This window comes from Spirillospora sp. NPDC052269 (assembly GCF_040679435.1).
In the GTDB taxonomy this organism is placed as follows: Bacteria; Actinomycetota; Actinomycetes; order Streptosporangiales; family Streptosporangiaceae; genus Spirillospora.
On record NZ_JBFAUU010000021.1, the window covers coordinates 1 to 57,671 of the forward strand.

At 72.9% G+C, this 57,671-nt stretch carries 12 protein-coding genes and 1 pseudogene (1 of these 13 running past the window's edge); 3 read left to right on the top strand and 10 right to left on the bottom strand.

Annotated elements, in window-relative coordinates:
• Window positions 1-198, top strand: a pseudogene (locus AB0L06_RS35680) (3-deoxy-7-phosphoheptulonate synthase); the annotation flags it as partial.
• A gap of 71 nt (window positions 199-269) precedes the next feature.
• On the opposite strand, the gene AB0L06_RS35685 reads toward AB0L06_RS35680, so the two are convergent.
• The 4 genes from AB0L06_RS35685 to AB0L06_RS35700 form a co-directional block, all read right to left on the bottom strand.
• A complete protein-coding gene (locus tag AB0L06_RS35685; protein WP_500235597.1) occupies window positions 270-1,370 on the bottom strand; it encodes an alpha-hydroxy acid oxidase in 1,101 nt (366 codons plus the stop codon).
• The gene (gene hppD, locus AB0L06_RS35690) at window positions 1,357-2,460 is read right to left on the bottom strand and encodes a 4-hydroxyphenylpyruvate dioxygenase (protein WP_500235598.1); all 1,104 of its coding nucleotides are present in this window, start codon (window positions 2,458-2,460) and stop codon (window positions 1,357-1,359) included. The genes AB0L06_RS35685 and hppD overlap by 14 nt, the downstream gene beginning before the upstream one ends.
• A gap of 221 nt (window positions 2,461-2,681) precedes the next feature.
• Window positions 2,682-4,175, bottom strand: coding sequence for a tryptophan 7-halogenase (locus tag AB0L06_RS35695; RefSeq protein ID WP_500235599.1), 1,494 nt, complete (start codon window positions 4,173-4,175; stop codon window positions 2,682-2,684).
• Between the two features lie 309 nt (window positions 4,176-4,484).
• Entirely contained in the window at window positions 4,485-7,328 is a 2,844-nt protein-coding gene (locus tag AB0L06_RS35700) for an AAA family ATPase (RefSeq protein WP_500235600.1), read from the bottom strand.
• A gap of 604 nt (window positions 7,329-7,932) precedes the next feature.
• Between AB0L06_RS35700 and AB0L06_RS35705 the strand changes: the two genes are divergently transcribed.
• Both AB0L06_RS35705 and AB0L06_RS35710 read left to right on the top strand, forming a co-directional pair.
• Entirely contained in the window at window positions 7,933-10,839 is a 2,907-nt protein-coding gene (locus AB0L06_RS35705) for a helix-turn-helix transcriptional regulator (protein ID WP_500235716.1), read from the top strand.
• Between the two features lie 146 nt (window positions 10,840-10,985).
• Window positions 10,986-12,410: a cation:proton antiporter gene (locus AB0L06_RS35710; protein WP_500235601.1), complete on the top strand. Its 1,425-nt coding sequence runs from the start codon at window positions 10,986-10,988 to the stop codon at window positions 12,408-12,410.
• Between the two features lie 78 nt (window positions 12,411-12,488).
• Here AB0L06_RS35710 and AB0L06_RS35715 read toward each other — a convergent pair whose 3' ends face one another.
• The 6 genes from AB0L06_RS35715 to AB0L06_RS35740 form a co-directional block, all read right to left on the bottom strand.
• The gene (locus tag AB0L06_RS35715) at window positions 12,489-13,460 is read right to left on the bottom strand and encodes a ParB/RepB/Spo0J family partition protein (RefSeq protein WP_500235602.1); all 972 of its coding nucleotides are present in this window, start codon (window positions 13,458-13,460) and stop codon (window positions 12,489-12,491) included.
• Between the two features lie 459 nt (window positions 13,461-13,919).
• Window positions 13,920-14,141 carry an MbtH family protein gene (locus tag AB0L06_RS35720; protein WP_500235603.1) on the bottom strand — a complete coding sequence of 74 codons (222 nt, stop codon included), beginning with the start codon at window positions 14,139-14,141 and terminating at the stop codon, window positions 13,920-13,922.
• Window positions 14,142-14,203: 62 nt separating this feature from the next.
• Entirely contained in the window at window positions 14,204-27,841 is a 13,638-nt protein-coding gene (locus AB0L06_RS35725; RefSeq protein WP_500235604.1) for a non-ribosomal peptide synthetase, read from the bottom strand.
• Complete coding sequence (locus AB0L06_RS35730) at window positions 27,838-38,823, bottom strand: non-ribosomal peptide synthetase (protein ID WP_500235605.1); 10,986 nt, start codon at window positions 38,821-38,823, stop codon at window positions 27,838-27,840. The genes AB0L06_RS35725 and AB0L06_RS35730 overlap by 4 nt, the downstream gene beginning before the upstream one ends.
• Window positions 38,814-55,919, bottom strand: coding sequence for a non-ribosomal peptide synthase/polyketide synthase (locus AB0L06_RS35735; protein ID WP_500235606.1), 17,106 nt, complete (start codon window positions 55,917-55,919; stop codon window positions 38,814-38,816). The genes AB0L06_RS35730 and AB0L06_RS35735 overlap by 10 nt, the downstream gene beginning before the upstream one ends.
• A 5-nt stretch (window positions 55,920-55,924) precedes the next feature.
• A protein-coding gene (locus AB0L06_RS35740; RefSeq protein ID WP_500235607.1) for a non-ribosomal peptide synthetase crosses the window boundary here: on the bottom strand, window positions 55,925-57,671 show its 3' portion. It continues 15,365 nt past the right edge of the window; 1,747 of the gene's 17,112 nt are visible here — the last part of the coding sequence; its start codon lies off the right edge, out of view — the gene reads right to left on this strand; the stop codon is at window positions 55,925-55,927.

Genomic DNA, 57,671 nt, shown 5'->3' on the forward strand with positions numbered 1-57,671 from the left:
CCCCTCACCCGCGCCGCCATCGCCATCGGCGCCGACGGCGTCATCATCGACGTCCACCCCCACCCGGAGACCGCCCTCTGCGACGGCCCGCAGGCGTTGACCGAGGCCGACCTCCACGAGCTCGCGAGCATCACCGCGGTGATGGCCCCGCTCGTCGGCCGGGCGCTCACCCGCCCCGCACGGGCCATCGCCGTGTGACCTGTCGAACGCACGGAAACGCGTCCCGGGCCTGCGGTGGCCCGGGACGCGTCTTGCGTGCCCGCGTGGTGTCAGGCGGTACCCATGAGGACGGTCGCCAGGTCGTGCGCCTGCTCGACCGTGGCGCAGCCCGCCAGTCCCAGCGCGTCCCGGAACTCCTCGGCCAGGGTGTCGAGCACTCCGTGGACGCCGTCCTCCCCGTCGACGGCCAGCCCCCAGAGCACCGGGCGTCCGACCAGGGCGCCGGACGCGCCGAGGGCCAGCGCCTTCAGAAGATCAGGGCCGGTGCGCACGCCGCCGTCCAGCAGGACCTCGCAGTGCCCTTCGACGGCCGCCGCGACCTGGGGAAGGACCATCGCCCCCGGGGCCGCGCCGTCGAGCTGGCGTCCGCCGTGGTTGGAGACGATGACCGCGTCCGCGCCGAGGTCGGCCGCACGCCGCGCGTCCCGGGGGTCCAGGACCCCCTTGAGCACGACCGGCAGGGCGGTGGCGGCGCGCAGCGTCTCCAGGGTGCGCCAGGTCAGGGCCGCCGAGAACGTCCCGGCGGTGTGCGCGGCGACCGCCGACGTGCCCGGCGCGGGACGGTGCGCCGCCGAACCCGTGTCCAGTTCCAGGTGCGCCGCCCGCACGTGGTCGGGAAGCGCGAACCCGTTGCGGACGTCCCTGGCGCGGCGGCCCATCCACGGGACGTCGGCGGTGAGGACCACGGCACGGCAGCCCGCGTCCTCGGCGCGTCTCACCAGGTCCAGCGTCCTGCGTTCGTCGTTCAGCCAGTAGAGCTGGAACCAGACCTCGCCGCCGACCGCGGTGACCTCCTCCACCGGCACGCTGCTGAGGGTGCCGAGGGTGAACGGGACACCGGCGGTCTTGGCGGCGCGGGCCGTCGCCAGTTCGCCGTCCGGGTGGAAGAGCCGGTGGTAGGCCACCGGCGCGACCGCCAGCGGGATTCGGGCGGGCCTCCCGAGGAGCGTGGTCCCGGTCGCGCACCGCGACACGTCCCGCATCACCCTCGGCTGGAGGAACACCCTGTCCAGGAACTCCCGGTTGGCCCGCAGCGCGAGTTCCCGGCCGCTGCCGCCCGCGGCGAAGTCCCACACGTCGCGGGGCAGGACGCGGGCGGCGGCGTGCTCCAGCTCGGCCACCGGGTCCGGCGGCCGGTCAGCCGGCTCCACCCCGGCCCGTCCTGTCGCTCTCGAGGGCCTCGTACAGCGCCTTGATGTTCGCGGCGCGGAAGGTCCTTGTGCCCTGCCGTTCGATGATCTCGTAGAAGATGGTGCGGCGGGGGTGCGCGGACACGGTGAAGATCTGGAACAGCTGCCCGTCGTGGTCCTCGTCCGCGAGCAGGTTCGCGGCGCGGAGGTCGGCCGGCGTGTGGCGCCTGGGCGTGACCCGCTCGCCCAGCCTGTCGTAGTAGGCGTCCGGGGTGCTGAGGAAGGTGACGCCGCGGCTCTCCAGAGCGTGGACCGCCCTCACCGAGTCGTCGGTGGCGAAGGCGAGGTGCTGGACGCCGGGCCCCTGGTGTCCCTTGAGGAAGTCGTCGATCTGGCCGGGCTGGGCCCCGTACTCCGGTTCCAGCAGGGTCAGCGTGACGCTGCCGGACAGGCTCTGCGAGACCTTGGAGTTCATCGCCTGGGTCCCCACGGCGATCTTCTCCTCGAAGATGAAGTCGAACCCGAGGGTCCTGCGGTAGTACTCGACCGTCGGGTCCAGCTGGCCGTTCTCCACGCAGACGGCGATGTGGTCGATCTTCTGGAGGCCCACGCCCGCGGCGGGCCGCCGGGCCGGTTCGAGGACGGGGACGAAGCCGGCGGGCAGCCCGGTCCCGGTCGCGGCCGCCCGGTCCACCAGCGTGTGCGCGACGTCGCCGAAACCTCCGATCGTCGCGGTCGCGGTGGGGGCGCCGCCGCCCACGTGACGGGCCGGTTCGCGGACCGCGGCGGCGCCGGCGGAGACCGCCGACCGGTAGACGCCCGCGACGTCGGCGGTGCACAGCGCGATGTCGGCGACGCCGTCACCGTGGGCCGCCACGTAGGCGGCGGCGGGGTGGCGGTCGGAGGTGGCCATGGTCAGCACCAGGCTGATGCCGCCCTGCCGCAGCGCCAGGCTGCGGTGCTCGGTGGACCCGCCGGTCCCGACCACGGTGAAGCCGTAGCCGTCGACCCACGAGAACGCTGCCGCGTCCAGGTCCTCGACGTACATCTCGACGTAGTCGAGCTGCACGTCGGCGGCGGGATGTGCGGTGGTTTCTGCCTTCTCAGTCATGACACCGATCCGGTTGTCGGAAGGGACGGTCGGAAGGAGCGAGTCCCGGCGCCTCCTGCCGCGTCCGGAGGACCGGTGCGGGGCGGGAGCGGGCGGGAGCAAGCGGGAGCGGGGCATGGCGCGGGGGCATGGCGGGGCCTGGCGGGGGGCTGGCGGGGGCTGGCGGGGGGCTGGCGGGGGGCTGGAGCGAAGGGTGGCGGGCAGCGGTCTCGGAGGCGGGCTCAGACCTCGGACGGGGGACGCCAGTACAGGCCGTCCGCGGAGGCGACCAGGCCGCCGGGGAGCATGGGCGCCTCCTGCTCGGCGTCCTCGCCGAGCAGGGCGCGCGTCTGCTCCTGGGCGCCCTGCGCCATGGCCTGGCGGACGACCGAGGACTTGAACAGCGGGACCATGCTCTTCTCGCCGCCCTCGACGAGATCGTCCACCGCGTCGGCGAACTCCGACGAACGCGACCTGAAGCGCTGGGCGGCCGACTCGGCGCCGTTGAGGTCGAACTCCGTCGCGGACAACCCTCCGACGAGTTCGACGAAGGACTCCAGTTCGGTGTGGGTGTTCTTGGTGACCTTCTTCGCCGACCAGAAGTACGACGACTCGTCCACGTGCATGTCATAGAACGACATCAGGAATTCGTAGAAGACGCTGTACTCGCGGCGGTAGCGGGTCTCGAACTCGGTGAAGGCGGCCTTCTCGTCCACCAGTCCTTCCAGGACGCTGTTGATGGAGCGGGCGGCGAGCAGGGCGCTGTAGGTCGAGAGGTGGACCCCGGACGAGAAGACCGGGTCCACGAAACACGCGGTGTCGCCCACGAGCACCATTCCCGGCTTCCAGAAAACGGTGTTGTGGTACGAGTAGTCCTTGCGCACCCGCAGCTGTCCGTACTGCCCTTCGGTGACGCGGGTGGCGTCGGCGAGCATGTCCCGGACCAGGTCGCACTCCTCGATCAGGGAGTCCAGTGCCTTCTCCCGGTCGCCCTGGATGCGGGAGGCGTCCTCGCGGCGCACGACGGCGCCGACGCTGGTGAGGGTGTCGCTCAGCGGGATGTACCAGAACCAGCCGCTCTTGAACGCCGCCGACAGGATGTTGCCCGAGTTGGGCGCGGGCAGGCGCTTGCCGTTCTCGAAGTAGCCGAACAGCGCGAGGCTGCGGAAGAACTCCGAGTACTCGCGCGTGCCGCCGACGCGCTTGTAGAGGTGACCGGTGTTGCCGGAGGCGTCCACCACCCAGGTCGCCGAGACCTCGCGGCGCTCGCCCTCGGGGTCGGTGTAGCGGACGCCGCGGATGCGGTCGTCCTCCTCGAGCACATCGTTGACCGTGCACCGCTCCCGGACCTCGACCCCCTTCTCCCTGGCGTTGTCGAGCAGGATCTTGTCGAACTTCGACCGCTCCACCTGGTAGGCGAAGGACGTGGCGCTCGCGGTCTTCTGCGAGACCGAGAACGCGAACGTCCACGGCTCGGGGTTGGCGCCCCAGCGCAGGGTGCCGCCCTGCTTGTGGGTGAAGCCCGCCTCGGCGAGCCGTTCGGTCACCCCGAGGAGGCGGCAGACGCCGTGCACGGTGGAGGGCAGCAGGGATTCGCCGATCTGGTAGCGCGGGAACGCCTCCTTCTCCAGGAGGAGGACGCTGTGCCCCCGCATCGCCACCAGGGTCGCCAGGGTCGATCCTCCCGGCCCGCCCCCAACGACGACGACGTCGAACTCCTCGCGATTTCCTGCCATTCTGGTCACCCTCCCGTTGGGGTCGAAATGCCGCTGAGCGGCACACCATGGCAGGATCATGCGCCCACCGGACGGGCGTCCAACAGAGAGCCGTTCGACCGCACATAGCCGATCGTTTTACGACGACTTCAGAACCGGGTCCAAATGTTCATTTCCAACACTTGGACAAGGCTTCCACATGAGAAAGTGGGCCGATCTCGAACACGCACGCCCGTGTCGGGACACGCGTGTTCGGCACGTGGGTGTTCGGCATGTGCGGCCGAGGACCGGCGGGCCGGGGGCCGGGAACCGGCGGGCGAACCCGGAAGGTCACGCCGGGCATTCCTCGCCCGGCATGGTCAGCCTCAGCGGCAGGTCCGTCCTGCGGGTGATGCTGAGTTTCCGGTAGACGCGGGTGAGGTGCTGTTCCACCGTGCTCATGGTGACGTGCAGCACGCGGGCGATCTGTCGGTTGGTATAGCCGTTGGCGGCGTACTCGGCGACCCGCCGCTCGGCGTCGCTCAGCTCGGCGAGCAGGTCGTGGGACGGCGCCCCGCCGGGCACCGGGGCGAGCACGCCGTCGCCCTGCGTCCGGCGGACGCCGCCGGCGCCGCACTCGGCGAACAGCAGCTCTGCCCGCCGCCGCAGCGCCCTGGCGGTCCCGGCGCGTCCGGTGGCGAGGTAGGCGTCGCTCAGCGCGGCGAGCGCACCGGCCCGCTCCAGCCGGTCGCCGCCCTGCTCCAGCAGGCGGATCGCCTCGGTCAGCGGGCCCGGCCGTTCCTCCACCGCGAGCGACAGGGCGAGCACGCGGAGCGTGATGCCGCGCGTCCGCGCGCCGCCGTGCGCCAGGCGGGCGAGCTGCTGCTCGGCGGCGTCGCGGGCGGCCCCCGGCTCGCCGAGGAGCAGGTGAGCCTCCGCGGAGTCGGTCCGCCACGGCACGATGCTCGGCAGGTCCATGCCCCAGTGCGTCATCAGCTCGCCGCACGCCCGGAACTCCGCCAGCGCGGCCCGGGGGCTGCCCACGGCGAGGTGGTACCGCCCCCGGGCCCGCAGGTACGGCAGCACCGCCGGGGTGTCCCACATGGCCGGCGGCACCGGCAGGTTCAGCACCCGCTGCGCCTCGTCCTGGACGCCCAGTCCGGTGAGCGCGCCGAGCAGGGTGGCGAGCGGGAACCCGACCGCCACTCCCCAGGCCACGAGCGGGAGGAGGTCGAGGGCCTCGGAGGCCCGCCGCTCGGCCTCCACCAGCTCACCGCGGCGCAGGTGGATCTCCGCGCGCAGGGACGCCACCAGCGCGGCGGCGACGGGCGAGCGGATCAGGGCGGTCTTGTCGCCGGCGTCGCACCACCACTCGACGACCCCGGGCTCGTCCACGTGCAGGAGCGCCTCGAGGACCGCGAAGGACGCCAGGGGCATCGGCGCCGAGCCCGGATCCTGGAGGACGGTGCCCGCCTCGGCGAGCATCCGGTCGCGGCGGCGCGGCTCCAGCCGGCCGTCGGGCACGCCGCCGGTGAGCAGGCGGCGCACGACTGTGACGGCCGCCTGGGACCCGTTCCCGTCCGACGGCCCCTCCTGGGCACCGGACGGGAACGGGTCCCGTCCCACCAGGCCGGGGTAGGCGTCGGGCAGCCACCAGTACCGGCCGATGTCCGGGCCTTCACCCCCGGACGCCTCGGCCGGTACCCGGGCGTCGGCGGGGAACGGCTCGGCGACCAGGTTCAGCGCCTCCTCGGAACGCCCGAGCCAGAACAGCAGGCCGACGACGAAGGCCGTGCGCTCCTGATCGGGCACCGCGTGGAAGTGCAGGGACCGGATGAGCTCTGGCAGGTGCCGTGCCGCGACGGCCGGGTCCATCCGGCACTCCGCGCGTGCCAGAGCGAACCGGACGGCGTGCCGGGCCCCGTCGCCGGCCTCCCGCAGCGCCAGCCGAAGCTGGTCGACCGCCCTGGTGAAATGGCCCTGGGACAGGTTGTGGTCCGCCCCGTCGCACAGGGCCTGGACGCCCCACGGGCCGTCCACCCGATCGGCCGCCACCAGCCGGTCCGCCACGACCGGCGCCGGAGCGCCCCGGCTGTAGAGCACGTCCGCCGCCCGGTGCAGCAGTTCGCTCCGCTCACCCGCGGCCAGGCTTCGCAGCACGGCGGTGTCGACGGCCTCGTGGCAGAGTCCGGACGCGCCGAGCAGGCCGATCGAGGCGAGCCTCTCCCGGTGCTCCCCGGTGGACTCGGCGTCGAGCCGCAGAAGCTCTCCGGCCAAGGCGAGGGGCGACAGTGTCGCCGGCCGGACGTCGTCGGCGCCGGGGACGTCGCCGGACCGGTCCCCCAGGGCCGCGAGGCCGACGGCGAACCGGCCGAGGTCGTACTGCTGGAGGCAGTACAGCACGGCCTGCCGGAAGGCGCCGCCGAACACCGGGGACTCGGAGTCGTCGGCCGCCACGGGCTGGTCTTCCACCAGCGCGCTCACCAGGAGGGGGTTTCCGCCGGTCGCCTGATACGCCTCCGCTCCGACCCGGCGCGCCGCGTTCTGCCCGACCCGGCCCGCGAGGACGGTCTCCACGCCCTGCCGGGACAGCGGGTTGAGACGCAGGCGGCGCGCTCCCGGAAGGCGCAGCAGGTCGGCGCGGATCGAGGAGGCGTCGCGGCCGGTGCGGGGGCAGCCGGTGGCCACCAGCAGCACGCGGACGGACCGGACCCGGCGGGCCAGGTACATCAGCAACTGCCGGGACAGCTCGTCGACGTGCTGGACGTCGTCGAGGCCGATCACGACCGGGGCTCTTTCCGCGAGCCCCAGCAGGACGTCGCTCAGCCCGCCGAGGACGAGCGGCGGCAGCGACACGGGCTCCTCCAACGGTGAGCCCGAGCCGTGCGCCATGGCGGTGAGCGCGCCGTCGCGCAACAGCCTGCCCGCGCGGGCCCTCTCGTCCGCCGACAGGGCCCGCTCCTCGAAGAGCTGGCCGGCCGAGCCGAGCGGCATGTTACGTTCCAAGGCCGATGCGGAGGCGCCGACGAACACCGCGCCCGAGGCGGCGGCGCGCTCGGCGAAGGCGTGCAGCAACGCGGTCTTGCCGGCGCCGGGCGGCCCCTCGATCAGCACGACCGATCCGCTTCCCCGCCGGCCGGCGTCGAGCATGTCCTCCAGCGCGCGAAGTTCCCTCGAACGTTCGACCATCCCCATGCGCGGTTCCGCTCCCTGTGCCGTCACCCCAGCCCGGCGGCCCCCTCCGCCATGGGCTCACGGCCACAGACCGGGCTCCGCACGCCCTCCGTGCCACGACTCTCGCACCCGGAACCGGACAGAGCAATCAACACTGAGTCAGAACGCCGATCCTTGTGGTAACGCGACAAAACATGACCTGCGTCTTCGCCGTCCGGTCTCGGCACCTGGCCGCATCCAGCCACAACGGGCGGCGGGTGGAGCACCTCCACTCCCTTCGGCCGGCCTCCGGAAACGACGGGAAAGGCGGCCGACTTCTGCCGGGAAGCGTTCACCGAACCCGCTATCGGGGCCTCCGCCGGTACCGCCCTCCCAGCTGTGACGGCCCCGTTTAACTGAATCTAACGACCCCCGTGTTCTACTCACCACGTCGGCCAGGAGGCCCGCGTCCCCGGAGAAGGCAGAGGTCACAAGCATGCCGGAGGCACCCGCCGCGATCCGTGCCCCGCGACCGCAGGGCCGGTCGGCCGAGGCGGGGAGGCCGACTCCGGCGAGGGCCCGGGCACCTCGGACTCCTTGGCCGCCCAAGGAAATTCCGGGCGTCCGGAGGCGTGCGTGCATGACCATGGTCGAGCGAGAGTCCGAACTGGCGGCACTATGGCACGACCTCGAAAAGGCCCTTGACGGACAGGGTCGGGTCGTTATCATCGACGGCCCCGCGGCGACGGGAAAGACGACTCTTCTCCGCGCATTCGCCGAACGTGCGGCCGCTTCCGGCGCGCGTGTTCTGGAAGCCGCGGGGACATCGGCGGAACAAGGCGTCGCGCTCGGGGTCCTCCGGCGACTCGTCCGCGGGATCGACGCTCCGGCCGACATGTCCCCGGAGGCGCTGTGGCTTCTGGAGGACGGCCTGCTCGGCCCCCTCCTCGCCTCCGGCGGCCTGGGTGAGGAAGGCGAGGCCGGCCCGCCGGACGCCTCCGGCGGGGCAGCGCCGTTCGGCACCACCATGGCGCGCGAACTGGCCGCCGTTCTCCTCCGCCACGCCGAGACACGGCCCCTGGTGCTCCTGGTGGACGACGCCCACATCGTCGACGACGTCTCGCTGCGCTGGCTGGTCCATCTGGCCCACCGGCTGCGGGCCGCGCGGATCACCCTCGTCCTCGCCGGGATCCCGGCGGCGGCCCCCTGCCCTCCGCACCTCCGGGAGCTGCTCGGTCGCCCGTACTGCCGACGTCTCCGCCTCGCCCCGCTGTCGCGGACCGGTCAGGAACGGCTGCTCGCCCAGCGGGTCGACGCGGAGACGGCCGTCCGGCTGGCCGTCCACTGCGACGAGCTCACCGGCGGCAACCCGCTGCTGGTCGAGGCGCTGCTGAAGGACAGCGACGACACGCTGCGCGGCGGCGGAGAGCTGACGGCGGACACGGCGTTCGCCCAGGCGGTCGTGCACCTTCTGCGGCGCGCGGGCTCCGCGGCGTCCAGGGTCGCGGAGGTCATGGCCGTGCTCTCCGGACCCGGGACCCCCGCGTTCGGAACTCACGCACTCGCGGCCAAGGTCCTGGAGTGGGACCCGGCGAGACTCGACGAACCCGCCGAACGCCTGCGCGGGGCGGGGCTGCTCACCGGGGAGGGATTCCGGGGTCCGGCGATCCCCGCGCTCGTCCTCGAATCGATGCCGACGGAGGATCTGGCCGAGCTGCACCGGCGCGCCGCCCTGCTGCTGTACGCGGAGGGCGCGCCCGCGCAGGTGGTGGCCCGGCACCTGGTCACGGCCAACAAGGCGACGCGACCGTGGTCCGGGGAGGTGCTGCTGACGGCCGCCGAGCAGGCCATGGCCACGGGCGACTCCCGGTTCGCCGTCGCCTGCCTCCGGCTGGCCCGCCGGGGCGACGTCCATCCGCGCGAGCGGGTCCGGGTCGCCGAGATGCTCGCCGCGATCGAGTGGCGCACCGACCCCGCCGTCGCGGCGCGCCTGCTCCCCGAACTCGACACCGCCTTCGGGGCCGGGCTGCTCACCGAGCGCGGCGCTCTCTCACTGTCTCGCTACCTGGCCTGGACGGGCCGGACGGGCGCCGCGGCGGACATGGTCGCCCGGACCCGCCCGGCCGGTCTGATCCCCGGTAGGCAGGTCCGCGGACGGCTCGTCCGGGAGGCGGCGGCGACGCGGCTGCTGTTGACGACCGTGTTCCCGGACGTCGCGGGCCGGCCGCCGGGAGGTCCCGTGGAAGGCCGCGCCGAGGGACGGTCCGGCGGGCTCCCGCCGGACCCTGACCTCGAGATCGCGGGTTCGGCCGCGAGCGGACAGCTGCGCGCGGCGGCGGCCCTGGCCACGGCGCTCTCGGCCGGCGCCCACGACGTCCCCGGCCTCGACCCCGTCACCGTCGCGCAGGAAGTGCTGGCCGGGGCGCGGCCGCCCACGTGGTCGTTCGAACACGTCGTCGCGGCCCTGGCCACACTCGTGTACGCCGAGCGTCCGGTCCTCGCCGCCGACTGGTGCGACACCCTGCTCGAGCAGGAGGCCGGGAGGTGCGCCGCCGCGGAGCGCGCGGCGCTCGAGGTGGTCCGCGCCGTGGCCGCGATGCGCACGGGCGACCTCACGACGGCCGACCGCCGCGCCCGGGCGGCGCTGGCGTGGACGTCCCCCGCCGGGTGGGGCGTGACCATCGGCCTGCCGATCTCGGTCACCGTGCTGGCCACCACGGCGGCGGGCCGGCTGGAGGAGGCGGCGACCCACCTGGGCATCGCGGTCCCCGCGGCGATGTTCGAGACTCTGGCCGGGCTGCACTACCTGCACGCGCGCGGACGCCACCACCTCGCGGCCGGCCGTCCGGAGGCGGCCCTCGCCGACTTCCTGGCCTGCGGCGATCGCATGACGCGCTGGGGCTGCGACGTACCCGGACTCGTCCCGTGGCGGGTCGAGGCCGCCTGGTCCCTGCTGACGCTCGGCAACCGGGACGGAGCCGCCGCCCTGGTGCGGCGGCAGCTCGCGCGGATCGGTCCCGGCCCGTCCCGGACCCGGGGCGCCTGCCTGCGGATCCTGGCGTCCGGTGCGGGCGCGGCCCACCGGCCCGCCCTGCTGACCGAGGCCGTCCGGGTGCTGGAACAGGGGGACGACCAATGCGAGCTGGCACTGGCGCTGGGTGAACTCGGTCAGGCCCGGGAGGCCACCGGCCGGCACCGGGAGGCGCGCGCCACCAGGGACGTCGCCCGGCGGCTCGGCAGGCAGAGCGGGCTCACGTCGACGCCGGCCGCGCCGGACAGGACGCACGGCGGACCGGACCGGGAGCCGGGCGACACCTGGACGAGCCGGCCCGGCTCCGGCGGCGCCGGTGAGGGGCCGTCGCTGACCGAGGCCGAGCGGAAGGTCGCCGAGCTCGCCGCCGAGGGCGGGACCAACCGCCGGATCGCCGAGACCCTCGGCGTCACGGTGAGCACGGTCGAGCAGCATCTGACGCGGGTGTACCGCAAGCTCGGCGTCGCCCGCCGGTCCGAATTGGGGAGTCGGCTGCGGCCCGCCTCACCCGACGACCGCTGACGTCCAACCGCCGGACGGAGCCGAGATTGGACGATTTCCCGCCGGCGGAGCGATTCGTATAGTTGGCCGAGCGGATCGCGGAATTCGCGATCCCTCACTCTCCCCGCACGTCGCCGTGGGCTTTTTCACGCTCTGCCGGAGGGCCGATGCTGCTTGCCGCCGATTTCGCCGCAGGTCCCGTGCCACCGATTCCGTCCCCTCAGCTTCTCGTCTTCCTCGTCCAGATCGGAGCGTTGCTTCTGGCGGCCTTTCTGCTCGGCCGCCTGGGCATGCGTTTCGGAATGCCCGCCATTGTGGGTGAGTTGTGCGCGGGAGTGCTGCTCGGCCCTTCGGTGCTGGAGCGGATCGCGCCCGGGCTGAGCGGATGGCTGCTGCCGCGCGATCCGGCGCGGTTCCACATTCTCGACGCGACCGCCCAGCTCGGTGTGCTGCTCCTGGTCGCGCTCACCGGCATGCACATGGACCTGTCGCTGATGCGCAGGCGCGGCACGACCGCGCTGCGGATCAGCGTGGGCGGCCTGCTGATCCCGCTGGCACTCGGTGTCGGCGTCGGCTTCCTGCTGCCCGGCTCGCTGGTCCCCGGCACGGCCGAGCGCCCGACCTTCGCCCTGTTCCTCGGGATCGCGATGGCGGTCAGCGCGATCCCCGTCATCGCCAAGACCCTGATGGACCTGCGGCTCGTCCACCGCAACATCGGGCAGCTCACGCTGAGCGCGGTGATGGTGGACGACATCGTCGGCTGGCTGCTGCTGTCGGTGGTCTCGGCGATGGCCACCACCGGGATCCGCGCCTCCCACCTCACGGTGTCGCTGCTGTGGCCGCTGGTCGTGGTCGTCGCGGCCGTCGCCCTGCGGAGGCCCGTCGCCTGGACGCTGCGCGCGGCCGGACGGGCCGAGGGTCCCGGCACGACGGTCACCGTGGTGGTGCTGCTGGTGCTCGCGGCGTCGGCCGCCACCCAGGCCATGAAGCTGGAGGCGGTGTTCGGAGCGTTCGTGGCGGGGCTGGTCATCACCGGGACCGGCGCGCTGGACCGGGACCGGATCCGGCCGTTGCAGACGATCGTGATGGCCGTCCTCGCGCCGCTGTTCTTCGCCACCGCGGGGCTGCGCATGGACCTCGGCGCGCTGACCCGGCCGACCGTCCTGCTGACCGGCCTCGGCGTGCTCGCCATCGCGGTGGTCGGCAAGTTCGCCGGCGCCTACCTGGGCGCCCGGCTCAGCGGGCTGGACCACTGGGAGGGCCTCGCCCTCGGGGCGGGCATGAACGCGCGCGGCGTCATCGAGGTCATCATCGCGATGGTGGGTCTCCGTCTCGGCGTGCTGAGCCCGGAGATGTACACCATCGTCATCCTCGTGGCGATCGTGACCTCGCTGATGGCCCCGCCCGTCCTGCGCGTGACGATGGCGCGGGTCGAGCACACCGCCGAGGAGCGGCTGCGCGCCCGGGAGCTCGGGGACACGAGCGGCATACCCGACGGCATCACGGCCGACGGAGTGAAGGCCAACGGCGTCACGGCTGGGGACATCCCGTCCGAGGACGTGAGCGCCGGCCGGTCTCCCGTCGTGGACTGACGTCGGCGCCCGCTGGGGCCCCGACGCCATGTGCCCGCCCGGTGAGAATCCGGGCGGGCACATGGCGTTGGGGCCGGGTCAGCTGATCTCCGCCATCTGGGTCTCCACCCGGACGGCCAGTTCGGACCACTTGTCCGAACACGCGCGGGCGAGCTCGGCGACGATCGGCCCGCAGTGGGGCGGCACGCCGTTGACGATCCGGTTCCACTGCTCTGGACGCAGCATGTGCAGGCCGAGCAGCCGCAGCAGGTCCCGGCCGGCCTCGCTGAACCGCAGCGCCGGATCCGACCTGAGCCGGTCGACGATCATGAGCGGGTCCGGCGCGGCGGGTCGCTCGATGGGCACCGGCCGCGCCGGGACGTCGTTCTGGCGCGTCCCGGACCCGCCGCTCCGGCGTGGCGCGGGCACCGGATCCTCGCCGCGGGCCAGCCGGTTCCGGACGTCCCGGACGGTCTCGGGCGAGATCCCCGCCAACCGGGCGACCTGCCGGAGCGACAGCGCGGGGTTCTCGGTGATGAGCTCCCCGGCCCGCCGCCGCCCGGCGGCGCTGCTGATCGGCCGTACCCGGCCGTCCTGGCCGACCCGGACGTCCTCGGACCCGCTCACTCCCGTGATCCGGCGGCGCAGCTCGGCGAGGGTGGCGGGCGCGAGCCCGGTCACCGACGCGATCATGCGGTCCGACCAGTGCGGGTGCGTGCCGATGATCCGGGCGGCGGCCCGCTTGCGGTCGGCCAGGCTGAGCGGCAGTCCGTGCGCGATGTTCGCCTTGACCGCCACCACGAAGGCGTCGGCCTCGTCGCCCTCGAAGTAGCGGACCTCGATGGAGTCCTCGCCGCGCAGCCGCGCGGCCTTGAGCCGGTGCAGTCCGTCGATGACGCGCATGGTCGCGCGGTGCACGATGATCGGCGGCAGTCCCGCACCCGCCGCGGCGAGCGTCTCGACGTGCTCCTCGTTCTCCCCCGCGTCACGGGGCGAGTCCGCGGCGAGCAGGGCGCTCACCGGAACCCGGATCACCTGGTCCGCGATCCGTCCCTGTCCAAGGTCTGGCATCAAGTCCACTCCTCATGTTCCCGAGCCACTCCGAGCCCCGGCGACCAGGGCCGCGACCGGTCGTGGTCCCGGCCCGCCGCCGGCCGGAGAGGAGGCCGTGTGGGCCCCTCCCCCCGTCCGCCGAACACCCGCGCGCCCCGGTCCGCGGATTCGCCGCGCCCCTCACCGGCCGCCCACCGGGAGAAACGCAACAATTGCGTTCGACTTAAATTTGACGCTAACAGCACCCCTATTCGACCTACACCCCTACGTTTCCCCTAACCCATCCCCTAGGGGCGCCATGGAAAGGAGCAAGGGCGCTGACCTGGGAATATGAGAATTCATTTAATAAACTTTCCGGTCACCGGCGGGAGATCGCGACACCCCGAGGCGAACGCGCACACCACCCCACCCCTGAACGCGCGAAGGCCGCGACGCATTAGCGTCGCGGCCTTCGCGCGTCAGGGTCGCGCGGTGTCGTCAGGTCGTTTCGTACTGACGCATCTCCTCGACCAGGCTGAGGGGTCGCATGTCGGTCCAGTTCTCCTCGATGAAGTCAAGGCACTCCTGCCGGCCGGCCTCGCCGTGGACGATCCTCCACCCTTCCGGGACGTCGGCGAACACCGGCCACAGCGAGTACTGGCCCTCGTCATTGACGAGCGCGTAGTACCGGCCGTCCTCGTTCTCGAACGGATTGGTCATGGCGATTCCTTCCTGCCGGTTTTGCGCATTGCGATGAGCGTACGAAAACGTTGGGCAAGGCGCTATGCGTCCAACTTTCCGGGAGCCTCGCCGAGGGCGAGTCCGGAGGCCAGCAGCCGCCCGATCTCCGCGAGGGGGCCGGGGGCGGTCAGCTTCTCGTGGCTCGCCTCGATGAGGTGGCTCTCGATCTCGCCCTCCACATAGGGCCGCCACGCGTCCGGGGCGGACGCGGCGGGCCGGCCGGCGGGCCGGTCGAGGGCGGCGACGAACAACGTCAGGTCACCGCGGAACACCCCGGGGACGAAGCCCATGGTGAGGTTCTCGTTGTTGAGCGCGACGCGCCGGATCGCCTCCACGGCCCCTTCGTCGAGCTCGGTGCGCCCTTCCTGCCCGCCCGCGAAGGCCAGCACCGAGTCGATCAGTTTGTCGATCATCCGTGCCCGCGCCTCAGGCGGCAGCCGGTCTGCGCGTACCCGCTTGCCGCCCTTCGCCGCATCCCTGGTGGCGGCCTCCTCAGACGGTTCCTCGGACGGATAGGCGTCAAGGATCGCCAGCAGCGAGACCTCTTCGCCCGACTCCTGGAGCCGGGTGGCGACGGCCTGGGCGAGGAGCCCGCCGAACGACCAGCCGAGCAGGCGGTACGGCCCCTGGCGTTGCACGGTGCGGATGCGGTCGACGTAGTAGGCCGCCATCTCCTCGATCGAGTCGGGCAGCGGCGCCTCGCCATCCAGCCCGCGCGCCTGCACCGCGTACAGCGGGACGTCGTCCGGCAGGACGGCGGCCAACCCCGCGTACCGCCAGCCGAGGCCGGAGGCCGGATGGAAGCAGAACAACGGCGGCGCGTCTCCCCCGGCCCGCAGCGGGAACAGCACGTCCAGATCGCCGCCGCCACTGCCCTGGCCTCCGAGTCCTGCGGCGAGTCCCTCCGGTGTGGGCGTCGCGAACAGCGAACGGACGGTGACCGACGGGTCGAGTTCGGCCCGGACGCGGGCGACCAGCCGCATACCGAGCAACGAGTTGCCGCCGAGGTCGAAGAAGCCGTCGTCGGCTCCGACGCTCTCGACGCCCAGCACCTCGGCGAACAGTCCGCAGAGGATCTCCTCCTCGCGGGTCGCCGGAGGACGTCCCCCTGCTTGGAGGTCACGGCCGGGAGCGGGCAGCGCGGCACGATCCAGTTTGCCGTTCACGGTGACCGGCAGTTCCTCGAGCACGACCACCGCCGAGGGGACCATGTAATCGGGCAGGCTTCCGGCCGCATGCCTCTTCAGTTCATCGGCGTCCGGTTCCGAGTCGGTCTCCGCGGGAGTGATGTAGGCGACGAGCCGGACGTCCCCGGGGCGGTCCTCGCGAGCGAGTACGGCGGCCCGGCCGACCTGGTCGTGCTGGGCGAGCACCGCCTCCACCTCGCCGGGCTCCACCCGGAACCCGCGGATCTTCACCTGGTGGTCCACACGCCCGGCGAACAACAGACGCCCCCGGGCGTCCCACCGACCAAGGTCCCCAGTTCGATACATCCGCTCGCCCGCTCCCCCGAACGGACAGGCCACAAACCGCGCCGCCGACAGATCCGGCCGCCCAAGATAACCGCGCCCCAAAGCCGCACCCGCGATGTACAACTCACCCACCACACCGGGCGGAACAGGACACAGGTAAGCGTCCAACACATACACCCGGGTATTCCAGATCGGCCGCCCGATCGGTGTGACCGTTGTATCGTCATCGACCCAGTGGGCGGTGGAGAACACCGCGATCTCCGTCAGCCCGTAGAGGTTGGAGATCCTCGTGCTGGGGAACCGCCTGCGGATCGTCGCGAGGGTCGCCGGGGTGAGCGCCTCCCCGGCCAGCATCGCCGTGCCGGGACCGGTCACGTCGCCGAGCCCGCCGCTCTCCATCATGGCCAGGAACGCCGAAGGCGTCGTGTTGACCAGGCTCACCCGCTCGTCCGCGGCCATACCGCGCGCCTCGGTGGCAAGGGCCAGTACGCCGTTGGAGACCTCCACGCACCCACCCGCGGCCAAGGTGGTGAACAGGTCGAACACCGACAGATCGAAGCCGAGCGACGCCACGGCCAGAACATGCCGCAGACGCTCCACCCCGAACTCCGCCACCGACCACAACACCAGCGGCACCACATTCGAGTGCGCCAGCACCGCGCCCTTCGGCACACCGGTCGACCCCGAAGTGAAGAGCACATACGCGGGATGCCGCGATCGCAGCGGAGCGATCCGGTCGGCGTCGACCGGCGCCCGTTCGGGCCCCTCCTCCAGTGCGGCCATGGTGGCCGGATCATCCAGCACCAGCCGTTCGACCGTCACACCGTCCGGCAGCGCCGCCAGCGACGACGCCGTCCCCACCACCACGACCGGGGCCGCCGCCGCCAGCGTCCCCGCGATCCGCTCGACCGGATGATCGGCATTGATCGGCAGATAAGCCGCCCCCGCCTTGAGCACCCCCAGAACAGCGGCGACCATCGCCGCCGACCGAGGCACCATCAACGCGACCACACGCTCCGGACCCGCACCCAACGCGATCAGACGATGAGCGATCCGATTCGCCCGCCGATCCAACTCGGCATAGGACCACCGAACGTCCCCGGCGAGCACCGCAGGCTCATCCGGCGTCCGCGCCACCTGCCGTTCCACCAACTCCACCAGGGTGGAGTCCGGGACCTCGCGGACGGTGTCGTTCCACTCCCGCAGGACGAGCGCGCGCTCGCCCTCGGTCAGGATCTCCAACTGCCCGGCCCGGAGCCCGGGATCGGCGGCGACCTGCCGGAGGATGTCGCCGAACCGCTCGGCGATCGCCTCCACCGTGGCCTCGTCGAAGAGGTCGGCCGCGTACTCCACCGCGCCCTCGATGCCGCTCGCCCCGCCGTCCGCACCGGTCTTCCGGCGCTCGGCCATGACGAACATCAGGTCGAACTTCACTCCGACCGAGTCGCCCGGGCCCACTGGCCGCGTCTGCAGTCCGGCGAAGTCCCGCTCCGCACGCGGCGTGTTCTGGAAGGAGAGCATGACCTGGAACAGCGGGTGCTGCGCCAGCGACCGCGCAGGGGAGAGATCCTCCACCAGCCGTTCGAACGGCAGGTCCTGGTGGGCGAAGGCGCCCAGGTCGGCCTCCCGGACCCGGCCGACCAGCTCCGCGAAGGTGGGGTTCCCACCGACGTCGGTCCGCAGCACCAGCGTGTTGACGAAGAAGCCGACGAGCCGGTCGAGCGCCTCCTCACCCCGGCCGGCCACGGCGGACCCGATCGGAATATCGGTCCCCGCGCCCAGGCGGGACAGCACCAGCGCCAGCCCCGCCTGCACGACCATGTACAGGGTCGCGCCACTCTGCCGGGCGATCTCCACCAGCCCGGCGTGGGTCTCGGCGTCGATTCGGAAGGCGACGCGGCCGCCCTTCCGGCTGGCTACGACGGGACGCGGACGGTCGGTGGGCAGTACCAACTCGGCGGGGAGTCCGGCCAGCGCCTCGCGCCAGTAGGCGAGCTGAGCGCTGATCACGCTGTCCGTGTCGTCCTCGTCCCCCAGGACCTCCTGCTGCCACAGCGCGTAGTCGGCGTACTGCACCGGCAACGGCTCCCACCCCGGAGCCTCCCCCTGGCAACGTGCGGCATAGGCGGTCGACAGGTCCCGTGCCAGGACTCCCATCGACCAACCGTCCGCCGCGATGTGATGCACGACGACGGCCAGCACGTGGTCATCCGGACCGAGCTCCAGCAGTGCGGCCCGCCACGGCGCCTCCGTTCCGACGTCGAAGCCCGCGCCGACGATCGCCGTCAGGTTCGCGCGCAGGTCGTCTTCGTCGATCCGGCGGACTCGCAACCGGGGACGGCCCTCCTCACCGGTGCGGACCCGCTGGTAGGGAACCCCGCCCTCGTCAGGGAAGACGGTGCGCAGGCTCTCATGCCGCTCGGCGACGTCGCCGAGCGCCGCCTCCAGGGCCGCGACGTCCAGTGCTCCTGCCAGCCGGACCACGAACGGGATGTTGTACAGCGCCGCCGCTTCCTCGAACCGGTTGAGGAACCACATGCGGCGCTGCGCGAAGGACAACGGCATCCTGTCCGGACGCTCACCCACCCGCAGCGGAAGCCGGGCCGCGCCTCCCGCTGCCACCAGGGTCACCACCCCGGCGGGAGTCGGCGTGTCGAACAGGGCACGGACCGAGATCTCGGCGTCCAGGACGGCGCGGATCCGCGCGACCAGGCGCATCGCGAGCAGGGAGTCGCCGCCCAGGTCGAAGAAGCCGTCATCGGCCCCGACCCGCTCCACCCCCAGGATCTCGCCGAACAGTCCGCACATGATCTCCTCGGCCGCCGTCCGCGGAGCGCGCCCGACCGCCAGATCCGAATAGTCGGGGACGGGTAGTGCTGCGCGGTCCAGCTTTCCGTTGGCGTTCAAGGGCAGCTCGGGCAGCGAGACGACCGTCGCCGGGACCATGTGCTCAGGCAGGTGTTCGCGAACGAACCGCCGCAACCCGGCCGGGTCGACCGCGCCTGCCGGTTCGGTCGACTCGGTCGGGACGACGTAGGCGACCAGCCGCCGGTCACCCGGACGGTCCTCACGCGGCACCACGACGACGCGAGCAACGGAAGGATGACGCTCCAGGACCGAGGCGATCTCACCCGGCTCCACACGGAAACCACGAATCTTCACCTGATCGTCCGCACGACCCGCGAACTCCAGAACCCCGCCCTCGCTCCAACGCGCCAGGTCCCCGGTCCGGTACATCCGCTCACCGGGTGCGCCGAAGGGGCACGCCACGAAACGCTCACCCGTCAAAGCCGGACGATGCAGGTAGCCGCGCGCCAGCCCGGCCCCGGCCGCGTACAGCTCCCCCACGACGCCCGGTGGGACCGGCTCCAGGTACTCGTCCAGAACGTAGATCCGCGTGTTCCAGACCGGGCGACCGATCGGCGCCGTGGCAGGCCAGTCGGCGGCGTTTTCGGAAAGCGTGGTCGCGGTCACGACGTGGGTCTCGGTCGGGCCGTAGTGATTGTGGAGCCGCGTCCCCGGACGGTCGGCGAAGAACGCCCGCACCGCGTCGCCCAACCGCAGCGCCTCACCGGCCTGGGCGACGTGCGTGAGTCCTGGCAGCGGCAGCTGATGCTCACGGGCCGCCTCCGCGACGGCCTCCAGGATCAGATTGGGGGCGTACAGCTCCGTCACGCCTTCGCGTTCCGCCCAGCGCGCCAGCTCCGCCCCACCCATCCGGTCCTCATCACCGGGGACGACCAGGGCCTTACCGGCCAGCAGCGCCGACAGGATCTCCTGCACCGACACATCGAAACCGAGATTGGTGAACTGCGCCGTCCGCGCACCCGCCTCCGCCGTCAGCACCGACTCATGCCACGCCAACAGATTCACCATCGACCCACCAGGCATCACCACCCCCTTGGGCACACCCGTCGAACCCGACGTGTACAGCACATACAAAGGGTGATCAGGCCGCAGAGGGACACCTCGGTCGACATCGAGGGGCGGCAACGCCGACCGTGCCGCGATGACGGCCGTGGTCGCGGGGTCGTCCACGCTCACCAGGATCCGGTCGTCCCCGGAGAGGCCGGCCAGGCTCGCGACGGTGCCGACGACGATGGCGGGCCGGGCGTCGTCGAGCATGACCCGAACCCGTTCCACCGGATAGTCGGGGTTGACCGGCATGACCGCCGCCCCGGCCTTGAAGACTCCGAGCATCACCGCGACGGCACGTGCGGAACGGGGCAGGGCCAGCGCCACGGACCGCTCGGGGCCCGCGCCGAGCGCGATCAGATGGCGCGCGATCCGGTTGGCCTCGGCCTCGAGTTCGGCGTAGGACCACCGCATGTCCCCATCCAGAACGGCGGCGGCGTCCGGCGTCCGCGCCACCTGCCGCTCGAACAACTCCGGAACCGTCGAACCGGCGACATCGCGGGCGGTGTCGTTCCAGCCCACCACCACGCGCTCGCACTCGTCCTCGGTGAGGATCCTCACGTGGCTGGCACTCGTCGCCGCGTCAGCGGCCACCTGCCGGAGGACGTCGCCGAACCGGCCGGCGATCCGCTCCACCGTCGCCCGGTCGAAGAGGTCGGTGGAGAACTCGATCACCCCGTCGAGACCTCCCGGCCCGCCGTCCTCGGCCGCACGCCGCTCGCCCACGCCGAACATCAGGTCGAACTTCGCACCCGGCGCCCCTCCCGGACGAACCGGTTGTGCCTTCAACCCGGCGAAGTCCCATTCGGCGCGGGGGTTGTTCTGGAAGGAGAGCATGACCTGGAACAGCGGATGGCGCGCCATCGACCGCGCCGGGGCCAGGTCCTCCACGAGCCGTTCGAAGGGCAGGTCCTGGTGGGCGAAGGCGCTCAGGTCGCTCTCCCGAACGCGGGCGACGAGTTCCGCGAAGGTGGGATCGCCGCTCACGTCGGTCCGCAGCACCAGCGTGTTGGTGAAGAACCCGATGAGCCGCTCCACGGCCGCCTCGCCACGCCCCGCGATGGCGGACCCGATCGGGATGTCGGTCCCCGCGCCCAGGCGGGACAGCAGCAGCGCCAGCCCGGCCTGCACGACCATGTGCAGCGTCGCCCCGGTCTTCCGGGCGATCTCGACCAGCCCGGCATGCGTCTCGGCGTCGATCCCGAAGGCCAGCCGTTCTCCACGGTGACTGGACGTGGCGGGGCGGGGACGGTCGACGGGCAGCGACAGCTCCTCGGGCAGCCCGTCAAGGGCCTCACGCCAGTAGGCGAGCTGGGCGCTGATCACGCTGTCGGGGTCCGCCTCCTCCCCCAGGGCCTCCTGCTGCCACAGCGCGTAGTCGGCGTACTGCACCGGCAACGGCTCCCATACCGGAGCCTCCCCTTGACGCCGCGCGGCATACGCCGCCGACAGGTCCCGTGCCAGGACTCCCAACGACCAGCCGTCCGCCGCGATGTGGTGCACCACCACGACCAGCACGTGATCGGTGTCGGTGACGCGAACCAGTGCGGTGCGCCACGGCGGCTCGACGGAGACGTCGAAGCCCCGGCCCGCGATCTCGCCGACCCGTGCCAGCACGTCGGACGCGGAAGCCTCGCACTTCACCAGCGCCGGCCGCGCGCTTTCACCGGTCAGCACCTGCTGGAAGGGAGCCCCATGGACGTCGGGGAAGATCGTGCGCAGGCTCTCGTGACGGTCGACGACGTCGCCGAGCGCCGCCTCCAAGGCCGCGTCGTCCAACTCACCGGTCAGCCGGAGCGCCAGCGGGACGTTGTAGACGGGGCCCGCGTCCTCGAACCGGTTGAGGAACCACATGCGGCGTTGCGCGAACGACAACGGCACCCGATCCGGACGCTCCCGCACCGTCAGCGGCAGCCGCACCGAGCCGCCCGCCGCCACCGCCGCGGCCACCCCGGCCGGGCTCGGGGCGCCGAACAGGTCCCGTACCGAGATCTCCACGTCCAGGACGGCCCGGATCCGCGCCAGCAGCCGCATCGCCAGCAGGGAGTCGCCGCCCAGGTCGAAGAAGCCGTCATCGGCCCCGACCCGTTCCACCCCCAGAACCTCCGCGAACAGCCCGCACACGATCTCCTCGGTCGCCGTCCGCGGATCACGCCCCACCGGATCCGAGTACTCGGGTGCGGGCAGCGCGGCACGGTCCAGTTTGCCGTTCACGGTGACCGGTAGTTCCGGCAGCGCGACCACGGCGGACGGGACCATGTAGTCGGGGAGCCTTGCCGCGGCATGTCGGCGCAGTGTCTCCGCGTCCGGCCGTGGGCCTGATCCGGCGAAGGTGACGTAGGCGACGAGCCGGACGTCCCCGGGGCGGTCCTCGCGAGCGAGTACGGCGGCCCGGCCGACCTGGTCGTGCTGGGCGAGCACCGCCTCCACCTCGCCGGGCTCCACCCGGAACCCGCGGATCTTCACCTGGTGGTCCACACGCCCGGCGAACAGCAGACGCCCCCGGGCGTCCCACCGACCAAGGTCCCCAGTTCGGTACATCCGCTCGCCCGCTCCCCCGAACGGACAGGCCACAAACCGCGCCGCCGACAGATCCGGCCGCCCAAGATAACCGCGAGCCAGAGCCGCACCCGCGATGTACAACTCACCCACCACACCGGGCGGAACAGGACACAGGTAAGCGTCCAACACATACACCCGGGTATTCCAGATCGGCCGCCCGATCGGTGTGACCGTTGTATCGTCATCGACCCAGTGGGCGGTGGAGAACGCCGCGGTCTCCGTCAGCCCGTAGAGGTTGGAGATCCTCGTGCTGGGGAACCGCCTGCGGATCGTCGCGAGGGTCGCCGGGGTGAGCGCCTCCCCGGCCAGCATCGCCGTGCCGGGACCGGTCACGTCGCCGAGCCCGCCGCTCTCCATCATGGCCAGGAACGCCGAAGGCGTCGTGTTGACCAGGCTCACCCGCTCGTCCGCGGCCATACCGCGCGCCTCGGTGGCAAGGGCCAGTACGCCGTTGGAGACCTCCACGCACCCACCCGCGGCCAAGGTGGTGAACAGGTCGAACACCGACAGATCGAAGCTGAGTGACACCACGGCCAGAACATGCCGCAGACGCTCCACCCCGAACTCCGCCACCGACCACAACACCAGCGGCACCACATTCGAGTGCGTCAGCACCGCTCCCTTCGGCACACCGGTCGACCCCGAAGTGAAGAGCACGTATGCAGGGTGTCGGGGCAGCAAGGGGGCGATCCGATCAGCATCGACGGGGGCCGTGTCCCGCCCGTCCGCCAACTCCCGCGCCGTATCCGGGTCGTCCAGTACCAGCCGCTCGGCCGCCACACCGTCCGGCAGCGCCGCCAACGATGACGCCGTCCCCACCACCACGACCGGAGCCGCCGCCGCCAGCATCCCCGCGATCCGCTCAACCGGATGATCAGCATCGATCGGCAGATAAGCCGCCCCCGCCTTGAGCACCCCCAAAACGGCGGCGACCATCGCCGCCGACCGAGGCACCATCAACGCGACCACACGCTCCGGACCCGCACCCAACGCGATCAGACGATGGGCGATCCGATTCGCCCGCCGATCCAACTCGGCATAGGACCACCGAACGTCCCCGGCGAGCACCGCAGGCTCATCCGGCGTCCGCGCCACCTGCCGTTCCACCAACTCCACCAACGAGGCATCCGGCAGCGCCCGGCTGGTGTCGTTCCACGTGGCGACACGATGCCGCTCATCGGCGGTGAGAACGTCGAGGTCGGCGACGCGGAGGGACGGGTCCCCGGCGACCCGCGTCAGGATGCCCACCAGACGGTCGGCGAGGTCGCGGGCGGTGGCGGGGTCGAACAGGTCGGCCGCGTACTCGACGATCACTTCCATGCCGGCGGGTTCGCCGGCGTCGTCGCGACGTTCGGTGACGGTGAACGAGAGATCGAACTTCGACCCCTTGACGCCCTCCGGACGTAGCGGGTGGACCGTGAGACCCGAGAAGTCCCACTCGGCTCGCGCATTGTTCTGGAACGCGAGCATGACCTGGAACAGCGGGTGGCGGGCCAGCGAGCGCGCCGGGGCCAGGTCCTCCACCAGCCTCTCGAAGGGGAGGTCCTGGTGGGCGAAGGCGCCCAGGTCGGCCTCCCGGACCCGGCCGACCAGCTCCGCGAAGGTGGGGTTCCCACCGACGTCGGTCCGCAGCACCAGCGTGTTGACGAAGAAGCCCGCGATCCGGTCGAGCGCCTCCTCACCCCGGCCGGCCACGACGGTCCCAAGGGGAATGTCGGTTCCGGCACCCATGCGGTTGAGCAGGACGGCCAGCCCGGCCTGCACCATCATGAACTGCGTCGCCCGGTTACGGCGCGCGAGGTCGACGAGGCGGGCGTGGGCGGCGGCGTCGATCCTGGCGTGCACCCGGTCGCCCTGATAGGTGGCGACGGCGGGACGCGGACGGTCGGCGGGCAGTGCCAGCTCCTCTGGGGCTCCCTCCAGCGTCTGCCGCCAGTAGTCGAGCTGGGCGCTGATCACGCTGTCCGTGTCGTCCTCGTCGCCGAGGGTCTCCTGCTGCCACAGCGCGTAGTCGGCGTACTGCACCGGCAACGGCTCCCACCCCGGAGCCTCCCCCTGGCAACGTGCGGCATAGGCGGTCGACAGGTCCCGTGCCAGGACTCCCATCGACCAGCCGTCGCCCGCGATGTGGTGCACCACCACGACCAGGACGTGTTCGGCGTCGGCCACGCGCACGAGTGCCGCACGCCAGGGCGGCTCGGTGGACACGTCGAAGCGTCGGCTCGCGAACTCGGCGACCCGCGTGAGCACGTCCGACGCGGACGCCTGGTCGACCGACAGGGTGGGGCGGGCCTCGTCGAGGGTGAGGATCCGCTGGTAGGGCACTCCGCCCTCGTCGGGGAAGATCGTGCGGAGGCTCTCGTGCCGGTCGGCGACGTCACCGAGCGCCGCTTCGAGGGCCTCGGCGTCCAGGGCGCCGGTGAGTTTGAGCGCGAGCGGGATGTTGTACAGCGCGCCGGTGTCCTCGAAGCGGTTGAGGAACCACATGCGGCGCTGTGCGAACGACGGCGGGATGCGCTCAGGGCGCTCGACCGCCGTCAGCGGCGGTCGAGCCGAGCCGCCCGCGGCCAGGCGCGCGGCCACCCCGGCCGGAGTCGGCGTGCCGAACAGGGCGCGAACCGAGATCTCGGCGTCCAGGACGGCGCGGATCCGCGCGACCAGGCGCATCGCGAGCAGGGAGTCGCCGCCCAGGTCGAAGAAGCCGTCGTCCGCGCCGACACGCTCGACGCCCAGGACCTCGGCGAACAGTCCGCAGACGATCTCCTCGGCCGCCGTTCGGGGATCGCGTCCGGCCATCGACCCTGAGTAGTCGGGGGCGGGTAGCGCGGCGCGGTCGAGCTTTCCGTTGGCGTTCAAGGGCAGCTCGGGCAGCGGGACGACCGTCGCCGGGACCATGTAGTCCGGCAGTTGGGCGCGTACGAAGTCACGCAGTCCGCGCACGTCGATCGCGGTGTCCGGTTCGGTGGGGACGACGTAGGCGACCAACCGCCGGTCACCCGGACGGTCCTCACGCGGGACCACGACGACGCGAGCGATGGAAGGATGGTGCTCCAGGACCGAGGCGATCTCACCCGGCTCCACGCGGAAGCCGCGAATCTTCACCTGATCGTCCGCACGACCTGCGAACTCCAGGGCGCCGTCGTCGCTCCAGCGCACCAGGTCGCCCGTCCGGTACATCCGCTCACCGGGTGCGCCGAAGGGGCACGCCACGAAACGTTCACCGGTCAGGGACGGACGGCGAAGGTAGCCACGGGCGAGCTGGGCGCCGGCCAGGTACAGCTCGCCGGTCACCCCGGGGGCGACGGGGCGCAGGAAGTCGTCCAGGACGTAGGTGCGGACGTTCCATACGGGTCGTCCGATGGGAGGGTTCACAGGCCAGTCGGCGACGTCGTCCGGAAGGGTCGTCGCGGTCACGACGTGGGTCTCGGTCGGGCCGTAGTGATTGTGGAGCCGCGTCCCCGGACGGTCGGCGAAGAACGCCCGCACCGCGTCCCCGGGCCGAAGTGCCTCACCGGCCTGGGCGAAGTGCGCCAGACCGTCCAGCGGTACCAGGTGCTGCCGGGCGGCCTCTGCGAGGGTTTCGAGGACGAGGTTCGGTGCGTACAGCTCTGTCACGCCTTCGCGTTCCGCCCAGCGCGCCAGCTCCGCCCCGCCCATCCGGTCCTCATCACCGGGGACGACCAGGGTCTTGCCGGCCAGCAGCGCCGACAGGATCTCCTGCACCGACACATCGAAGCCAAGATTGGTGAACTGCGCCGTCCGCGCCCCAGTTTCGGGCAACAGCACCGACTCATGCCACGCCAACAGATTCACCATCGACCCACCAGGCATCACCACCCCCTTGGGCACACCCGTCGAACCCGACGTGTACAGCACATACAAAGGGTGATCAGGCCGCAGAGGGACGCCTCGGTCACCGTCGTCAGGGGCGCCGTCCGGACGGGCTCCGATCGCGGCGGCGACTGCGGGGTCGTCCAGATCCAGCCATCCGGTGGCGGGTGACCCGTCCGGTGCCGGGCCTGATCCGATCGCCACGGTCGGGTGGGCGTCGGCGAGCATGATGCGCACCCGCTCGACCGGGTAGTCGGGGTTGACCGGCATGACCGCCGCGCCCGCTTTGAGGGTGCCGAGCATCGCGGCGACGGCGCGCGCGGACCGTGGAAGCGCGACCGCGACGAGGTGTTCGGGCGCCGCGCCCTGAGCGATCAGTTCGTGCGCGATCCGGTTGGCCTCGGCGTCGAGTTCGGCATAGGACCACCGCGCGTCCTCAGCCAGGACGGCGGGAGCGTCCGGCGTCCGCGCCACCTGCCGCTCGAACAGCTCGGGAACCGTCGAGCCGGTGACATCGCGGGCGGTGTCGTTCCAGGACGTCAGGACGAGCTCGCGCTCATCCTCGGTCAGGATCTCCACGTCGCCGACGCGGGTCTTGGGGTCGGCGGCGAACTGGCGCAGAACGCGTTCCAGGCGGCCCAGCATCGCGCGGACCTCGGCCGCGCCGAACCGGTCGGGCCGGTAGTCGATGCGCAGGCCCAGCCGGTGGGCGGGGGCCACCGCGAGCATGAGCGGGTAGTGCGTGGCGTCGCGGCCGAGCGCTCCCATCGGGGCGATCTTCACTCCGCCCGCCTGCCCGCCGGGGCCGTTGCGGGGCGGCAGCCCGGCGGGCTCGCGCGGGTAGTTCTCGTAGACGAGCAGGGTGTCAAAGGACGCGGCGGGCCCGGCGGCGCGCTGGATGTCGGTGAGCCCGAGGTGCTGGTGCGGCAGCAGCGCGGTGCTCCGGTCCTGAAGGCCGGCCAGCATCGTCTCGAACGTCTCGGCGGGGTCGAGCCCGACCCGGACGGGCACGGTGTTGATGAACAGGCCGAGCATGGCCTCCACGCCGGGCAGCTCGGGCGGCCGGCCCGCCACGGTCGCGCCGAACACGACGTCGTCGCGGCCGGTCAGCGCGGCGAGGAGCATGCCCCACGCGCCCTGCAGGACGGTGTTGAGGGTCAGCCCGCGCGCCCGGCAGAGCGCCCGCAGGGAGGCGGTCAGGTCCTCGTCCAGGTGGATGGCGGCGCGTTCGGGGACGACCGGGGCCGCGTCGGGGTCGTCCCCGCCGACCAGGGTGGGCCGGTCGGCGCCCGCCAGTTCGGCGGTCCACGCCTCGCGGGCCGCGTCCCGGTCCTGGCGGGCCAGCCAGGCCAGGTAGTCGCGGTAGGGGGTGACCGGCGGCAGCCCGCTCCCGTCGCCGCCCGCCGCGTAGGCGGCCGACAGCTCACGGAGCATGACGGGCATGGACCAGCCGTCCATGAGGATGTGGTGGTGGGTGATCACCAGCTGGTGCCGGTCGGCGGCGAGCCGGACCAGCGCGAGCCTCAGCAGGGGTGGGCGGGCGATGTCGAAGCGGCGCTCGCGTTCCTCGGCGGCGACCGCGGCCGAGGCCGCGCGGGCCTCCTCGTCGGCCAGCCCGGTCAGATCGGCCTCGCGCCACGGCGGCTCGACCGAGGCGGCCACGACCTGGGCCAGCGTCCCGGAGGCGAGCTGGACGAACCCCGCCCGCAGTCCCGCGTGCCGGTCGAGCAGCGTCGCCCAGGACGCGCGCAGCGTCGCGGCGTCGAGCGGTCCGTTCAGGTTGAGCACGTGCTGGACGACGTAGACGTCCGGGGCGTCCTCGTCGAAGAGCGCGTGGAAGGCCATGCCCTGCTGCATCGGCGACAGCGGCCAGACGTCGGTGAATTCGGATCCGCTCATCGGTTCTCGCCCCACTTCGCTTCCAGCTCTCCGAGGTCCTCCTGGCTCATCCCGGCCAAGGGGAAGTCGGAGGGCGTGTGGCCGCCCGCGCCCGCCGCCGTGTGCGCGACGAGGCCGGCGAGCATGTCCAACCAGGCTGTTTTGAGTCCTTGGACGTCGGCGTCGGTGAGTGCTTCACCGGCCCACGACAGCGACAGGGTCAGCTCGGGCCCGCCGGGCGTGTCGCGGACGGCCGCGGTCGCCTCCAGCGGATGCGGCGCGCGCATCCCCGGGTCGGGGTCGCCGCCCATGGCGCCCTGCCGCCAGGCGCGCTCGCCCGGCGCCGGTCCCCCGGGCGGGGGCCCCGCGGACGGAGGTCCCCCGGACGGAGGTCCCCCGGACGGAGGTCCCCCGGACGGAGGTCCCCCGGACGGAGGTCCCCCGGACGGAGGTCCTCCGGCGAACCGGCCGAGGTAGTTGAATCCCAGGCGCGGGACGGGGAGGGCGGCGAGGGCCGGGCCGGTGTCGGGGTTGAGGTAGCGGAGCATCCCGAACCCCAGCCCGTCCTCGGGGACCGCTCTGAGCTGCTCCTTCACCCGCTTGACGACCTCGCCCGCGTCGTCGCCGCCGGCGCGCAGCCGGGCGAAGTCGGGCCGTCCGACGTCGAGCCGGACCGGGTGGACGACGGTGAACCAGCCGACCGTCCGGGACAGGTCGAGCCCGGCCGTGAACTCCTCGCGGCCGTGCCCCTCCAGGTCCACCAGCAGGCCGCCCGTGCCGCCGCGCCGGGTCCGCCACTCGGTGACCGCGGCCGCGAGCGCCGCGAGCAGCACGTCCTCCACTCCGGCGTGGAAGGCGGCGGTGACGTCGGTGACCAGCGGGCCGGTCAGGTCCGCCGCGACGGGGAAGGTCAGCCGCCGCTGGTCGGCGGCGGGACCGCTGTCGGCGGGGAGTCCGGCGAGCAGGTCGTCCCCGCCCAGCAGGCGCGTCCAGGCGTCCAGCTCGGCCACCCGGCCGGGGTCGGCGGCGCGGGCGGCGAGCAGTCGCGCCCATCCGCGGAACGAGGTGCCGGGCGGAGTGAGCTCGGCTCCCGCGTAGGCGGCGGCGATGTCGGGCACGAGGATCCGCCAGGACACCCCGTCCACGGCGAGGTGGTGCACGACCCAGAGCACCTGGCCCGGACGGTCCGGACCCGCGTCCAGCCAGACGACGCGCGCCAGGCGTCCGGCGCGCGGGTCCAGCCCGGCGGCGGCGCGGCGGGCGTGCCCGGTGATCGCCGACGGCTCGGCCTCGCCCTTGATCTCGACGCGTTCGACCAGGTCACGGGCCGAGACCGAGCCGGGGGCGGGGATGTCGAGGCGCAGGTCGTCGGGCTCTCCGACCAGCCGTGCGCGCAGGACCGCATGGTGGTCCAGGACGGCCTGGACGGTCGCGACGAGCTTCTCGGTGGTCAGGTCGTCCGGGGCGCTCAGCGCGGTCCACTGGGTCAGGCGTCCGGTGAGGGCGTCCGTTCCGGACCGCTCGGCGAGCCAGCGCATGACCGGGGTCAGCGGCGCCTCGCCGAGCGGCTCGTCATCGGCGGGGTCGAGGCCGTCCGCGGTCTCGGCCGCCGCCTCGGCGGCGCGGGCGAGCCCGGCGGGGGTCGGGTGCCGGAAGACGTCCTGCGCGCCGATCCGCAGCCCGGCCTTCCGCGCCCGGGAGACCAGCTGCATCGACATGATCGAGTCGCCGCCGAGGTCGAAGAAGCCGTCGTCCGGGCCGATCCGCTCCGCGTGGAGGACCTCGGCGAACAGGGCGCAGAGCAGTTCCTCGGCCGCCGTCTCGGGGGCGCGTCCGGCCGTCCCCTCGACGGCGGCGGGAGCGGGAAGCGCGGCCCGGTCCACCTTGCCGTTCACGGTGACCGGGATCTCCGGGACGGTGACCACCACCGCCGGGACCATGTGCTCGGGCAGCCGCTCCCCCGCGTAGGTCCGCAGGCCGGCGGCGTCGACGTCGGGGCCGTCCGAGGCCGGGACGGCGTAGGCGACCAGCCGGCGCTCGCCCGGACGGTCCTCCCGGACCAGGACGGCGACCTGCGCGACGCGGGGATGCGCGGCGAGCACGTTCTCGACCTCGCCCAGCTCGATCCGGAAGCCGCGGACCTTGACCTGGTCGTCGGCGCGTCCGGCGAACACCAGCTCGCCGTCCCGGGTCCGGCGCGCCAGGTCTCCGGTGCGGTACATGCGCTCGCCGGGCGGACCGTCCGGGCAGGCGACGAACCGGCCCGCCGTCAGGCCGGGCCTGCGCAGGTAGCCGCGGGCGAGCGGAAGGCCCGCCACATACAGCTCACCGGTCACTCCGGGCGGGACGGGCCGGAGCCGTTCGTCCAGCACGTGCAGGCGGGTGTTCGGCAGCGGCCGCCCGATGGTGACCGTTCCCGTTCCAGGACTCAGGGGCGCGGTCATGGACGCGCACACCGTGGTCTCGGTCGGGCCGTAGGCGTTCACCAGCCGCCGTCCCTCGGCCCAGCGCTCGACCAGACGCGGTGGGCACGCCTCGCCCGCGACGACGACCGTCCTGATCGGGCCGAGACCGTCGTCCGGCAGCGCCGACACCACGGTCGGCGGCAACGTCGCGTGCGTGATCCCGAACCGCCGCGCCAGATCGGCCAGTGAACCATGCGGCGGAAGCAGGTCAGAATCGGCCATGACCAGACACCCGCCGGCGAGCAGCGCCATGCACATCTCCCAGACCGCGGCGTCGAAGCTCAGGGAGGCGAACTGCAGGACGCGCGAGTCCGTGCCCGCGCCGAGGCGTGCCGCGTGCGCGGCGGCCAGGTTGCCGAGCCCGGCGTGCGTGACCACGACGCCCTTCGGCATGCCCGTGGACCCGGACGTGTAGATCACATACGCCGGGTGGACCGGGGTGAGCGGGGCAGTCCGGTCAGCGTCACTCGGCGCGGTGGACGGCAGGGCGGCGAGCTCTCCGCGAACATCCTCGGCGTCCAGCGCCAGCCGCACCGCCGCGCCGTCCGGGTCGGGCAGGCCGGCCAGCGTCCCGGTGACCCCCAGCACGGCCGCCGGGTCCGCATCGCGCAGCATGTGAGCGATCCGCTCGGCCGGATAGGCGACATCGACCGGCAGATAGGCGGCCCCGGCCTTGGCGATGCCGAGCACCGCCGCGACCATCAGCGGAGAACGCGGCACGGCCAGCGCCACCGTCTGCTCCGGACCGACACCACGCCTGATCAGCAGGCGCGCGATCCGGTTCGCCTCGCGATCCAACTCCGCATACGTCCACTCGCCACCCTCGGCCGCCACGGCCGGTGCGTCCGGAGCGGCGGCGACACGCGCCTCGAACAGCGCGGGCAGCGTCCCCACCGGCACGACCTCGACCGTGTCGTTCCACTCGGCGGTCAGGAGGCGGCGCTCGTCCGTGCCCAGCAGGTCCAGGTCACCGACGCGCAGGCCGGGGTCGGCGGCGAGACATTCCAGCACCTGGGCGAGGCGGACGCCCAGGGTCTCGGCGGTGGCCCGGTCGAAGAGGTCGACGGCGTAGTCGACCGTGCCGAGCATGCCCGCCGTTCCGCCGTCCTCGAGCCGCCGCTCGGCCAGCGTGAACGACAGGTCGACGCGCGCGGCCGGCTCCGCGCCGCCGGGACGGGCGGGACGGACGTCCAGGCCGGGCAGGCTCCAGGACCCGCGCGGCATGTCCTGGACGGCCAGCGAAACCTGGAACAGCGGGTGCCGGGCGAGCGAGCGGGCGGGGGCGAGGTCGTCGACCAGCCGCTCGAACGGGACGTCCTGGTGGGCGTAGGCGGCGAGGTCGGCCGAGCGGACCCGCTCCACGAGTTCGGTGAAGGTGGGGTCGCCGCTCACGTCGGTGCGCAGCACCAGCGTGTTGACGAAGAACCCGGCGAGCCGGTCGAGGGCCTCGTCGCCGCGGCCGGCGACCGCGGTCCCGAGCGGAATGTCGGTCCCGGCGCCCATCCGGCTCAGCAGCGCCGCCAGCCCGGCCTGCACGACCATGAACAGCGTCGCCCGGTTGCGCCGCGCGACCTCCACCAGCCGCGCGTGCGTCTCGGCGGGGACGTCGAAGCCGACACGTCCGCCCTTGTGGCTCGCCACGGGAGGCCGGGGCCGGTCGGCGGGCAGGGGCAGTTCCTCGGGCAGCCCGGTCAGCGTGCCCCGCCAGTGGTCGAGCCGGGCGCTGAGCAGGCTTCCGGGGTCGTTCTCGTCGCCGAGGACCTCGCGCTGCCACAGCGCGAAGTCGGCGTACTGCACCGGCAGCGGCTCCCACGCGGGGGCGTCGCCCCGGCGCCGCGCCGCGTACGCGTTGGACAGGTCGCGGGCCAGCGCGCCCATGGACCAGCCGTCGGCCGCGATGTGGTGCACCACCATGGCCAGGACGTGGGACGTCGGCGAGACCCGCAGCAGCAGGACGCGCCACGGGGTCTCCACCGCGACGTCGAATCCGCGCGAGAGGAACGCGCCGACACGGGCGCCGATCTCGTCCTCGGACGCCTCGCCGGTCTCGACCGCGGGCCGTCCGGCCGCGCCGTCGAGGATTCGCTGGTAGGGGACGCCGTCCACGTCCGGGTAGACGGTGCGCAGGACCTCGTGCCGGTCGGCGACGTCGGCGAGCGCCGCTTCCAGAGCGGTCACGTCGAGGTCCCCGTCGAGGCGCAGGGCGAGCGGCACGTTGTAGGCCGCCCCGGCGTCCTCGAGCCGGTTGAGGAACCACATGCGGGTCTGCGCGAACGACAGCGGCGTCCGCTCCGGCCGTTCCCTCGGGACGAGCGCCGGGCCGCCGGCCGCGCCTCCGGGACCGGCGCCGAGCAGCGTCGCCAGCCCGGCGGGCGTGGGCGCCTCGAACACCTCCGCGACGCCCAGTTCGACGTCCAGGACGGCCTGGATCCGGGCGACCAGGCGCATCGCCGTCAGGGAGTCGCCGCCCAGTTCGAAGAACGCGCCGTCGGCCCCGACCCGCTCCAGGCCGAGCACCTCGGCGAACAGCCCGCACAGGATCTCCTCCACCGCCGTCCGGGGCGCGCGCGACGCCTCGGCGTCGGTGTGCTCGGGGGCCGGCAGGGCCGCGCGGTCGAGCTTGCCGTTGACCGTCACCGGGATCGCGTCGAGCTCGACGACCGCCGTGGGGACCATGTGCTCGGGCAGGCGCCCGGCCACCAGGTCCCGCAGGACCCGTCCGTTCGTGCCGCCCTCCACGACGGGCACCACATAGGCGACGAGCCGCCGGTCTCCGGGACGGTCCTCGCGGGCGACGACCGCGACCTGCGCGACCGAACCGTGCCCGGCCAGCACCGCCTCGACCTCACCCGGCTCCACCCGGAAACCACGGATCTTCACCTGCTCGTCCGCACGCCCCGCGAACACCAGCGCACCCTCATCGGACCAACGCACCAGATCCCCGGTCCGATACATCCGACCACCACCGAACGGGCACGCCACGAACCGCTCCGCTGTGCGGGCCGGGGCGTCGAGGTAGCCGCGGGCAACACCGGTCCCGGCGATGTACAGCTCGCCTGTCACACCGGGCGGGACGGGACGGAGGAACTCGTCCAGCACGTACACCCGGGTGTTGGCGAGCGGTCGTCCGATGGGCAGGACGACGCCGTCCTCCGGCGTCGCCACGTGCCCGGTGGCACACAGGGTGATCTCGGTCGGGCCGTACAGATGCCGGACGGTCGCGTCCGGGCACGCCGCGTGGACCCGGGCCACGGCGCCGGGCGGGACCACGTCGCCGCCGGTCAGCACCTCACGCAACAAGGCGAAGCACTCCGGATCCTCGTCCGCCAGCACCCGGAACATCCCCGCCGTCACGTGCACGTGGGTGAGGTCGTGGCGCGCGATCAGCGCACGCAGCCCGGCGGCGTCGAGTTCGCCGGGCGGTGCGACCACGACCTGGCCGCCGCGCGCCAGCGGCACCCAGATCTCGAACACCGACGCGTCGAACGCGAACGGCGCGTGCGCCAGGACGCGCGCCGCGCCGTCCAGGTCCCACCACGGGTCGGACACCAGCGCGGCCACTCCGGCGTGCGTGACCGCGACGCCCTTCGGCTCGCCCGTCGAACCCGACGTGAACATCACGTACGCCAGATCCTCGCCGGACGGGTCGGCGTCCGGGACGGGCCCGGCCGGTGCGGACGCGATCCACGCGGTCGCCTCGTCCGCGGTGATCACGGTGCGGACGCCGGTCCGATCCAGCACGGCGGCGCGTCGTGCCTCCGGCCAGGCGGAGTCGACCGGCACGTAGGCGGCTCCCGATCTCCAGATCCCGAGCAGCGCCGCGACCAGCTCGGGCGAGCGGTCCAGCGCGACCCCGACCCGGTCGCCGCGCCGGACTCCCGCGGCGGCCAGGCGCGCGGCGATCCGGCTCGCGGCGGTGTCAAGGTCGGCGTGGCTCCAGGAGATGTCTCCGCCGGTCACGGCGGGGGCGTCCGGAGTGGTCCGCGCCCACTCGGCGACCAGGCGCGCCGGGGACGGGGCGGGCAGCGGGCGGTCGGTGTCGTTCCAGGCGCGCAGTACCCGGCGGCGCTCCCCGTCGCCCAGCACGTCCACGCCGCTCACCCGGACGGCCGGTTCGCCCGCGACCTGGCTCAGCACGCGGACGAGCCGCTCCACCATGCCGCGCGCGGTGGACTCGTCGAACAGGTCCCCCGCGTACACCAGCATGCCGTCGAGTCCGCCCGCGCCGTGGCGGGCGGACAGGCTGAACGACAGGTCGAACTTGACCGCTCCGGTCCCGCCGGGGAGGCGTTCGGTCCGGGCGCCGGCGAACTCCCAGGCGATCTCCGGCATGTCCTGGACGCCGAGCGAGACCTGGAACAGCGGGTGCCGGGAAAGGGACCGGGCCGGGGCCAGCTCCTCCACGAGCCGCTCGAACGGCAGGTCCTGGTGGGCGTAGGCGGTGAGGTCGGCGTCCCGGACCCGCTCCAGGAGGTCCAGGAACGCCGGGTCGCCGCTCACGTCGGCGCGCAGCACCAGCGTGTTGATGAAGAACCCGACGAGCGGGTCGAGGGCGGCGTCGCCGCGTCCGGCGACGGCGGTGCCCACGGGAATGTCGTCGCCCGCGCCGAGCCGCGACAGCAGCACGGCCAGCGCCGACTGGACGACCATGAACAGCGTCGCGCGGCCGCGCCGGGCCACGTCCAGCAGCCGGGCGTGGGTGGCCTCGTCGATCTCGAACGCCACCCGGCCGCCGCGGTGGCTGGCGGCGGCGGGACGGCGGCGGTCGTAGGGCAGCGCCAGCTCGGCCGGCAGGTCCGCCAGCGTGGTGCGCCAGTGGTCGAGCTGCTCGCGGATGAGGCTGTCCGGGTCGTCCTCCCCGCCGAACACCTCGCGCTGCCACAGGGCGTAGTCGGCGTACTGCACCGGCAGCGGCGCCCAGACCGGGGCCTCGCTCCGCGCACGGGCCGCGTAGGCCGTGGACAGGTCGCGGGCCAGCGCGCCCATGGACCAGCCGTCGGCCGCGATGTGGTGCACGACCAGGACCAGGACCCGGTCGTCCGGGGAGATCTCCAGCAGCCCGGCCCGCCAGGGCGGCTCGGCCGCGACCTCGAAGCCCCGGCCGGTGATCTCGGCGACGCGCCCGGCGACCTCGTCCTCGGCGGTGCGGAGCACGATGAGCTTGGGCCGCCCGGCGTCACCCGTCAGGATGCGCTGGTGGGGCACGCCGTCCATGTCGGGGAAGACCGTCCGCAGCGTCTCGTGCCGGTCGGCGACGTCGCCCAGCGCGGCCTCCAGCGCCGGGACGTCCAGTTCGCCGCGCAGCCGCAGCGCCAGCGGCACGTTGTAGAGCGGCCCGGCGCCCTCGAGACGGTTGAGGAACCACATCCGGGTCTGCGCGAACGACAGGGGCGTCCGCTCCGGCCGCTCCCTCGGGGTCAGCGCGGGACGGGACGCACCACTCTCCCGTGCCTGCTCCGCCACCTGGGCCGGGGTCGGCGCGGCGAACAGGCCGCGGATCGTGATCTCGGCGTCCAGGACGGCCCGGACCCGCGCGACCAGCCGCATCGCCAGCAGCGAGTCCCCGCCGAGGTCGAAGAACCCGTCGTCCGGACCGACCCGCTCCAACCCGAGCACCTCGGCGAACAGGCCGCACACGATCTCCTCGACCGCCGTGCGCGGGTCGCGTCCCGAGGCCGTCCCGGCCGTGTCGGGAGCGGGCAGCGCCGCCCGGTCGAGCTTGCCGTTCGCGGTGACCGGGAGCGCGTCGAGGACCAGGAACGCGGCGGGGACCATGTGGCCGGGCAGGCGTGCGGCGGCGAACCCACGCAGCCCCGCCACATCCGGATCGCCCTGGCCCGGGACGACGTAGGCCACGAGGCGCTTGTCTCCAGGGTGGTCCTCGCGGGCGACGACCGCGGCCTGCGCGACCGAGTCATGCCCGGCCAGCACCGCCTCGATCTCACCGGGCTCCACCCGGAAACCACGGATCTTCACCTGCTCGTCCGCACGACCCGCGAACACCAGCGCACCCTCATCGGACCAGCGCACCAGATCCCCGGTCCGATACATCCGACCACCACCGAACGGGCACGCCACGAACCGCTCGGCGGTCGGCCCGGGCTGGTCGAGGTAGCCGCGTGCCAGCCCCGCACCGGCGATGTACAGCTCGCCCGGCGTACCCGGAGGAACCGGGCGGAGCGCGCCGTCGAGCACGTACACCCGGGTGTCGGTCAGGGGCCGTCCGATGGGCAGGACGACGCCGTCCTCCGGCGTCGCCACGTGCCCGGTGGCACACAGGGTGATCTCGGTCGGCCCGTACAGATGCCGGACCGCCACGTCCGGACACGCCGCGCGCACCCGCGCCACCGCGGCCGGGGGAACCACGTCGCCGCCGGTCAGCACCTCGCGCAGGGAGACGAAGCACTCCGGATCCTCGTCCGCCAGCACCCGGAACATCCCCGCCGTCACGTGCACGTGCGTCAGCGCGTGACGCACGCTCAGCTCCCGGACGCCCTGCGCGTCCACCTCGGCGGGCGGCGCGACCACGACCTGCCCGCCGCGGGCCAGCGGCACCCACAGCTCGAACAGCGACGCGTCGAACGCGAAGGGCGCGTGCATCAGGACCCGCGACGACTCGTCCACACCCCACCACGCGTCGGCCACCAGCGCGGCGACACCGGCGTGCGTGACCGCGACGCCCTTCGGCTCACCCGTCGAACCCGACGTGAACATCACGTACGCCAGGTCGTCGGCCGAAACGGGAGTCCGAGGACGGTCGGGTTCGATGGGCCGGGCGAGGTCGTCCAGGTCGAGGCGCGGCACCTCCGAGAGCCCGGCCAAGGAGTGCGCAGCACCGACGATCAGCGCGGGGCGGGTTTCGGCGAGCATGTGGGCGATGCGCCGGGACGGATACTCCGGGTCGATCGGCACGTAGGCCGCGCCCGCCTTCCACACCCCGAGCAGGACGGCGACCAGCTCCGGCGAACGCTCCATCGCCACCGCGACCCGGTCGCCCCGGCGCACTCCTCGCGCTGCCAGGTGGGCGGCGATGCGCTCGGCCTGGGCGTCCAGTTCCCCCCGGGTCCAGGAACCGTCTTCGGCGGCGACGGCGGGAGCGTCCTTGGCACGGCGGGCGTGGCGCTCGATCTGCTCGACCGCGGTGGCCGGGGCCACGCCGTGCGGGCCGGTGCCCCACTCCTCGACGATCTGCCGCCGTTCCGGGGCGTCCAGCACGTCGAGCGACGCGAGTGATGCCGCCGGGTCAGCGGCGACCTGTTCCAGGACGCGGTGGAGCCGGTCGAGCATGGCCTGTGCGGTGAAGCGGTCGACGGTGTCGGGACGGTAGTCCAGCCGCAGCCCCATGCGCCGGCCGGGGCCGACCGCGAGGGTGAGCGGGTAGTGGGTGGCCTCCTTGCCGTGGTCGGCCAGCAGCGCGACGCGGATCCGGTCGGGGGCGGGGGTCGCGCCCTCCTCGGCGGTGTCCGGGCCGAGCGGGTAGTTCTCGTAGACGACGAGGGTGTCGAAGGCGGACCCGTTCCCGGCGGCGCGCTGGATGTCGGTGAGGCCGAGGTGCTGGTGGTCGAGGAGCCGCGACCGCCGGTCCTGGAGGCTGGCCAGCGCGGCCTCGACGCTGCCGGACGGGTCGAGGCGCACCCGGACGGGGACGGTGTTGAGGAACAGCCCGAGCATGTTCTCCATGCCGGGCAGGTCGGCCGGGCGGCCGGCGACGGTCACGCCGAACACGACGTCGTCGCGTCCGGTCACCGCGCCGAGCACGACCGCCCAGGCCCCCTGCACGAGGGTGTTGAGGGTGAGCCCGCGGCTCCGGGCGGACATGCGGAGGGCGTCGCTCAGCTCCTCGCTCGCCACGACGGCGACGCGCTCGGGGACGACGGGCGCCCGCCCGGGGACGGCGGGGGCGACGAGGGTGGGTTCGGCTCCGGCGAGTTCGGCGCTCCAGGCGTCACGCGCGGCGTCGTGATCCTGCCGGGCCAGCCAGGCCAGATAATCCCGATAGGGCGTGACCGGCGGCAGATGTGAGACGTCACTGCCCGCCTCGTACACCGAACGCATCTCACGCAACAACACCGGCAGCGACCACCCGTCCACCAGGATGTGGTGGTTGGTCAGGATCAGGCGGTGCCGGTCCTCGGCGAGCCGCGCCAGCGCCAGCCTCAGCAGCGGCGGGGCCGCGAGGTCGAACGGCCGCCCGCGCTCGTCCGCGGCGATCCGGTCGAGTTCGGCGAGGGCCGCCGGCTCGGTGAGGCCGGACAGGTCCACCGTCCGCCACGGCGGCCGGACGCTGCGGGCGATGAGCTGGACCGAAGCCCCGGAGGCCCGGCGCCGGAATCCCGCGCGCAGGCTCGCGTGCCGGTCGAGCAGCGCCGCCCAGGTTCGCCTCAGCACCTCCGCGTCCAGGCTCCCGCGCAGTTCCAGGACGTGCTGGCCGACATAGACGTCGGTGTCGCGGCCGGCGTACTGGGCGTGGAAGAGCAGGCCCTCCTGCAACGGCGACAGCGGCCAAATGTCGGCCAATGCGGATCTGTTCACGACCACGGCCCCCGCTCCATCTCGACTGCCATCTCCTCGAATTCCTCGATCTCGTCCTGGCGGATATCGGCCAGGGGGAAGTCGGAGGGGGTGTGGCCACCCGCTCCGGGACCTTCCGCGTGCGCGGATATCCCGGCGAGCATGTCCATCCACAACCGCCCGATCTCGTTGATCTCGGACTCACCAAGTATCTCCGGCAGCCACCCAAACGAAAGCGTCAAAACTGAACAGTCGGACAGGTCCCGCACCGCCGCCGTCACCTCCAGCGCGTGCAGGGCGGGCATCTCGGCGCCGCCCTGTCCCCCCATCGCCACGGGTTGCCAGAATCGGCCACTCTCGCGGTCGTCAGAGGAAACAGAGGCGAACCTCCCGAGATAATTGAAGGCGATCTGCGGCGCCGCGTATTCGGCCAGAAGGGAACGGGAATCGGGATCGCTATAACGCAGGAGTCCGTATCCCAGGCCGTCCCCGGGGATCGCCCGCATTTGTTCCTTGACGCGTTTGACCAGTGCCCCCGCCTCGGCGCCGCCGCGCCCGACGTCCGCGAGTGACAGGCCACCCGCGTCCAACCGCACGGGGTAGACGCACGTGAACCAGCCGACCGTCCGCGACAGGTCACCTCCGCCGCCGGAGCGACCGTGCCCCTCGACGTCCACCAGGAGGCCGCCGCGTCCCGGGTCGTCGTGGCGTGCGCGCCATGTTCCGAGCGCCGCGAGCAGCCCCGCCAGCAGGATCTCGTTGACGCCCGCGTTGAACAGACCCGGCACGGTGTCGAGCAGAGCCGCCGTCACGTCGTCCGGAACCGTGAGGGAGGTTCGGCGCAGCGCCGACTCCCGGTCCCGCCCCGGCTCCACGTCGCGGGTTCCCGGAAGGCCGTGGCCACCGGCCAGGATCGCCTTCCATTCCGCCAGCTCCCGCCGCCGGGCGACGGCCTGGGCGTCGAGTCGGCGCGCCCAGGCGCGGAAGGTCTGCCCGACCGGATCCACCTCGATCGTGCGGCCCTCCGCCGCCGCGGCGTAGGCGGCGGCCAGGTCGGGCAGCAGGATCCGCCACGACACGCCGTCGGCGACCAGGTGGTGCACCACGATCAGCAGGCGCCCCGCCGTCTCGGGCCCCCTGTCCAGCCAGACCATGCGCAGCACCCGGCCCTGGCGCGCGTCCAGATGCGCGGCGGCGGTCTCGTTCGTCGCCAGCTCGCGGAGCGTGCGCTCGTCCCTTCCGGACGCGTCCACCCGCGACACCAGATCCGCCACCGGAACCGAGCCCGCCGGGCCGACCTCGATCACGCCCTCGCCCAGCCGGGCGCGCAGCATGTCGTGACGGTCGACGACGGCCTGAAGGGCTTGGGTGAGGGCCGCCGGGTCCAGATCCGCCGGGACGGTCGTCAGGGTCCACTGGCACAGGCCGCCGGCAAGGGCCGACGGGCCGCCCGCCTCGTCCAGCCAGCGCATGACCGGCGTGAGCGGGACGCTCCCGGTTCCCTCGCCGTCCGGGTCGGGTTCTCCGGTGGTGACGGCCTGTGCGACGCGGGCCAGCTCCGCCGGGGTCGCGAACTCGAAGACGTCCTGCGCGCTGATCACCACGCCCGCGCGCCGGGCCCGGGCCACCAGCTGCATCGACATGATCGAATCGCCGCCGAGATCGAAGAACCCGTCCTCGACCCCGACCCGCTCCAGTCCCAGGACCTCCGCGAACAGCCCGCACAGTGCCTCTTCGACGGCCGTGCGAGGCTCGCGGGTGGAGGTCGGGGCGGCCGTCTCCGGGGCCGGGAGGGCGGCGCGGTCGAGCTTGCCGTTCACCGTGACGGGCAGCGCGTCGAGGGCGACCACCGCCGAGGGAACCATGTACTCGGGCAGCCGCTCGGCGACATGACGGCGCAGCTCGGCCGCGTCCGGTGCGGGGGTGCCCACGACGTAGGCGACCAGGCGTCTGTCGCCGGGACGGTCCTCCCGGGCGATGACCGCGACCTGGCCCACCGCATCATGACCGGCGAGAACGGCCTCGATCTCCCCCGGCTCCACCCGGAAACCACGGATCTTCACCTGCTCGTCCGCACGCCCCGCGAACAACAGCTCACCGTCGGGCGTCCAGCGCACCAGATCTCCGGTCCGGTACATCCGTCCCGGGGCATGGGGGCACGCGACGAAGCGCTCCGCCGTCGCGGCCGGCCGCTCCAGGTATCCGCGAGCCAGACCGGCGCCCGCCACGTACAACTCGCCCACCACCCCCGGCGGCACCGGACGCAGAAACCGGTCCAGCACGTACACCCGCGTGTTCGCCAACGGCCCGCCGATCGGCAGGACGGCTCGGGCCGGGTCCTCGGGCGCGAGGACGTGCCCGGTGGCGCACAACGTGATCTCGGTCGGCCCGTACAGATGCCGGACCGCCACGTCAGGGCCCGCCTCACGCACCCGCGCCACCGCGGCCGCGGGAACCACGTCGCCGCCGGTCAGCACCTCGCGCAGCGGGGCGAAGCACTCCGGGTCCTCGTCGGCGAGCACCCGGAACATCCCCGCCGTCACATGCAGATGCGTCAGCCCGTGCGCATCGATCAGTCCCCGGACGACCTGCGAGTCGAGTTCGCCGGACGGGGCGACCACGACCTCGCCGCCGTGCGCCAGCGGCACCCAGACATCGAACACCGAGGCGTCGAACGCGAACGGGGCGTGCATCAGGACCCGCGTCGTGTCGTCCGCGCCCCACCAGGGGTCCGAGACGAGCGCGGCGACTCCCTCGTGCGTGACCGCGACGCCCTTCGGCACGCCGGTCGAACCCGACGTGTACATCACGTACGCCAGGTCGTGCCGGCCGACCGGGGGGCGCACCGCGTCCGGCTCGTGCGCCGGCGCCCCGGCCAGGTCGCCCAGGACGAGGTGTGGGACGCTCCCCTCCGGCATCCCGGCCAGGGACTTCGCCGTGCCGACCAGCACGGTGGGCCGAGTTCCGCCGAGCACGTGGCCGATGCGCTCGGCGGGCTGGTCGGCGTCGATCGGAACGTAGGCCGCGCCCGCCTTCCACACTCCGAGGAGCACCGCGACCAGCTCGGCCGAGCGTTCCATGGCGACCGCCACGCGTGCGCCGCGCCGGACCCCGGCGGCGCGCAGGAGCGACGCCACCCGGTCGGCGGCGGCGTCGAGCCGCCGGTACGTCCACCGGATCTCGCCCGCCGTGATCGCCGGCGCCTCCGGCGTCCGCGCGACCTGCCGGTGGAACAGGTCCACGGGCGAGGGCGCGGGCAGCCGGCGGGCGGTCGCGTTCCAGCCGCGCAGCACCTGGTCCCGCTCGTCCCCGGTGAGGATCTCCGCAGTGGAGATCCGGGCCTCCGGGTCGGCGGCGAGACCGTCCAGGAGGGCGGTGAAGCGGTCGGCGAGCAGGCGGGCGGTGGCGGGGTCGAACAGCTCGGCGGCGAACAGCAGCACCCCTCGCAGCCCCGAAGGCGTCCGCTCCCCGGACCGGACGGCGGTGAGGCTGAACGACAGGTCGAACTTCACCGTGTCGTTCCCGACCCTGAGCCGTTCGACCTCCGTCCCGCTCAGCTCCCAGGCGGCGGGCGGCGCGTCCTGGACGCCCAGGGACACCTGGAAGAGCGGGTGCCGCGCCAGGGACCGGGCGGGGGCGAGCTCCTCCACCAGCCGCTCGAACGGGAGATCCTGGTGCGCGTACGCGGCGAGGTCCGCTTCGCGGACCCGCGCCAGCAGCTCGCCGAAGGTGGGGTCCCCGCTCAGGTCGGTGCGCAGCACGAGCGTGTTGACGAAGAACCCCGCGAGGCCGTCCAGGGCGGCGGAGCCACGGCCCGCGACCGCCGTGCCCACCGGGACGTCGTCGCCCGCGCCGAGCCCCGAGAGCAGGGTGGCCAGCGCGGCCTGGACGACCATGAACAGCGTCGCCCGGCCCTGCCTCGCCACCTCCATCAGGCGGGCGTGCGTCTCGGGCGCGACCTCGAAGACGACCCGGCCGCCCCGCCGGCCGGCGACGGCCGGGCGCGGGCGGTCGTACGGCAGGGCGAGTTCCTCCGGCGACCCGGCGAGTGCGGTCCGCCAGTGGTCGAGCTGGGCCCGGATCACGCTGTCCGGGTCGTCGTCCTCGCCGAGGACCTCGCGCTGCCAGAGGGCATAGTCGGCGTACTGCACCGGAAGCGGCGTCCACGCGGGGGCCTCGCCCCCACGGCGGGCGGCGTAGGCGGCCGACAGGTCCCGTGCGAGGACGCCCATCGACCAGCCGTCGGCGGCGATGTGGTGGACGACGACCACCAGCACGTGCTCCTGCGGGCCGAGCCGCAGCAGTTCCACGCGCCAGGGGGGTTCGGCCGCGACGTCGAAGCCCCGTCCCGACACCTCGGCGACGGCCTCCCGGAGGCGCTCGGAGGTCGTGGGACGCACCCGGAAGGCGGGACGTCCCGCCGCGCCGGTCAGGACGCGCTGGTATGGGACGCCGTCCACGTCGGGGAAGACCGTCCGCAGCGTCTCGTGCCGTTCGGCGACGTCGTCCAGGGCCGCCCGCAACGCGGTGACGTCCAGGTCGCCCTGAACGCGCAGGGCCAGCGGGACGTTGTAGGTCGCGTCCGCGTCCTCCAGGCGGTTGAGGAACCACATCCGGAGCTGCGCGAACGACAGCGGCACCCGCTCCGGGCGGGGACGCGGCGTCAGGGCGGGGCCGGTCGCCGTGGCCGTCCGCGCGCGTTCGGCGACGGCGGCCGGGGTGGGATCGCCGAACAGGTCCCGGATGGTGATCTCCGCGTCCAGGACGGCGCGGACCCGGGCCACCAGCCGGAGCGCCAGCAGCGAGTCGCCGCCGAGGGCGAAGAAGTCGCCGTCCGTCCCGACGCGGTCGAGGCCGAGGATCTCGGCGAACAGCCCGCACACGATCTCCTCGACGGCCGTGCGGGGCGCGCGGCCCGACGCGCCGCCCGCCTGGTCCGGGGCGGGCAGGGCGGCGCGGTCGAGCTTGCCGTTCGCCGTGACCGGCAGTGTGTCGAGGGCGACCACCGCCGCCGGGACCATGTAGTCCGGCAGGCGCGCGGCGGCGAAGCTCCGCAACTCCTCCGGGGAGGCGCCGGTCACCGCGTAGGCGACCAGGCGTTTGTCACCGGGACGGTCCTCCCGGGCGATGACCGCGACCTGACCCACGGCGTCGTGTCCCGCGAGGACGGCCTCGACCTCGCCCGGCTCCACCCGGAACCCGCGGATCTTCAGCTGCTCGTCCGCACGCCCCGCGAACAAGAGCTCACCGTCAGGCGTCCAGCGCACCAGGTCCCCGGTCCGATACATGCGGCCGCCACCGAACGGGCACGCCACGAACCGCTCGGCCGTCATCCCCGGCCGACCCATATAGCCGCGGGCCACCCCGGCGCCCGCCACGTACAGCTCGCCCACCACACCCGGCGGCACCGGACGCAGGAACCGGTCCAGCACGTACACCCGCGTGTTCGCCAACGGCCCGCCGATCGGCAGCACCGCGCCGTCCTCGGAGCCCGCGGTGTGGCCGGTCGCGCACAACGTGATCTCGGTCGGCCCGTACAGGTGCCGGACGACGACGTCGGGGCAGGTCTCCCGCACGCGCGCCACGGCCGCCGGCGGCACGACGTCGCCTCCGGTGAGCACCTGCTTCAGAGGACGCAGGGCGTCCGCGGCCTCCTCCGCGAGGACGCGGAACATTCCCGCGGTCAGGTGCACGGCGGTCAGCCCGTGCCGGGTGACCAGGTCACGGAGCGCGGGCGCGTCCAGGTCGCCGGGCGGCGCGACCACGACCCGTCCGCCGTGCGCGAGCGGCACCCAAAGCTCGTACACCGAGGCGTCGAAGGCGTGGGGGGCGTGGAAGAGCACGCAGCGCGCCGCGTCCGGCCCCCACCAGGGGTCGGCGGCGAGGGAGGCGACTCCCTCGTGCGTGACCGCGACACCCTTCGGGACGCCGGTCGAACCCGAGGTGTACATGACATAGGCCAGGTCGTCCCCGGTCAGCGCGGGACGGGCGGCCGTCGTCGTCGCCGGACGATCCCGGTGGTCCACGCGTGGCGTCCCGTCGTCGCCTGGCAGGACGGTGGTGCCGACGATGACGGTCGTACGGGCGTCGGCGAGGACGCGCGCGACGCGCCCGGCCGGCTGCGCGGGGTCGATCGGGACGTACGCCGCGCCCGCCTTCCACACCCCGAGCAGCACCGCGACCAGGTCCGCCGACCGTTCGAGGACGACTCCCACCCGGTCGCCGCGCCGCACGCCGCGCTCGGCCAGGAGGTCGGCGATCCGGTCGGCCTCGGCGTGGAGTTCGGCGTGGGTCCAGCGGGTCGTCCCGGCGACCACGGCCGTCGTGTCCGGAGCGTCCCGCGCCCATCGTTCGAGCAGGTCCGGCATGGTGGCCGCGGGAAGGGGGCGGGCCGTGGCGTTCCAGTCCCCGACGACGCGGGCGCGCTCGGCCGCGTCCAGCACGTCCAGGTCGCTCAGGCGGACGCCGGGGTTCGCGGCGACCTGCTCCAGGACACGCGTCAGCCGTTCCGCCAGCCGCCGCGCCGTACCGTGGTCGAAGAGGTCGGCGGCGTATTCGACGACCGCGTCCAGGCCGTTCCCGGGGCCACGTTCGGCGAGCACGAACGCCAGGTCGAACTTCGCTCCCGCAATGCCGCCGGGCCGGACCGGGTCGGCGTCGAGTCCGGCGAACGCCCGGTCGGCTCGCGGGGCGTTCTGGAGCGTGAGCGACACCTGGAAGAGCGGGTGCCGGGCCAGCGACCGGGCGGGAGCGAGTTCCTCCACCAGCCGTTCGAACGGGACGTCCTGGTGGGCGTAGGCGGCCAGGTCGGTCTCGCGGACGCGATCCAGCAGCTCGCCGAAGGTCGGGTCGCCGCTCACGTCGGTGCGCAGGACCAGGGTGTTGACGAAGAACCCGGCGAGGTCGTCGAGCGCCGGGTCGGGGCGTCCGGCGACCGGCGTTCCGAGCGGGACGTCGTCGCCCGCGCCGAGCCTCGACAGCAACGCCGCCAAGGCGGCCTGCACGACCATGAACAGGGTCGCCCGGCCCCGCCTGGCCGCTTCCGCCAGCCCCGCGTGCGTCGCGGCGTCCACGGCGAACTCCACCTGCCCGCCGCGATGGGACGCGACGGCGGGCCGGGTGCGGTCGGCCGGCAGGATCAGCTCTTCCGGCAGGCCGGCCAGCGCCGTCCGCCAGTGGGCGAGCTGGGAGTTGAGGACGCTGCCGGGGTCGTCCTCGCCGCCGAGGAGCTCGCGCTGCCAGAGGGCGTAGTCGGCGTACTGCACCGGCAGCGCCGCCCACCGCGGCGCCTCACCCTGGAGGCGGGAGGCGTACGCGGCGGCGAGGTCGCGCATCAGGAGCCCGGCCGACCAGCCGTCGGCCGCGATGTGGTGAACCACGACGGCCAGGACGTGGTCGACCGAGGACAGCCGGACCAGTCCGGTCCGCCAGGGAAGGTCGGTCGTCACGTCGAAGACCTGCGCGGAGAGCCCGGTGAGCGCCTCGGCGAGTTCGGCTTCCCCGTTCACGGCCTGGACGGTCAGGACGGGCCGTCCGACCGGCCCGGTCAGGATCTGCTGGTGCGGCTCGCCGTCGATGTCGGGGAAGACGGTGCGGAGGGTCTCGTGCCTTTCGGCGACGTCGCCTATCGCGGCGTCCAGGGCCGCCAAGTCCAGATCGCCCCGCAGCCGAAGGACGAGCGGGATGTTGTAGACCGCGCCAGTGTCCTCGAGCCGGTTGAGGAACCACATGCGGCGCTGCGCGAAGGAGACCGGCACACCCTCGGGCCGTTCCCTGGCGACGAGCGCGGGCCGAACCGCCCCGCCGCTCGGCTTGAGGGCGTCCGCGACACCGGCCGGGGTCGGTTGCCCGAACAGGTCCCGGACGCTGATCTCCGCGTCGAGGACGGCTCGGATCCGCGCGATGAGCCGCATCGCGAGCAGCGAGTCACCGCCGAGGTCGAAGAACCCGTCGTCCGGGCCGACCCGTTCCAGGCCGAGCATCTCGGCGAAGAGCCCGCAGACGATCTCCTCGACCGCTGTGCGCGGCTCGCGGTCCGATGTCAGGGCCGCGAAGTCGGGGGCTGGAAGTGCGGCGCGGTCGAGCTTGCCGTTGGCGGTGACGGGCAGTTCGTCCAGCATGACCACCGCCGCCGGGACCATGTACTCCGGCAACCGCTCCGCCGCCGATCGCCGCAGGTCCCGCACGTCGAGCTCGCCGTCGGCCACGACGTAGGCCACCAGGCGTTCGTCCCTGACGAGCACGGCGACATCGCCGACTCCGGCCGTCCCGGTCAGGACGGCCTCGACCTCACCCGGTTCGATCCGGAAGCCACGGACCTTCACCTGATCATCGACCCGGCCACCGAACACGAGCTCGCCGTCGCGCATCCACCGCGCCAGATCGCCCGTCCGGTACATGCGCCCACGGCCGAACGGACACGCCACGAACCGTTCGGCCGTCAGACCGGGGCGGTTCAGATAACCGCGCGCGAGCTGGACTCCCGCGATGTAGAGCTCGCCGGGAACTCCCGGCGGAACGGGCCGGAGGAACTCGTCCAGCACGTACAACCGCGTGTTCCAGATCGGATGCCCGATCGGCACTCCACCGGCACTCAGGTCCTCCGGGCAGGGCCAATGCGTGACATCAACACTCGCCTCGGTCGGCCCGTACAGGTTGTGAAGTGGGGCCGAGAGCACCGAGTGGTAGCGCTCCACCACCTCAACGGGTAGCGCCTCCCCGCTGCACATCACGCGGCGGAGACTTCCGCACCTTCCCGTCTCCAGGTCCGCGAGGAAGGCCCGCAGCATCGACGGGACGAAGTGAACCGTCGTGACCCGCTCACGCTCGATGAGGTCGGCCAGGTAGCCCGGATCGCGATGACCGTCCGGCCGGGCCATCACCACGCCCGCGCCCGCCATCAACGGCCAGAAGAACTCCCAAACCGACACATCGAAACCGAACGGCGTCTTCTGCAACACCCGATCCCCGGCCGACAAACCGAACTCGCCCTGCATCCACACCAAACGGTTGACGATCCCCTCATGAGAGACCACCACCCCCTTCGGCACACCCGTCGAACCCGACGTATAGATCACATACGCCGCATCCCGCCCTGAGATCTGCACATCTGGTCGAGTGGTCGGGAAGCTCGCGAAGGTGTCGGAGCCGTCCAGGATCGCCACGGGATCGGCGTCCTCGAGCATCCGGGCGATGCGTTCCCGCGGCAGATCGGTGTCGATGGGCAGGTAGGCCGCGCCCGCCTTCACCACACCCAACAACACCGCCACCAAGCGGGCCGAACGCGGCACCGCCACCGCCACGACCCGCCCCGGACCAGCCCCAAGACCCCTCAGGTAATTGGCGACACGATTCGCCTCACACTCCAACTCGCCAAACGACCAACACGCATCCTCAGCCACCACCGCCACCGCATCCGGCGACGACCGCACCTGCCGCTCGAACAACTCCGGCAAGCTCGCCGGAGCCACAGGAACATCCGTGGCATTCCACTCGGACAACACCAGATGCCGTTCCTCGGCATCGAGCACCGTGACCTGGCTGAGCGGACGGTCCGGTTCGGCAGCAGCCTGAGCCAGGAACCGAACGAGACGATCGGCCAGCGACCGCGCCGTGACCTCGTCGAACAGGTCGGCCGAGTAGTCGAGCCCCGCCCAGAGCCCGGTGCCGCCGTCGCCGTGACGGTGACGCTCGGAGAAGGTGAAGTGGAGGTCGAACCGCGAGGGGTGCGCTCCCCTCAGCCCTTCAGGACGGATCTGGACGTCGGGCAGATTCCAGTTCGCGCGCGGGGCGTTCTGGAAGGTCAGCATCACCTGGAACAGCGGATGCCGCGCCAGGGACCGGGCCGGGGACAGTTCCTCCACCAGCCGCTCGAACGGGACGTCCTGATGGGCGTAGGCGGCCAGGTCGGTCTCGCGGACCCGCTCCAGCAGCTCGGCGAACGTCGGATCGCCGCTCGCATCGGTGCGCAGCACCAGAGTGTTGACGAAGGATCCGGCGAGATCGTCGAGCGCCGGGTCGGGGCGTCCGGCGACCGGCGTTCCGAGCGGGACGTCGTCGCCCGCGCCGACCCTCGACAGCAGCGCCGCCAGCCCGGCCTGGAGCACCATGAAGAGCGTCGCGCCGCCTCGCCGGGCGATCTCGAGCAGGCGATCATGGGTGGCCGCGTCCAGGCCGAACTCCACATGCCCGCCGCGATGGGAGGCCATGGCGGGACGGGTCCGGTCCGTGGGCAGAGACAACTCTTCCGGCGACCCGGCCAAGGCCGACCGCCAGTACTCGACCTGCCCCTCCGCGGTCTGCTCCTGCTGCCACAAGGCGAAATCCGCGTACTGCACCGGCAAGGGCGCCCACTCCGGGGCCTCACCGTGGCGGCGGGCGGTGTACGCCGAGGACAGATCGCGCGCCAGGACGCCCATCGACCAGCCGTCGCCCGCGATGTGGTGGACGACGATCACCAGGACGTGATCGTCCGGGGCCGCTCGCAGCAGTTCCATTCGCCACGGAATCTCGTGGGCGACGTCGAACCCGCGCGCGGCGGCGGCCTCGGCGAGGGAGCCGGCCTGGTCACCGGTCGTCGCGTCCTTGACGACCAGCTCGGGCCGGGCGTCCGCCAAGACGTGCTGAACCGGATCGCCGTCGATGTCGGGGAAGACGGTGCGGAGGGTCTCGTGCCGTTCGGCGACGTCGCCGATCGCGGCGTCCAGGGCCGCCACGTCCAGATCGCCCCGCAGCCGAAGGACGAGCGGGATGTTGTAGACCGCGCCGGTGTCCTCCATCTGGTTGAGGAACCACATGCGGCGCTGGGCAAAGGACAGTGGCAGCCGTTCCGGCCTCGGCCGTGGCGTCAGCGACGACCGTGCGGCGTCCGGTGTGGCGTCCGTGCTCTCGGCACGCACGGCCAGCGCGGCGGGTGTGGGGGTCGTGAACAGGTCCCGGACGCCGATCTCGGCCCCGAGGACGGCCCGGATCCGCGCGACCAGACGCATCCCGAGCAGCGAGTCGCCGCCCAGCTCGAAGAACCCGTCGTCCGGACCGACCCGCTCCAGCCCCAGCAGCTCGGCGAAGAGCCCGCAGACGATCTCCTCGACCGCTGTACGCGGCTCGCGGTCCGATGCCAGCGCCGCGAAGTCCGGGGCGGGAAGCGCGGCACGGTCGAGCTTGCCGTTCACCGTCACCGGGAGGTTCGGCACGGACACGATCGCCGCCGGGACCATGTACTCCGGCAGCCGCTCCGCCGCCGATCGCCGCAACTCCCGAACGTCCAGCTCGCCGTCGGCCACGACGTAGGCCACCAGGCGCTCGTCCTTGACGAGTACGGCGACATCGCCTACTCCGCCCGTCCCGGTCAGGACGGCCTCAACCTCACCCGGCTCGATCCGGAAGCCACGGATCTTCACCTGGTCATCGACCCGGCCACCGAACAGGAGCTCGCCGTCGCGAGTCCACCGCGCCAGATCACCCGTCCGATACATCCGCCCACCATCGAACGGGCACGCCACGAACCGCTCAGCGGTCAACCCCGGACGATGCAGATAGCCGCGCGCGAGTTGAACTCCCGCGATGTACAGCTCCCCCTGCACACCCGGCGGCACGGGCCGGAGGAACTCGTCCAGCACATACAACCGCGTGTTCCAGATCGGGTGCCCAATCGGAACCAGGACGGATTCCCGCTCTACGGGGCAGGGCCAGTGGGTGACGTCGACGCTCGCCTCCGTCGGCCCGTACAGGTTGTGCAACGGAGCCGACATCAGTTGGTGGTAGCGCTCCACCACCTCAGAAGGCAGCGCCTCCCCGCTGCACATCACCCGACGCAGCGAACCGCATCGTCCCTCGGTCACCTCGGAGAGAAACACACGAAGCATCGACGGGACGAAATGAGCCGTCGTGACCCGCTCACGCTCGATGAGGTCGGCCAGGTAGCCCGGATCGCGATGACCGTCCGGCCGGGCCATCACCACGCCCGCGCCCGCCATCAACGGCCAGAAGAACTCCCAAACCGACACATCGAAACCGAACGGCGTCTTCTGCAACACCCGATCCCCGGCCGACAAACCGAACTCGCCCTGCATCCACACCAAACGGTTGACGATCCCCTCATGAGAGACCACCACCCCCTTCGGCACACCCGTCGAACCCGACGTATAGATCACATACGCCGCATCCCGCCCCGAGATCCACACATCCGGCGGAGAAACAGGAAGACCGGCAAAAGCTTCGGAATCATCGACCCGCACCACCGGACGTGAACCGGGATCGACAGCCAAGTCTGCGGTCGTGAGCACCGCGACCGGATCGGCGTCGGCGATCATCCGGGCGATCCGTTCACCCGGCAGGTCGATGTCGATGGGCAGGTAGGCCGCGCCCGCCTTCACCACACCCAGCAACACCGCCACCAGACGAGCCGAACGCGGCACCGCCACCGCCACGACCCGCCCCGGACCAGCCCCAAGACCCCTCAGGTAATTGGCGACACGATTCGCCTCACACTCCAACTCGCCATACGACCAACACGCATCCTCAGCCACCACCGCCACCGCATCCGGCGACGACCGCACCTGCCGCTCGAACAACTCAGACAAGGTCGCCGGAGCCACAGGAACATCCGTGGCATTCCAGCCGGACAGCACTTGGGACCGTTCCTCTGTGGAGAGGACCGTGACGGCACCGGTCCGTACACGTGGATCAGCGGCGGCCTGTTCCAGGACGCGGACGAGGCGGTCGGCCAGCGAGCGCGCCGTGGCCTCGTCGAACAGGTCCGCGGCGTACACGAGGGATCCGTCGAGTCCGCCCGGCGCGCCGCCGGCGGCGTAGCGTTCCCCGACGCCGAAGGACAGGTCGAACCGCACCGCGCCGCTTCCTGGGGAGTAGCGCTCGGTGTCGAGGCCGGCGAGGTTCCAGGTCGCGTGCGGGGCGTTCTGGAAGGTCAGCATCACCTGGAACAGCGGATGCCGACCCAGAGACCGGGCCGGGGCCAGCTCCTCCACCAGCCGCTCGAACGGCACTCCCTGATGGGCGAACGCCGCCAGGTCCGCCTCGCGGACCCGTCCGAGGAGCTCTGCGAACGACGGGTCGCCCGTGAGGTCCGTCCGCAGCACGAGGGTGTTCACGAAGGAGCCGACGAGCCGGTCCAGCGCGGCGTCCTCCCGTCCGGCGACGGCGGTGCCGAGGGGGACGTCCGTGCCGCCGCCCATGCGGGACAGCAGCAGGGAGAGCCCGGCCTGGACGACCATGAAGAGTGTCGCGCGGCCCCGGCGGGCGATCCGGAGCAGCCGGGCGTGGGTCGCGGCGTCCACCGCGAAGGCGACGCGGCCGCTCCGGTGGCTCGGTACGGCGGGACGCGGCCGGTCGGCGGGCAGGGGGATCTCCTCGGGCAGCCCGGCCAGCGCCGAACGCCAGTGCTCGACCTGCCCTTCGGTGTCCCGCTCCCGCTCCCACAGTGCGAAGTCGGCGTACTGCACCGGCAGCGCGGCCCACCCGGGCCGCTCATCCCGGCGGCGCGCCGCGTACGCCGCGGAGAGGTCGGCCGCGAGGGTCCCCATCGACCAGCCGTCGGCGGCGATGTGATGGACGACGATCACCAGGATGTGATCGTCGGGGGACAGCCGCAGCAGGTCGGCGCGCCAGGGCGGGGCGGTCGCCAGGTCGAAGCGGCGCGAGGCGAGGTCGGCGACGAGCGCGGGAGCCTGTTCCTCGGTGACCTCAGCGCGGGTGAGTGCGGGCCGGAAGTCCGGCAGGACGTGCTGGCAAGGTTCGCCGTCCAGGTCGGGGAAGGTGGTGCGCAGGGTCTCGTGCCGCTCGGCGAGGTCGGCGAGCGCCGCCTCCAGCGCCTGCGCGTCGAGCTCGCCGCGCAGGCGGAGCGCGAGGGGGATGTTGTAGGCGGCGGTGGTGTCGTCGAGTTGCTCGAGGAACCACATGCGGCGCTGCGCGAACGACAGGGGCACGCGGTCGGGACGGTCCCGGGGTGTGAGCGGGGCGCGACGGCTTCCGGGACCACCGTCGTGGACGAGCGCGGCGACGGCCTCGGGCGTGGGCGTGGCGAACAGCGCACGGACGCTGACCTCGGCGTCCAGCACGGCCCGGAGCCGGGTGATCAGACGCATGGCGAGCAGGGAGTCGCCGCCGAGGTCGAAGAACCCGTCGTCGGCGCCGACCCGTTCGAGTCCGAGGACCTCGGCGAACAGCCCGCACACGATCTCCTCGACCGCCGTGCGCGGCGCCCTGCCGGTGGCCAGGGCCGCGTAGTCGGGGGCGGGGAGCGCGGCGCGGTCGAGCTTGCCGTTCACCGTCATGGGGATCCGGGGCACGGCCACCACCGCCGCCGGAACCATGTGGTCGGGCAGCCGCCCGGTGGCGAACCGCCGCAGTTCCCGCTCGTCCAGGCCGCCTTCGGGGACGATGTAGGCGACGAGCTGGCGGTCGCCGGCACGGTCCTCGCGCGCCACGACGGCGATCTGCCCCACCGAAGGGTGCCGGGCGAGGACGGCCTCGATCTCGCCGGGCTCGATCCGGAAGCCGCGGATCTTCACCTGGTCGTCGGCGCGGCCGTCGAACACCAGCCGTCCGTCGCGGGTCCAGTGCGCCAGGTCGCCGCTCCGGTACATCCGCTCGCCCGGCCCACCGAACAGGCACGCGACGAACCGCTCGGCGGTCAGCCCGGCCCTGTCCAGATAGCCCTGCGCCAGGCCGCGCCCGGCGACGTACATCTCCCCCGTGACGCCCGGCGGGACCGGCTGCAGCGATGAGTCCAGGACCAGCACGCGGGTGTTCGGCAGCGGGTGCCCGATCACGCTTCCCCCGCCCGCCGCGGCGGACTCCTCGTCGAGGTGGATCTCGGTGACATGGACCGTGGTCTCGGTGATGCCGTACAGGTTCATCAGCATCGGGGCGTCCTGCGGGAAGCGCGCGTACCAGGCCGCGAGCCGTCCCGGCTCCAGGGCCTCGCCGCCGAACTGCACGAACCGCAACGCCAGATCGGCCGGGGCCACCGGCATCAGCTGGTAGAACGCCGACGGCGTCTGGCTCAGCACCGTCACCCGCTCATCGACCAGCAACGACGCGAACCGTTCCGGCGACCGGCTCGTCTCGTGGTCGACCACCACCACGCGCCCACCCGACAGCAGCGGACCCCACAACTCCCACACCGAGAAGTCGAACGCGTAGGAGTGGAACAGCGTCCAGACGTCGTCCGGTCCGAACCCGAACTTCTCCGCCGCCGCCGAGATCAACGCGACCACGTTCGACCGCGGGACCACCACGCCCTTCGGACGGCCCGTCGAACCCGACGTGTAGATCACATAGGCCGGTAGGTCACGGGGGACGTCGCCTTCCCGGCCGGGCGCGGGAAGGTCGGCGGGACGCGCCGGAGTCGGAGCGTCCAGCGCGACGCGGGGCACGTTCACGTCCGCGGGCAGGGCGTTCAGCGCCGCCGGCATTCCGAGCACGGCGGCGGGACGGGCGTCGGCGAGGACATAGGCGATCCGCTCCGCCGGAGAGTCGACGTCCACCGGCACATACGCCGCGCCCGCCTTCACCACTCCGACGACCGACGCGACCGTCCACGCCGACCGCGGCAGAAGCAGCATGACCCGCGCGCCCGGCCCGACGCCGCACTCACGCAGGAGCCCGGCGACCCGATCGGCCTCGGCGTCCAGTTCCCCATACGTCCACCGCGTCTCACCCGCGACCACGGCGACGGCGTCCGGCGAATCGGCGACACGCGCCTCGAACAACTCCACCAGCGACGCGTCCGGCACCGGCACCGCCGTGTCGTTCCACTCCTCGACGACCTGGGCGCGTTCGCCGCCGACCAGGCTCTCGACCGCGCCGACGCGGACGCCGGGGTCGGTGGCGACCTGCTCCATGACGCGCATCAGCCGCGCCGCCAGGAGTTCCACGGTGTCGCGGTCGAGGCAGTCGGGGCGGTAGCCGAGCAGCAGTTCCAGGCGCCGCCGGGGAAGGACATTGACGGTCAGCGGGTAGTGGGTGGCGTCCCGTCCACCGACGGGCCGGATGGTCAGGCCCCCTTCGCGGCCCGCGGGAACCGCGCCCCCGGGGTCGCGCGGGTAGTTCTCGTAGGCGAAGAGGGTGTCGAAGGAGACGCCGTTCCCGGCGGCGCGCTGGATCTCGGTGAGGCCGAGGAACTGGTGCTCCATGAGCGCCGAGTGCCGCCGCTGCAGGTCGGTCAGCATCGTCTCGAACGCGTCGGACGGGTCGAGCCGGACCCGGACGGGGACGGCGTTGAGGAACAGCCCGAGCATGCTCTCCACGCCGGGCAGGTCGAGCGGACGGCTGGCGACGGTCGCGCCGAACACCACGTCGTCGCGTCCGGTGAGCTTGCCCAGCACCAGGCCCCACACGCCCTGGACGACGGTGTTGAGGGTGAGGTTGCGCCGCCGCGCCAGCTCGCGGAGGGCGTCGCTGACCTCCTCGGACGCGGTGACGGAGATCTGCTCGGGGACCGTGGCCGGACGGGCCGGATCGTCCTCCACGATGACGGTGGGTTCGGCTCCGGCGAGTTCGGCGCGCCAGGCGTCACGCGCGGCGTCGTGATCCTGCCGGGCCAGCCAGGCCAGATAATCCCGATAGGGCGTGACCGGCGGCAGATGCGAGGCATCACCACCCGCCTCGTACACCGAACGCAACTCACGCAACAACACCGGCAGCGACCACCCGTCCAACAGGATGTGGTGGTTGGTCAGGATCAGGCGGTGGACGCCGTCGCCCAGCCGGACGAGCAGGAGCCGCAGAAGGGGCGGCACGGCGAGGTCGAAGCGCCGGTCGCGCTCCTCGGCGGCGAGGCGTTCGACCTCGGCCGCCGCGTCCTCGGGCGGGAAGCCGGACAGGTCCGCGGTCCGCCACGGCAGGGTCACCGCGCGCGGGACCACCTGGACGGGCCGTCCGACCGAGGACGGCATGCGGAAGCAGGCCCGGAGGTTGGCGTGCCGCCGCAGCATCGCCTCCCAGGACTCCTTCAGCACCGCCGCGTCGACCTCGCCGCCCAACTCCAGGATGTGCTGGCCGACGTAGACGTCGGGCGCCCGCTCGTCCAGGGACGCGTGGAACAGCAGGCCCTCCTGCATCGGCGACAACGGCCAGACGTCCTCTACGCGCTGCGGGCTCATCGCGTTCACCAATCCCAGTCCGTGTCGCCGGCGAATTCGGATTCCAGCTCCTCGACCTGGTCCTGGTCCAGGGCGAGCAGGGGGAAGTCGGAGGGGGTGTGGCCACCCGCCGCGGGATCCTCCGCGTGCGCGGCGATTCCGGCGAGCATGTCCATCCACGACCGCCCGATCTCATCGATCTCGGACTCACCAAGTATCTCCGGCAGCCATCCGAAGGAAAGCGTCAGAATTGAACAGTCGGACAGGTCCCGCACCGCCGCCGTCACCTCCAACGCGTGGAGAGCCGGCATCTCGGAGCCGCCCTGTCCCCCCATGGACAGGGGTTGCCAGAAACGGCCGCTTCCGGTATCCGAATCGGCGGCGTAAGAGAATCTGCCGAGATAGTTGAAGGCGACCTGCGGTGCCGCATATTCAGAAAGGACGGGACGTGATTCGGGGTCGGAATAGCGCAACGCCCCATAGCCCAGGCCGTCCCCGGGAATCCCCCGCATCTGCTCCTTGACGCGCTTGACCAATGCGCCCGCCTCAGCGCCGCCACGCCCGACGTCCGCGAGCGACAGGCCACCCGCGTCCAACCGCACGGGGTAGACGCACGTGAACCAGCCGACCGTCCGCGACAGGTCGCCTCCGCCGCCGGAGCGACCGTGCCCCTCGACGTCCACGAGGAAGCCGCGGTCCGGTCTGCCCGGCACCTGCCCGCGCCAGGTGTGCAGGGCCGCCGTGAGCCCGGCGAGGAGCACTTCGTTCACGCCCGCGTGGAACCGGCCGGGAACCACGCCGAGGAGCGCGGCGGTGACGTCGGCGGGGACGGTGAGGGAGGTCCGGCGCATGGACGACTCCCGGTCCCGGCCCGGTTCCACCGCTCGCGTGCCGGGCAGGCCGTGCCCGCCGTCCAGGATCGCCCGCCACGCTTCCCGCTCGTCTCGTCGCGCGGCGGTCCGTCCGTCGAACCACCGCGCCCAGGCCCGGAAGCTCTGGGCCACCGGGTCCAGAGTGGGTGGACGTCCCTCGGCCAAGGCGGTGTCCGCGACCGCGAGGTCGGGCAGCAGGACCCGCCACGACACGCCGTCGGCGACCAGGTGATGCACCACGACCAGCAGGCGGCCCGCCGCGCCGGGACCGCGATCCAGCCAGACCAGCCGCAGCACCTGGCCCTTCCGCGCGTCCAGATCGGCGGCACCGGCCTGGGCGGCGATCGCCTCCCTCAGCCCGTCCTCGTCCATCGCGGACGCGTCCAGGCGCGACACCAGGTCCGACGCCGCGACCGAGCCCACCGGGCCGACCTCGATCACGCCCTCGCCCAGCCGGGCGCGCAGCATGTCGTGACGGTCGACGACGGCCTGGAGGGCGGCCTCGAGACGGTCCATGGTCAGGTCGGACGGCACGTCCGTGACCGTCCACTGGCTGAGGCCGCCGGACAGCGCGTCCGGCCCGCCCGCCTCGACGAGCCATCGCATCACGGGCGTCAGGGGAACGGTTCCGGTGCCGTCCTCGCCGGGACGGGCCTGCGGCGTCGCCGGTTCCGTCCGGGCCACCCGCGCGAGACCGGCCGGGGAGACGAACTCGAAGACGTCCTGCGCGCTGATCACCACGCCCGCGCGCCGGGCCCGGGCCACCAGCTGCATCGACATGATCGAATCGCCGCCGAGATCGAAGAACCCGTCCTCGGCCCCGACCCGCTCCAGTCCCAGGACCTCGGCGAACAGGGCGCACAGGGTCGCCTCCAGCGGCGTCCGCGGCTCGCGGGCGCCG

Coding starts and splice junctions, on each gene's coding strand:
- hppD (WP_500235598.1), bottom strand. CDS start 2,460: ATGACTGAGAAGGCAGAAACCACCGCACATCCCGCCGCCGACGTGCAG.
- AB0L06_RS35695 (WP_500235599.1), bottom strand. CDS start 4,175: ATGGCAGGAAATCGCGAGGAGTTCGACGTCGTCGTCGTTGGGGGCGGG.
- AB0L06_RS35700 (WP_500235600.1), bottom strand. CDS start 7,328: ATGGGGATGGTCGAACGTTCGAGGGAACTTCGCGCGCTGGAGGACATG.
- AB0L06_RS35705 (WP_500235716.1), top strand. CDS start 7,933: ATGGTCGAGCGAGAGTCCGAACTGGCGGCACTATGGCACGACCTCGAA.
- AB0L06_RS35710 (WP_500235601.1), top strand. CDS start 10,986: ATGCTGCTTGCCGCCGATTTCGCCGCAGGTCCCGTGCCACCGATTCCG.
- AB0L06_RS35715 (WP_500235602.1), bottom strand. CDS start 13,460: ATGCCAGACCTTGGACAGGGACGGATCGCGGACCAGGTGATCCGGGTT.
- AB0L06_RS35720 (WP_500235603.1), bottom strand. CDS start 14,141: ATGACCAATCCGTTCGAGAACGAGGACGGCCGGTACTACGCGCTCGTC.
- AB0L06_RS35725 (WP_500235604.1), bottom strand. CDS start 27,841: ATGAGCGGATCCGAATTCACCGACGTCTGGCCGCTGTCGCCGATGCAG.
- AB0L06_RS35735 (WP_500235606.1), bottom strand. CDS start 55,919: ATGAGCCCGCAGCGCGTAGAGGACGTCTGGCCGTTGTCGCCGATGCAG.